The organism is Stenotrophomonas sp. INTA L402-1 (assembly GCF_059295135.1).
This window is the reverse complement of sequence record NZ_JCAFWP010000017.1, coordinates 51,910-95,096: the sequence shown is the minus strand read 5'-3', so window position 1 is coordinate 95,096 and position 43,187 is coordinate 51,910. Positions and strand designations below refer to the sequence as shown.

General features: G+C 65.2%; 55 protein-coding genes and 1 other RNA gene (1 of these 56 running past the window's edge). 7 read left to right on the top strand and 49 right to left on the bottom strand.

All coding sequences use genetic code 11. The annotated features are described in order from the left end of the window. Window positions 1-886 (bottom strand): LysR family transcriptional regulator (locus AC5O77_RS11950; RefSeq protein ID WP_494506873.1); only part of this gene is annotated, 886 nt, incomplete at its 3' end. A 97-nt stretch (window positions 887-983) separates the two neighbouring features. Here AC5O77_RS11950 and AC5O77_RS11945 point away from each other — a divergent pair. Continuing rightward, the gene (locus AC5O77_RS11945; protein ID WP_478057022.1) at window positions 984-2,228 is read left to right on the top strand and encodes an SGNH/GDSL hydrolase family protein; all 1,245 of its coding nucleotides are present in this window, start codon (window positions 984-986) and stop codon (window positions 2,226-2,228) included. Between the two features lie 58 nt (window positions 2,229-2,286). On the opposite strand, the gene fur is transcribed toward AC5O77_RS11945, so the two are convergent. Beyond that, on the bottom strand, window positions 2,287-2,694 hold the full coding sequence (gene fur, locus AC5O77_RS11940; protein WP_005409235.1) for a ferric iron uptake transcriptional regulator: 408 nt from the start codon (window positions 2,692-2,694) through the stop codon (window positions 2,287-2,289). 103 nt (window positions 2,695-2,797) lie between these two features. On the opposite strand from fur, the gene AC5O77_RS11935 reads away from it, so the two are divergent. Then, on the top strand, window positions 2,798-3,190 hold the full coding sequence (locus AC5O77_RS11935; protein WP_010484453.1) for an outer membrane protein assembly factor BamE: 393 nt from the start codon (window positions 2,798-2,800) through the stop codon (window positions 3,188-3,190). 36 nt (window positions 3,191-3,226) lie between these two features. Here AC5O77_RS11935 and AC5O77_RS11930 read toward each other — a convergent pair whose 3' ends face one another. Together AC5O77_RS11930 and AC5O77_RS11925 are read right to left on the bottom strand one after the other, a co-directional pair. Further along, window positions 3,227-3,484 carry an RnfH family protein gene (locus AC5O77_RS11930; protein WP_478057023.1) on the bottom strand — a complete coding sequence of 86 codons (258 nt, stop codon included), beginning with the start codon at window positions 3,482-3,484 and terminating at the stop codon, window positions 3,227-3,229. Between the two features lie 3 nt (window positions 3,485-3,487). Beyond that, window positions 3,488-3,913: a type II toxin-antitoxin system RatA family toxin gene (locus AC5O77_RS11925; protein ID WP_010484449.1), complete on the bottom strand. Its 426-nt coding sequence runs from the start codon at window positions 3,911-3,913 to the stop codon at window positions 3,488-3,490. A 57-nt stretch (window positions 3,914-3,970) separates the two neighbouring features. Here AC5O77_RS11925 and smpB point away from each other — a divergent pair, with 57 nt between their 5' ends. Continuing rightward, window positions 3,971-4,474 carry an SsrA-binding protein SmpB gene (gene smpB / locus AC5O77_RS11920; RefSeq protein WP_010484447.1) on the top strand — a complete coding sequence of 168 codons (504 nt, stop codon included), beginning with the start codon at window positions 3,971-3,973 and terminating at the stop codon, window positions 4,472-4,474. Window positions 4,475-4,635: 161 nt separating this feature from the next. Here smpB and AC5O77_RS11915 read toward each other — a convergent pair whose 3' ends face one another. Then, a complete protein-coding gene (locus AC5O77_RS11915) occupies window positions 4,636-5,208 on the bottom strand; it encodes a hypothetical protein (protein WP_032128284.1) in 573 nt (190 codons plus the stop codon). A 141-nt stretch (window positions 5,209-5,349) separates the two neighbouring features. Further along, window positions 5,350-5,781 (bottom strand): GNAT family N-acetyltransferase, encoded by a 432-nt coding sequence (locus tag AC5O77_RS11910; RefSeq protein ID WP_478057024.1) that lies wholly within the window; start codon window positions 5,779-5,781, stop codon window positions 5,350-5,352. Between the two features lie 510 nt (window positions 5,782-6,291). Here AC5O77_RS11910 and ssrA point away from each other — a divergent pair. Next, window positions 6,292-6,684, top strand: a transfer-messenger RNA (tmRNA) gene (gene ssrA, locus AC5O77_RS11905). 156 nt (window positions 6,685-6,840) lie between these two features. Then, window positions 6,841-8,049, top strand: a complete 1,209-nt coding sequence (locus AC5O77_RS11900) for a tyrosine-type recombinase/integrase (protein WP_494506872.1) — start codon at window positions 6,841-6,843, stop codon at window positions 8,047-8,049. A 3-nt stretch (window positions 8,050-8,052) separates the two neighbouring features. Here the strand turns inward: AC5O77_RS11900 and AC5O77_RS11895 are convergent, their stop codons facing one another. Next, a complete protein-coding gene (locus tag AC5O77_RS11895) occupies window positions 8,053-8,559 on the bottom strand; it encodes a hypothetical protein (protein ID WP_494506871.1) in 507 nt (168 codons plus the stop codon). Window positions 8,560-8,895: 336 nt separating this feature from the next. After that, window positions 8,896-9,441: a hypothetical protein gene (locus AC5O77_RS11890; RefSeq protein WP_494506870.1), complete on the bottom strand. Its 546-nt coding sequence runs from the start codon at window positions 9,439-9,441 to the stop codon at window positions 8,896-8,898. Window positions 9,442-9,519: 78 nt separating this feature from the next. Here AC5O77_RS11890 and AC5O77_RS11885 point away from each other — a divergent pair, with 78 nt between their 5' ends. Continuing rightward, window positions 9,520-10,185 (top strand): SOS response-associated peptidase, encoded by a 666-nt coding sequence (locus AC5O77_RS11885; RefSeq protein ID WP_494506875.1) that lies wholly within the window; start codon window positions 9,520-9,522, stop codon window positions 10,183-10,185. 3 nt (window positions 10,186-10,188) lie between these two features. Here the strand turns inward: AC5O77_RS11885 and AC5O77_RS11880 are convergent, their stop codons facing one another. The 37 genes from AC5O77_RS11880 to AC5O77_RS11700 form a co-directional block, all read right to left on the bottom strand. After that, complete coding sequence (locus AC5O77_RS11880; RefSeq protein WP_111172989.1) at window positions 10,189-10,920, bottom strand: SGNH/GDSL hydrolase family protein; 732 nt, start codon at window positions 10,918-10,920, stop codon at window positions 10,189-10,191. A 54-nt stretch (window positions 10,921-10,974) separates the two neighbouring features. Then, the gene (locus AC5O77_RS11875; protein WP_478056769.1) at window positions 10,975-11,718 is read right to left on the bottom strand and encodes a hypothetical protein; all 744 of its coding nucleotides are present in this window, start codon (window positions 11,716-11,718) and stop codon (window positions 10,975-10,977) included. Further along, window positions 11,718-12,107, bottom strand: coding sequence for a hypothetical protein (locus AC5O77_RS11870; protein ID WP_414492407.1), 390 nt, complete (start codon window positions 12,105-12,107; stop codon window positions 11,718-11,720). The genes AC5O77_RS11875 and AC5O77_RS11870 overlap by 1 nt, the downstream gene beginning before the upstream one ends. Next, complete coding sequence (locus AC5O77_RS11865) at window positions 12,107-15,628, bottom strand: TipJ family phage tail tip protein (RefSeq protein WP_494506869.1); 3,522 nt, start codon at window positions 15,626-15,628, stop codon at window positions 12,107-12,109. Before AC5O77_RS11865 ends, AC5O77_RS11870 begins: the two co-directional genes overlap by 1 nt. Then, window positions 15,625-16,209: a tail assembly protein gene (locus tag AC5O77_RS11860; protein ID WP_494506868.1), complete on the bottom strand. Its 585-nt coding sequence runs from the start codon at window positions 16,207-16,209 to the stop codon at window positions 15,625-15,627. Before AC5O77_RS11860 ends, AC5O77_RS11865 begins: the two co-directional genes overlap by 4 nt. After that, window positions 16,202-16,942 (bottom strand): C40 family peptidase, encoded by a 741-nt coding sequence (locus tag AC5O77_RS11855; RefSeq protein ID WP_494506867.1) that lies wholly within the window; start codon window positions 16,940-16,942, stop codon window positions 16,202-16,204. Before AC5O77_RS11855 ends, AC5O77_RS11860 begins: the two co-directional genes overlap by 8 nt. Window positions 16,943-17,004: 62 nt before the next feature. Then, complete coding sequence (locus tag AC5O77_RS11850) at window positions 17,005-18,249, bottom strand: phage minor tail protein L (protein WP_494506866.1); 1,245 nt, start codon at window positions 18,247-18,249, stop codon at window positions 17,005-17,007. After that, window positions 18,246-18,980 (bottom strand): hypothetical protein, encoded by a 735-nt coding sequence (locus tag AC5O77_RS11845; protein ID WP_494506865.1) that lies wholly within the window; start codon window positions 18,978-18,980, stop codon window positions 18,246-18,248. Before AC5O77_RS11845 ends, AC5O77_RS11850 begins: the two co-directional genes overlap by 4 nt. After that, entirely contained in the window at window positions 18,977-19,618 is a 642-nt protein-coding gene (locus AC5O77_RS11840; RefSeq protein ID WP_180853669.1) for a hypothetical protein, read from the bottom strand. Before AC5O77_RS11840 ends, AC5O77_RS11845 begins: the two co-directional genes overlap by 4 nt. A gap of 9 nt (window positions 19,619-19,627) precedes the next feature. Continuing rightward, entirely contained in the window at window positions 19,628-19,957 is a 330-nt protein-coding gene (locus AC5O77_RS11835; RefSeq protein WP_494506864.1) for a phage tail protein, read from the bottom strand. Further along, a complete protein-coding gene (locus AC5O77_RS11830) occupies window positions 19,954-23,298 on the bottom strand; it encodes a phage tail length tape measure family protein (protein WP_494506863.1) in 3,345 nt (1,114 codons plus the stop codon). Before AC5O77_RS11830 ends, AC5O77_RS11835 begins: the two co-directional genes overlap by 4 nt. Further along, a complete protein-coding gene (locus tag AC5O77_RS11825) occupies window positions 23,298-23,612 on the bottom strand; it encodes a phage tail assembly chaperone (protein ID WP_494506862.1) in 315 nt (104 codons plus the stop codon). Before AC5O77_RS11825 ends, AC5O77_RS11830 begins: the two co-directional genes overlap by 1 nt. A 28-nt stretch (window positions 23,613-23,640) precedes the next feature. Then, entirely contained in the window at window positions 23,641-24,033 is a 393-nt protein-coding gene (locus AC5O77_RS11820; protein ID WP_494506861.1) for a hypothetical protein, read from the bottom strand. A 102-nt stretch (window positions 24,034-24,135) separates the two neighbouring features. Next, entirely contained in the window at window positions 24,136-24,606 is a 471-nt protein-coding gene (locus AC5O77_RS11815; RefSeq protein WP_289213983.1) for a hypothetical protein, read from the bottom strand. Between the two features lie 127 nt (window positions 24,607-24,733). After that, window positions 24,734-24,976 (bottom strand): hypothetical protein, encoded by a 243-nt coding sequence (locus tag AC5O77_RS11810; RefSeq protein WP_065183278.1) that lies wholly within the window; start codon window positions 24,974-24,976, stop codon window positions 24,734-24,736. A 9-nt stretch (window positions 24,977-24,985) separates the two neighbouring features. Beyond that, window positions 24,986-25,396 carry a phage tail terminator-like protein gene (locus AC5O77_RS11805; RefSeq protein WP_494506860.1) on the bottom strand — a complete coding sequence of 137 codons (411 nt, stop codon included), beginning with the start codon at window positions 25,394-25,396 and terminating at the stop codon, window positions 24,986-24,988. Continuing rightward, window positions 25,393-25,818: a hypothetical protein gene (locus tag AC5O77_RS11800; protein WP_494506859.1), complete on the bottom strand. Its 426-nt coding sequence runs from the start codon at window positions 25,816-25,818 to the stop codon at window positions 25,393-25,395. Before AC5O77_RS11800 ends, AC5O77_RS11805 begins: the two co-directional genes overlap by 4 nt. Beyond that, window positions 25,808-26,884, bottom strand: coding sequence for a phage minor head protein (locus AC5O77_RS11795; RefSeq protein ID WP_494506858.1), 1,077 nt, complete (start codon window positions 26,882-26,884; stop codon window positions 25,808-25,810). Before AC5O77_RS11795 ends, AC5O77_RS11800 begins: the two co-directional genes overlap by 11 nt. Beyond that, the gene (locus tag AC5O77_RS11790) at window positions 26,884-27,240 is read right to left on the bottom strand and encodes a hypothetical protein (protein ID WP_494506857.1); all 357 of its coding nucleotides are present in this window, start codon (window positions 27,238-27,240) and stop codon (window positions 26,884-26,886) included. The genes AC5O77_RS11795 and AC5O77_RS11790 overlap by 1 nt, the downstream gene beginning before the upstream one ends. After that, window positions 27,237-27,749, bottom strand: coding sequence for a DnaT-like ssDNA-binding protein (locus tag AC5O77_RS11785; protein WP_164116179.1), 513 nt, complete (start codon window positions 27,747-27,749; stop codon window positions 27,237-27,239). Before AC5O77_RS11785 ends, AC5O77_RS11790 begins: the two co-directional genes overlap by 4 nt. Window positions 27,750-27,751: 2 nt before the next feature. Then, on the bottom strand, window positions 27,752-28,351 hold the full coding sequence (locus tag AC5O77_RS11780) for a hypothetical protein (RefSeq protein ID WP_494506856.1): 600 nt from the start codon (window positions 28,349-28,351) through the stop codon (window positions 27,752-27,754). A gap of 45 nt (window positions 28,352-28,396) precedes the next feature. Continuing rightward, the gene (locus tag AC5O77_RS11775; protein ID WP_494506855.1) at window positions 28,397-29,335 is read right to left on the bottom strand and encodes a DUF2184 domain-containing protein; all 939 of its coding nucleotides are present in this window, start codon (window positions 29,333-29,335) and stop codon (window positions 28,397-28,399) included. Between the two features lie 12 nt (window positions 29,336-29,347). Further along, on the bottom strand, window positions 29,348-29,800 hold the full coding sequence (locus AC5O77_RS11770; RefSeq protein ID WP_313242145.1) for a structural cement protein Gp24: 453 nt from the start codon (window positions 29,798-29,800) through the stop codon (window positions 29,348-29,350). A 3-nt stretch (window positions 29,801-29,803) separates the two neighbouring features. Next, on the bottom strand, window positions 29,804-30,934 hold the full coding sequence (locus tag AC5O77_RS11765) for a DUF2213 domain-containing protein (protein ID WP_494506854.1): 1,131 nt from the start codon (window positions 30,932-30,934) through the stop codon (window positions 29,804-29,806). A gap of 2 nt (window positions 30,935-30,936) precedes the next feature. Further along, entirely contained in the window at window positions 30,937-32,721 is a 1,785-nt protein-coding gene (locus AC5O77_RS11760; protein WP_494506853.1) for an anti-CBASS protein Acb1 family protein, read from the bottom strand. Next, entirely contained in the window at window positions 32,721-34,289 is a 1,569-nt protein-coding gene (gene terL, locus AC5O77_RS11755) for a phage terminase large subunit (RefSeq protein WP_494506852.1), read from the bottom strand. The genes AC5O77_RS11760 and terL overlap by 1 nt, the downstream gene beginning before the upstream one ends. After that, complete coding sequence (locus tag AC5O77_RS11750) at window positions 34,204-34,692, bottom strand: terminase small subunit (protein WP_494506851.1); 489 nt, start codon at window positions 34,690-34,692, stop codon at window positions 34,204-34,206. The genes terL and AC5O77_RS11750 overlap by 86 nt, the downstream gene beginning before the upstream one ends. Window positions 34,693-34,695: 3 nt before the next feature. After that, window positions 34,696-34,971, bottom strand: a complete 276-nt coding sequence (locus AC5O77_RS11745; RefSeq protein ID WP_494506850.1) for a hypothetical protein — start codon at window positions 34,969-34,971, stop codon at window positions 34,696-34,698. A gap of 1 nt (window position 34,972) precedes the next feature. Then, on the bottom strand, window positions 34,973-35,455 hold the full coding sequence (locus tag AC5O77_RS11740) for a hypothetical protein (RefSeq protein WP_494506849.1): 483 nt from the start codon (window positions 35,453-35,455) through the stop codon (window positions 34,973-34,975). Beyond that, entirely contained in the window at window positions 35,452-35,895 is a 444-nt protein-coding gene (locus AC5O77_RS11735; RefSeq protein WP_414492382.1) for a hypothetical protein, read from the bottom strand. Before AC5O77_RS11735 ends, AC5O77_RS11740 begins: the two co-directional genes overlap by 4 nt. Window positions 35,896-35,903: 8 nt before the next feature. After that, window positions 35,904-36,392: a glycoside hydrolase family 24 protein gene (locus tag AC5O77_RS11730; RefSeq protein WP_414492381.1), complete on the bottom strand. Its 489-nt coding sequence runs from the start codon at window positions 36,390-36,392 to the stop codon at window positions 35,904-35,906. A 314-nt stretch (window positions 36,393-36,706) separates the two neighbouring features. Continuing rightward, window positions 36,707-36,949, bottom strand: coding sequence for a hypothetical protein (locus AC5O77_RS11725; RefSeq protein ID WP_494506848.1), 243 nt, complete (start codon window positions 36,947-36,949; stop codon window positions 36,707-36,709). A 17-nt stretch (window positions 36,950-36,966) separates the two neighbouring features. Continuing rightward, on the bottom strand, window positions 36,967-37,500 hold the full coding sequence (locus tag AC5O77_RS11720) for a hypothetical protein (RefSeq protein WP_414492379.1): 534 nt from the start codon (window positions 37,498-37,500) through the stop codon (window positions 36,967-36,969). Beyond that, window positions 37,487-37,702: a hypothetical protein gene (locus tag AC5O77_RS11715; protein ID WP_414492378.1), complete on the bottom strand. Its 216-nt coding sequence runs from the start codon at window positions 37,700-37,702 to the stop codon at window positions 37,487-37,489. Before AC5O77_RS11715 ends, AC5O77_RS11720 begins: the two co-directional genes overlap by 14 nt. Next, entirely contained in the window at window positions 37,699-38,067 is a 369-nt protein-coding gene (locus AC5O77_RS11710; RefSeq protein ID WP_414492377.1) for a hypothetical protein, read from the bottom strand. Before AC5O77_RS11710 ends, AC5O77_RS11715 begins: the two co-directional genes overlap by 4 nt. Next, the gene (locus AC5O77_RS11705) at window positions 38,064-38,603 is read right to left on the bottom strand and encodes a RuvC family protein (RefSeq protein WP_414492376.1); all 540 of its coding nucleotides are present in this window, start codon (window positions 38,601-38,603) and stop codon (window positions 38,064-38,066) included. Before AC5O77_RS11705 ends, AC5O77_RS11710 begins: the two co-directional genes overlap by 4 nt. After that, window positions 38,585-38,980, bottom strand: a complete 396-nt coding sequence (locus tag AC5O77_RS11700; protein ID WP_414492375.1) for a Ref family recombination enhancement nuclease — start codon at window positions 38,978-38,980, stop codon at window positions 38,585-38,587. Before AC5O77_RS11700 ends, AC5O77_RS11705 begins: the two co-directional genes overlap by 19 nt. Before the next feature lie 26 nt (window positions 38,981-39,006). On the opposite strand from AC5O77_RS11700, the gene AC5O77_RS11695 reads away from it, so the two are divergent. Beyond that, the gene (locus AC5O77_RS11695) at window positions 39,007-39,537 is read left to right on the top strand and encodes a hypothetical protein (RefSeq protein ID WP_414492374.1); all 531 of its coding nucleotides are present in this window, start codon (window positions 39,007-39,009) and stop codon (window positions 39,535-39,537) included. A 2-nt stretch (window positions 39,538-39,539) separates the two neighbouring features. Here AC5O77_RS11695 and AC5O77_RS11690 read toward each other — a convergent pair whose 3' ends face one another. The 4 genes from AC5O77_RS11690 to AC5O77_RS11675 all read right to left on the bottom strand — a co-directional run. Continuing rightward, window positions 39,540-40,172: a hypothetical protein gene (locus AC5O77_RS11690; RefSeq protein WP_414492373.1), complete on the bottom strand. Its 633-nt coding sequence runs from the start codon at window positions 40,170-40,172 to the stop codon at window positions 39,540-39,542. After that, window positions 40,169-41,653 carry a replicative DNA helicase gene (gene dnaB, locus AC5O77_RS11685; RefSeq protein WP_494506847.1) on the bottom strand — a complete coding sequence of 495 codons (1,485 nt, stop codon included), beginning with the start codon at window positions 41,651-41,653 and terminating at the stop codon, window positions 40,169-40,171. Before dnaB ends, AC5O77_RS11690 begins: the two co-directional genes overlap by 4 nt. Beyond that, window positions 41,650-42,576: a hypothetical protein gene (locus AC5O77_RS11680; RefSeq protein ID WP_494506846.1), complete on the bottom strand. Its 927-nt coding sequence runs from the start codon at window positions 42,574-42,576 to the stop codon at window positions 41,650-41,652. The genes dnaB and AC5O77_RS11680 overlap by 4 nt, the downstream gene beginning before the upstream one ends. A gap of 175 nt (window positions 42,577-42,751) precedes the next feature. Then, window positions 42,752-43,187 carry the 3' portion of a phage regulatory CII family protein gene (locus AC5O77_RS11675; RefSeq protein ID WP_164116145.1) on the bottom strand. It continues 8 nt past the right edge of the window, so the window shows 436 of its 444 coding nt (coding positions 9-444); the start codon falls outside the window, past its right edge — the gene reads right to left on this strand; it ends in the stop codon at window positions 42,752-42,754.

Here is a 43,187-nt window from a genome sequence, read left to right as displayed (position 1 = left end):
AGATGTGTATAAGAGACAGCGCACGCACCCTCAGCGGCAGGTAGCCGCCCTGCCCCAGGAACACCGCGTGCACCTCTTCCAGGTCACCGGGGTTGGCCTCCTCCAGCACCGGCAACAGGCGTCCGGCGGCGATGTCCTCCTGCACCTGGTAGGTCGCCAGCCGCGCCATGCCCAACCCGCCCAGCACCAGCTGCCGCAGCGCGTTGCCGTTGCTGGCGCGGGCATTGCCACTGGGCAGCAGCATGCGCTCGCGACCGTCCTGCAGCAGCGGCCAGCCCTGCATCGCACGCGCATGGCCGATGTCCAGACGGTTGTGCGACATCAGCTCCTCAGCGTTGCGCGGCAGTCCATGCCGCTGCGCGTAGGCTGGCGCGGCCACGATCATCATCCGCGTCGCACCCAGCCGTCGCGCCACCAGGCTGGAACTCTTCAGCGGGCCGGCCCGCACCGCCACGTCGGTGCGCTGCTCAAGCAGGTCGATCACCTCGTCGTTCAAGGTCAGATCCACCCCCACCTGCGGATTGCGCTCCAGGAATGCCGGCAGCAGCGGCAACAGGAAATGCTGGCCGAACGGCACGTTGGAATTGACCCGCAGGCGTCCGCGCGGCTCGGCATGGGCGCTGGCGCAGCGCTCGGCCTCCTCCAGGTCGGCCAGCACGCGCAGGCCGCGCTCGTAGAACGCGCAGCCTTCCGGGGTCAGCTGCAGCTGGCGGGTGGAGCGCTGCAGCAGGCGCGTACCCAGCCGTTGCTCCAGCCGGGCTACCAGCTTGCTGACTGCCGACGGCGTCATGTCCAGGGTACGGGCCGCGGCGGAGAAGCCACCGGTCTCGATCACCCGCACGAACACTTCCAGTTCGCCGGATCGGTTGATGTCGGGTCGCGCCATGGCGATGAATCCAGTTCACAGATGATTATCCATGCGCAGTCTAGTTCACAGATCGACGGAGAATCACCATGGCCCTCCCTCCCCCCGGGATTGCCCGATGAACCGCCTCAGCCAGCTCACCGCGACCGCCTTGATCGCCCTGTCCAGCGCAGCCAGCGCCACCCCGGCCCCGCACTGGGTTGCCAGCTGGCAGGCCAGTCCGCAACCGGTCTGGGGCGCCGATTTCCTGTTCCCGACCCTGGTCCCGGCCACGCTGCAGGACCAGACCTTCCGCCAGACCGCGCGCATCAGCCTGGGCGGGCCCCGGCTGCGGGTGCGGCTGAGCAATGCCTACGGCACCCAGCCGCTGCGGATCGGGGCGGCCGGCGTGGCCGCACACGCGGGTGTCACCCCGCAGCCGCTCAGTTTCGACGGCCAGCCCGGCGTATCGATCGAGCCCGGTCAGGAACGGCTGAGCGATCCGCTGCCACTGGCCACGGATGACCACCAGGCGTTGCAGATCAGTGTCTTTGTGCCGGGGCCGACGCCCGTGCAGACGTTCCACTGGGAGGGTCGGCAGACCAGTTGGATTGCGCCCGGCGACCAGAGCCAGACCCAGGCTCTGAGCGGGGCCAGCAGCACCACTGCCCGCCTGTTCCTGGCTGGCATCGAGGTCGAGGCGGCGGCCAGCGCACGCAGCGTGGTGGTGATCGGCGACTCGATTACCGACGGCGCCACCGCCAGCCTCGATCAGGACCAGCGCTGGACCGACCATCTGGCGGCGCGCCTGGCACCGCGGGGCGTTGCCGTGGTCAACGCCGGTATTTCCGGGGGGCGGCTGCTGCGCGATGGCATGGGCGAATCCGCCCTGGCCCGCTTCCGGCGTGACGTGCTGGATCAACCAGGCGTGGTCAGCGTAGTCGTGCTGATCGGCATCAATGACATCAGCTGGCCCGGCACCGCCTTCGCCCGGAACCAGGCCCGGCCCACGCTGGCCGAACTGCAGGCGGGGTATCGCACCCTGGCCGAGCAGGCCCATCGGCGGGGTCTACGCATCCTCGGCGCCACCCTGACGCCGTTCGCCGGCGCCCTGCCCGGCACGCCGCTGGACGACTACTACCAGCCGGACAAGGAGGCCCTGCGCCAACAGCTCAATGCCTGGCTGCGCAGCGACAGCCCGTTCGATGCGGTGATCGACCTGGATGCGGCGCTGCGCGACCCGGCCGATCCGTCACGGATGGCCGCCGCCTACGACTCCGGCGACCACCTGCATCCGGGCGATGCGGGTAACCGGGCCATGGCCGAGGCGGTGGATCTGGAGGTGTTGATGGGGCCCCTCACACATGGCGCGGATCTGCCGTAAGCAACGAAAAACCCCGGGAAGGCCCGGGGTTTCGTCGCATACAGCTGGCCCGAACGGCTTACTTGCGCTTCTTGCGCACGTACAGCACCAGCGAGTGCTCTTCCAGCTCATAGCCGTGGTCTGCGGCGATCTTGCGCTGCAGCTCCTCGATCTCGTGGCTTTCGAACTCGATGATCTTGCCGCTGTCCACGTCGACCATATGGTCGTGGTGGCCGCCACGGTCCAGCTCGTAGACGGCCTGGCCGCCTTCGAAATTGTGCTTGAGCACGAGGCCGGCGGCCTCGAACTGGGTCAGCACCCGGTAGACCGTCGCCAGGCCGATCTCGTCGCCATGCTCGAGCAGCTGGCGGTAGATGTCTTCGGCGGTCATGTGGTGCTGGGCATTGCGCTGTTCAAGCAGCGCCAGGATCCGCATCCGTGGATGGGTCACCTTCAGGCCGACTTTTCGCAGGTCGTGGGTTTCCATAGGTCTCCGTTCATTGGCGATTTAGCGCCAGCTGCCTCGGATTGGGTCGCGGTGGCACGCCGGGAGTGTATCATCGGTTTGATTTCCCCAACCGCCAGTCCCGATGCGCAATCTCCTGTTGGTCGCCGCCGTCGCCCTGTCCACCACCGGGTGCGGCATCATCTACAAGCAACCCATCTATCAGGGCAACCTGATCCGGGAAGATGCCGTGGCCAAGCTGCAGGTCGGGCAGAGCAAGCAGCAGGTCACTGCGCTGCTGGGCACCCCGTCCATTCCGGACCCGTTCCACGCCCAGCGCTGGGACTACACCTCCAGCCAGCGCGTGAACCGCCTGGGCCGTACCGAGGTGAAGAACTTCACCGTGTTCTTCGACAATGACAACGTGACCCGCTGGGAAGGCGATTACTTCCCGGGTAACGACAAGGCCCTGGCCCAGCAGACCGTGCGCCAGTTCGGCCGCAATCTGCCGAAGGACAAGAAGAAGAAGGGTCGCTGACGCCCCCTGCCCGTCCTCGCGGACGGGCGACAGGAATCAACCGCCGAGCGCGCGACGCCGGCGGTTGTCCTTGGGGTCGGCCTGCAACGGGCGTAGCAGCTCGATGCGGTCGCCATCCAGCAGCAACTGCTGCGGGCGCGCCAGCAGCCCATGCACGGCCGCCGCCGGGCAGTCGGCACTGCCTTCCAGCGCAGCAGCGGCAATGGCCTCGGCCACGGTCGCGCCCTCGTCCAGCTGCAACCGGCGCGAAAGCACCCGCTGCGGCCAGGCCAGCACCACCTCGACCTCGATCATCGCTCAGGCCTCGTCGGCAACGCGGATGAAGTCGTTGACCATGCGGTCGGCCAGGCTCTGGAAGCCCAATGCCAGCGCCGGACCGAGCAGGCGCGAACTGGGCTCGAAGTCCAGGGTCAGGGTGACCTTGCAGGCATCTTCGGCCAGCGCATGGAACTCCCAGCGGCCGTGCAGCTGCTTGAACGGGCCATCGCGCAGCTGCATATCGATGCTGTGCGGGCGCTGCAGTGTGTTTTCAGTCTGGAACCAGGTGCTGAACGAGCCCAGGCCCAGGTCCAGGCGCGCTACCAGCCGGTCCTCGCCCTGCTCCAGGATCTGGGCAGCCGAACACCAGCGGAAACGGCGCGGATAGGCCTGGACATCATTGACCAGGTCGAACATGCGCGCGGCCGAATGTTCGACCAGGGCGCTGCGGCGGATAGTAGGCATGAATACAGGACGTTTCGGCAATCGACCGGGCGGGCCCGAATCGGAGACAATACGGAAATGAGCAAGAACAGCGGCAAGGATAAAGCAAAGAGCGCGACGGCCAACAAAACCATCGCGTTGAACAAGCGTGCCCGCCACGAGTACCACATCGAAGACCGCTTCGAAGCCGGCCTGGCCCTGCAGGGCTGGGAGGTGAAATCGATCCGTGCTGGCCGCGGCAACATCGTCGACGCCTACGCCTACGTGAAGGATGGTGAGATCTTCCTGATCGGCGCGCAGATCACTCCGTTGATCCAGGCCTCGACCCATGTCGTGGCCAACGACCGGCGCGATCGCAAGCTGCTGCTGCACCGGAGCGAGATCGACAAGCTGGTCGGCAAGGTCGAGCGCGATGGCTACACGATCGTGCCCACCGCGATGTACTGGAGCAAGAACAAGATCAAGCTCGAAGTCGCGCTGGCCAAGGGCAAGCAGACCCACGACAAGCGCGATGCCGCCAAGGACCGTGACTGGGCGATCGAGAAGCAGCGTGTGATGCGTCGCGGGAACCGCGACGCGTAAGGCCGTTGCACATGACCATGTAGAGCCGAGCCATGCTCGGCTGCCTTGGCTTTCTGTAGAGCCGAGCCATGCTCGGCTGCCTTGGCTTTCTGTAGAGCCGAGCCATGCTCGGCTTCGGTAAGAAAAGCAGTCGAGCATGGCTCGACTCTACAAAAGGCGGGTCACCCCGCCAGCATGCCCTGCCTGCGCATCCGCGGCGACAGCGCCGCGTGCATCACCGCCAGGTGCATCACTACCGCCAGCTCCGGTGCGTAACGGTCATCGCCCAAGCGCCACTGTTGGGCCAGGTTCGCGGCATCAGCCGGCAGCAACGCCAGCAACTGGGCGTCGTCCAGTGCATCGGCCGCGCCCTGCAGCTGGCGCGCCATCTGTCGCGACTGCCACACATGCACGCCGATGCTGAGACTGGCCAGCGACATCAGCACCACAGCCAGCCCGTGCTCGAACCACTGCGACAGCACTTCCGGCCCCCACAGCAGGGCGGCCAGCACTGCCAGACCCGGCAGGCGCCACCCCAGCCAATGGATGCGGCCGCGCTGCGACCAGTGCACCACCACCGCGCTGGCGACCAGTGCCGCAGCTGCCGTGGCCGGCAACTCCGTCACCCAGGTGGCCGCCAGCAGCACCGCCAGCACCGCCCAGACCCAGCCCGGCGGCAACGCACGCCGCTGGTAGTCGGCACCGACCGGCCCGATCAGCTGCCGCAGGCTGCGTTGTTGGCTTGCATCGGTCACCCGTGGTCTCCGTGTCTGTCCTGGCTCGGATGGTCATCGCCAGTGTGTCGCAAATTCGTGCCCACGAAGTTAGCAATCCGCTATGACAGACGCTCTACAACAAGTTGCGGATTGACAGGACGCGCGGCTCGCCCGCAGCGCTCACCCCGCCGACAGATCCTTGCTGAGGAACACCCTGCATGTGCCGACCGGATCGCATGGCACCCGGCCGAACACGACCCATCCATGCTTCACATAGAAGTCGGGCGCCTGGAAGCTGAGGGTGTACAGCACGCCGGAACGGCAACCGCGACGCCGCGCTTCATCCTCTGCGGCCTTCAGCACACGCGACCCCAGCCCGTTGCCGCGATGGGCCGCTGGCAGATGGAACAGATCCACGAACCACAGGCCCAGTGAGGTTCGCCCGGTGAGACCCCCTACCACCTCGCCACTGGCCGGATCGGTGGCCAGCACCGCCAGTGTGCGCCGATCGGCGTAACCCGCAGCGTCAAGATTGAACTGATCCAAGCCAGTGCCAATCACCTCCAGCGCTTCGTCGCTGGGTTCATCTGTTACTGCAACGTCTAGCGTCATGGCGTCCTTCCACTGGCTCCGCTTCAGGAATCTGGATGCTATCAAGCCTGATCGCACCTACGCCGGCCCGCTTCAGCGTTTGGCGCTATTGCGGCCCGTCTTGAGCACAGACCGATGCCTCTGCCTTCAACAACAGATCGGCCTGCAGCCTTGGTGCAGGACCTGTTACTGGGAATGCAGCCGCGAGGGCCTTCGCCGCACGATCTGCGTGTGGCTGGATGTACCAGGACGATTCAGCCGACAGCATGCCACCGCGCACCTCTTGCCCGATCCGGCACTGTCCCCACTTGCCGGGGCTCACGGAAATGGCCATGAGCCCCCCGTGGAGTGGTGTCCGGAAATTCGAGCACGGCGCCCAAAGGGATCGCAACGTGTCAATCAGCGGGGAGCCGGACGCTCACCCGCGTGACTGTTCAGGAAGATTGCCGTAAGATCCGTCTCGTTGGGCAGGGTCAGTGTCAGCTTTTATGACGGTATTGGCCCCAAAGCCTTGCAATGCTTGAAGAAACCGGGGGTGCATTGGTTTCGACGGGGGTTGTGAAGTCGCCTGGCGCATGCCGAGGGGGTAGCTTTCCTCGTAAATCCAGCTGCAAAACTCTAGTTGCCAACGACGACAACTACGCTCCGGTCGCTCTCGCAGCCTAAAAACTGCGGTGCGTGACCTTCTGCCGACTTAGGCGGAGCCTCGAAACTGCTTGTGTCCATGCTCGCAGCGTAGAGTCATTATCATGGAATCGCGCTGGGCGGCTGCCTGTCAGTCCGGCACTAGAACACAACAGGCTGGTTCCCGGGTGCGCTTTGCACACCGTGCTGCTCGGGGATGAGATTCAACGGTGAGCTAAGCATGTAGTGCTGGGGATGGAGTGCCTTCGGACGGCGGTTCAATTCCGCCCACCTCCACCAACGAACGGTTCGTCAAGGACCGGAGAAGCCCGGAAACCCCCGCATCACAAGGGTTTCCGGGCTTTTTTACTTTCCGGCCTAGTTCGCGTCAGTTCGTTGCAGGCCGTGAGACGGTGGGGGCATATTTTGGGGCATCCGCCCGGACCTGAAAGACACATGCCCCCACTGACCGATCTGGCCATTCGCAAGGCCAAAGCAACGGACCGCACGCAGAAGATCTTCGATGGCGGCGGCCTGTACCTGGAGATCTCGCCCAAGGACAGCCGCTGGTGGCGGCTGAAGTATCGCTTCGACGGGAAGGAGAAGCGGCTCGCATTGGGCGTATACCCAGTCGTGACCCTGGCTCTCGCCCGGCAGCGGCGGGACGACGCGCGGCAGCTGCTGGCGCGCGGGGTGGATCCGGGCGAGCACAAGAAGGCGGCAGCCGTGGCTCGGGCGGAACTGGGAGCCAACACGTTCGAGGTCATTGCACGGGAATGGCTGGCCAAGCGCGATTGGGTGCCGAAGTACCGCATCAAGGTCGAAGCATGGTTCGCCAATGACGTGTTTCCGTGGGTCGGAAGCCGACCAGCGGCAGAGCTGGAAGCGACGGATTTCCTGTCGGTCGCTCGGCGCGTTGAGGCCCGCGGCGCCATCGAATCGGCGCACCGAATCATGCAGAACTGCAGCCAGGTGATGCGGTACGCCATCGCCACCGGCAGGGCGAAGCGCGACCCGGTTGCGGACCTGCGCGGCGCTCTTACCCCCTCGCCAGAGAATCACTACGCCGCGGTTACCGAGCCCGTCGAACTGGCGCCCCTGCTGCGCGCTATGTATGGCTACTCTGGAACGCTGACGGTTCGGATGGCCCTCCGCCTCGCTCCAATGCTGTTTCTGCGTCCTGGCGAGCTACGGCAGGCCGAGTGGGCGGATTTCGACCTCGAAGAGCGGATATGGACGATCCCCAAGGGAAGGATGAAGATGCGCCGGCCGCACATTGTTCCGCTGTCGGCGCAGGCTCTCGCGATTCTGGAGGAAATCAAACCGCTCACCGGGCGGGGAAAGTACGTCTTCCCCTCGGCTCGTTCCAAAGCACGGCCGATGTCAGAGAACGCAGTGACTGCGGCTCTGCGCAGAATGGGGTTCGAGTCGGGAACGGTCACTGGGCACGGCTTCCGCGCGACAGCGCGCACCATCCTGGACGAGGTCCTGAAGTTCCGCCCCGACATCATCGAGCACCAGCTGGCCCATGAAGTGAAGGATCTGAACGGCCGTGCCTACAACCGCACGACCCACCTCGATGAGCGGGTTCGGATGATGCAGGAGTGGGCGGACTACCTGGACCGGCTGCGCGATGGCAACGTGGTGCAGCTGCGGGTCGCCTGACGTCTACACGCCCCGCCGCATCTGCTGCAGCCCTGCCCTCATCCACGCCTTGCGCGCGTCCTTCGGGCGGGGCTTGGTCTCCTTCGGCGGTCGGCGCGGCTCCAGCGCTTCCTTGATCCGCTCGATCTCCTTCGCCCCGGCCTCGGCCAGGCGCCGAGCTTGTTGCTGCTGCTCACGGGTTGGCGGCAGTCCGGGCAGTGGCGGCGGCGGCTGGATCGGGGTGCTGTCGGTCAGCCGGGCGACGGCCTCGCGAAGGGGCAGATCGGGATAGAGCCTGGCCGCGCACCAGCGCTCCGCGTAGCGCTTCGCCTGTCGGACGTTGGCGGCGCGCGCTTCCTTGGTGTGCCACATCTTCTGGCCTTCCATCCACAGCCGGACGCCAGGACCGCCATCGAACGTGACGTTCGCCGTTTCCCGGCCGTTGTACCAGAGCGCCCAGCGCTCGCCGGTCTGGACCCAGCCAGACGGGATTGGCGCGGTGCGGAAGCCTTGGTAGGTGGAGGAGATCATGGCCGGAAGGATACGGCCGGCCGTCGCAGATCCTGCGAACGCGGCAGGGACCTGCCTGAATCGTTCGAGGAAGGAGTTGTTAAGCGCTGCATCGGCGATTTGACGAAATCGTCAATTTGCCCGAATCGGAGAGTCGAGCCTGACTCGACTCTGTGCCGGCATGGCGCTGCTCACGCGCCCCCGGGTTGAGCTGCCTGCGGCCCCGGATCCGGCGCAGTGAGGATGCCCGACCTCCCCGGCTGACACCATCGGGCAACTTCGCTCTGTTGGGTCGGGCTGGACCTACATGTCGGGAAGGTAGGAAGCTCTGAAAGAGCCCGAGGCAACGTTCGAAGCCTATTCCGCCTCCGGATGAATCGTCTCAAAGCGCCCTTGGGAATGCAGCTGGTGATCAGCAGGGGAGAGACCATAGAGACCGGATAGGTGATTCATTAGCCCCCGGAACCTATCCCTAGCGCCTCCAAGCCACCCACCAGCCAGCGTGTTCAACCAAGGCGGATTCACCATCTCCACAAGGAGCTTTTCCTCGGCTTCTTGACGAGTTGCACAGACAGGCCCCTCGATTACCTCAGGCTTCCCATGGGCCAATTTGTCGCGAAGCGTGAAGAGCTGATTGGCGTACTGTAAAGGCTTGCTTCCCCAATCAAATTCCTTGCCTGCATGCAAATGCAGAACTTCGACCTTCTTCCTCCAGGGGATGCGCTCGATCTGATCCCAGAACTCAATGTTCCTGGCGCCCAAGGAGTTTAGATACGCCTCCACGGTGAAAGCCATAAACACCACGACCGGCAGTAGTTCCGCTGGCGAATGTGCCCTCTTCTCCAGCTGCGAAATCATCAACATCAGGGCTTCGTAGGCTTTTCCCTGTGCGGTGAATTCCATGTATGGCTTGAACTTCTCCGTCCCCATAGCTACCCGGAATTGTCAGTGGCGTCACAGCCGTGAGGGTACATGCTCCATATGTGCGGCCGATTCGTCCAGCTCCCCGTAATCGACTTCGGCCAGCCGGGGCTGGCTGACCTTGCCCCCGGCCTGGCCGAGATCCAGCCCAGCTACAACTTGGCGCCGACGCAGCGCGCATCGGTGATTCTGGACCGCGGCGAAGGCCGGCAGGTCACCCGGCTGGCGTGGGGCCTGCTGCCGTTCTGGGCGAAGGCCAAGGGCCTGCAGGGCTCGACCATCAATGCCCGGATCGAGACGGTGGCCACCAAGCCCGCCTTCCGGGCGGCGTTCAAGAAACGCCGCTGTGTGATCCCCATGGCCGGCTACTTCGAATGGTCGGTGAGCCCGATCGACGAGAAGAAAGACCCGTGGTTCATCCACGCCACCGGGCCGCTGCTGGCCGCCGGCCTGTGGGAGGACACCAGCCCCCTGCTGCCGGACGGCAACCTGGGCACCTTTACCATCATCACCGGCGACAGCAGCGGCGTCTCGGCCGACATCCACGACCGCATGCCGGTGTGGCTGCAGGCCGGCCAGATCGATGAGTGGATCGCCGCCAGCCCCGACGACGCCATGGCCATGCTGCTGGCCAGCGAGCCACCGGCGATGGAGGCCTACCGCGTCAGCCGCGCGGTGAACACGCCGCGGAACAACCGCGAGGACCTGCTGCAGCAGGTTGCTTAGCCTTCACTTCTCAAACAAGGGCATGATCTGCGAAAGCACGATCTTGTGCCCCTCCTTGTTCGGATGGTTGAACTGCGCCATCAACAAGTGCCGATCCCCCCTGTAGGCGGCGAAAGCAGCAAGGCTGTCTGCCAACGGCACGTCCAGCTGCTTTGCCAACCCACGGATCATGGCGGCCTGCTCACCCAGTGCGTCGCCGGGCTGGTTCGGAGATGCCTGCTCATCCCATGTCGGCGTCAGTAGTACTGGGCACGCCCCCGCAGAACGCACACCATCGACGATCTTGGTCAGATTGCCTTTAGCCACCTCAACACCCAGCGGTCGGTCATTCAACGCAAAATCGATGAGCACCACGCGCGGGTGGTGATCTAGCACATCTCGCTGAAAGCGAGCCAGGCCCTGCGTTGAATTCTGCCCACCTACACCAGAGGTGATGACATTCAACACGGCATGCGGATATCGATCGGCCAGGGCGTCTTCGAGCAGCCTAGGATAGGCGTCCTTCTTTCGAACCTCGGGGGTAATCGCATAGCCCGCCGGTACGCTATGACCGAACGCGACGATGTTGATGGTCTGGTTGCCCGGCCAGGCCACCTTCATATCCTTGACGACAGCTGCGATGCATCGACTGGCTTCGCCTTCATGCGCCAATGGAACCGCAAGAGACTCAGCACGACAGCTTAGGGTTGAGACTGCCACGAACAAGGCGGCAGCGATCGAGGCCACGGTCTTCATGGCGCAACGATACAGCAACTGCTCGCGGCTGTGATCTTGGTAAACCTAGCGTACTCAGCCGAACCCCAGCGGCACCTCTGTCAGGTCCACGATGAAGATCGTGGCGTTCTGAGGGCCCATAGTCACGCCGCCGACCGGGAAGGTGTTGGTGATCAGGGTCTGCGAGAACGTCTCATGCTTCGACATGAAGACTCTATTGTCGCTCGTCATGTGGAAAGCATCGGCGTAGGCAGTACACCGGTCCTGGGATATCGATGCGTAATAGAACCTGGGAGATGGGATGGCGATGCCAATCTTGGTGCCAGGGAAGAACTGGCCGACCTCAACGAACGGCGTATTGACCGGCGGCTGCGGGAGCGGCACAACCTGCAGCACGCGCAACCCCTTCCGCCTCGAGTCATAGAAGACTGATCCATCCTCTCCGCGCATGCGCAGCCCAACCGGTCCGGAAGCAGCGCGCTCGGTTGCGTCGAACGTGTAGTACTCCAACGTCTTGTTCGGAGCATTATTCGCTGCAAACACGTAACTGGTCACACCCGACTGGACAATAGAGAACCCGGTGATGAACGCGACGCTGTCATTGATGTACCTGACTACATGGAGTTTCGTTGTTCCGGCAGTTCTCTCCAGAAGCCCATAGTTGGACGAAGATGCAAACGGCGGTGAGCCCCCGGTTGAGCTGCCCTGAAAGGAACCAGTATCGAGGGTTCCCGACTTAGCCAACTGCAGGTTTCGATAGCCCGCACCGATCTGGATCTGTCCGGTCCCTTGGTTGCGCACGCGTAGCCCGATCGCCATCAGCTGTAGATTCCATAGTGGAGGGTGATGCCGCCGACAGTTTCCGTAGTGGGCTTGCTCGGGAACATCTCCATCCTGACGTGGAAGTTCACCACGTCAGGATCCCAGGACCAGTTGATGGTGTTGCCCGAGATGGTCACCGATGGAACCAGCATGCCGTAAACCGATCGCTGACCCTCGCAGGTGAAGTAGTAGAAGGGCTCGCCACCAGAAAAGTCGTTGACGACGAGCCCCCCGTTCGCTTCAGGCGGTGCCACCCATTTGTTGTTGGAGTTCACCGGGTTGTAGAGCGGAAACCTGTAGGACCCGATCATCTTCGACAGCTTGGTGGTGACCGAGGTCTCCACATACCCGCTCTCGTTGCGAACACGCAGACCCACGTCGGCCATTACAGCAGCACTCCAAGTTCGACCGCAGGGACCCCGTTCGGGTAGTAGACGTAAACGCCCTGGTTGGTGATGTTCAGCCGGTATCCGCCTGCGACAGTGCCATTGAACTCAAACCCACCACCTGCAGCCTTGTTGATCCGCCAGCCGGTCTTCCCCTGCACGTAGTCATCCGACTGAATTACCCCGCTGATCTTCGCGTTGGTGATCGCGGCATCTTCGATGTTGGCGCTCTTGATCCACGCCGTTCCGATCAGCGCCTGGCTGATGAACGTCTGGCCGCCCTGGATCACGAACGGCGTGGTCACCTGCCCGTTCACCAGGTTGATAAGCGCCAAGCGATCGGCCTGGAACAGGATCTGGCTCTGGTAGCTGCCATCCGGCTGGTTCTCGATGCCGATGCCCATTCCGGCGGCGTAGTACTGACCGTTGGCCGCGACCTGTAGCTTCAAGCTCCACGACGCGCTGATCCGACCATCCATGTCCACGACGGCCTGAGAGGTCTGCTGCACGATCGCCTGAGTTTCGCCAACGCTCGCCTCAACTGTTTCCTGCCGGCGCGCCAGGGCGTAGTCGCCCTCAGCAATGACCGTCTGGATGGTGAGCGTTCCAGCGAACACCGTGGCGTCACCTGCACCCCAATCACTGTCACCGGCAGCCTGCACATCGAGCTGCGCGAACAAGCCGTCGGTCTTCTGGCCAATGGCCTGCAGGCCGGTCTCCGGATCGTTGACCTGCAGCTCCAGGGTGTTTACCCGGCCAACCACCGCGCCTGCCTGAGCGATCGCGTCGCCCACGTCCTTCCACTTCGTGCCCGGCGGCTCCTCATTGCCCGGCGCGTTGTCGTTCCACAACCAGATCTTGCCGTTGTAGACAACAGTCTCGCCGGGCTCGTAGGTAGCACCCGCCTCCCAGATCAGCGGCACGATCTGGTCGATGCTTTCAATCTTGGCCAGAAGGTCTTGGCCCAACGCGCTCTCGCTGATCTTCCCCGAGAAGTACGCGTCGTAGTCCGACTGGTTGGTGCTCGCCTCGCCCATGACGCCAGCACCGGCCGGATACCACGGCCCGATGTTGCCGCTCTTGTCCACCAGGCGGCCCCAGAAGTAGAACCGCGCACCGGCGGCCAGGCCGTCCAGCTGGTAGCGGTTCTGCGGATAGGCGAAGTCTGCGAACTTCGTGGCGTTCTCGCGATTCGGGCCAGTGCTGCGCCAGATCTCGGTGCGCTCGGTGTCGGTGGCGCCAGGCGGGAAGCCCCAAGCCAGCTGGATGCCGAACACCACCGGCGTGGCGGTCAGCGAGGTCAGCGCCGGCGGCGGCTCGGTCTTGCCCTTGATGTCCGTGAGCATGCTCAGCGTCGGCTGCGAAACCGCGTTGAGCGCATTAACCGCGCGTACCCTGGCCAGGTACTTGCCGGCATAGATGCCCCGCACCTCGCAGCTGGTGGTCCCTACCCTGCCCGCACGTACCCAGTTCAGGTCGTCCCGGCGCCACTCCACGTCATAGGCGATGGCCTTGTCGGCCACATCCCATTCAATGGTCAGCACCGGCGTGGCGATGCCCTGGTCGATCACCACATGGGATGACATGCGCACGTTGGCCGGCGGCGGCTGGACGCTCGGTGGAATGACGCTGATCGGCGGCGGCTCCAGGCGGGTCCCGTCATCGATGGCAGCGAACTTGTCCGGCCGGTGCTGCAGCGCAGTGATGCGGTAGGTCAGGCCCTCTTCCTCGGCGATGCCCAGCACACGGAACTGCTGCAGCACCAGGTCGGTCGACTCTGTCGCCCAGATCGACTGAGACACCGGCACCGCGCTCAACGGCGCCGAGACGGTCACCACGCGCGTAGTCGGGTTGATCCCATTGATGGTCCGCGCTTCGGTCTTTCCAGTCGGCAGCGTGGCGCGCAGGAGGTCGCCAACGGCCATGGTCGGCGGCACCACGTCCAGCGTCAGGCTGTTGGCAGTGGCGGCGCTGACGCGGCCGGAATTCCGGCGGCCTGCGCGGTTGGCGTCAGCCACCTGAATCACGTCGCCCGGCATGCAGTTCAGCGCGTCCAGGCCCACCGCGAAGGTGACCGTCTCCGTCTCCAGGTTCTCGCTGTAGAGGATGTGGTTCCCCACCCGCTGAGCCTGCGACTTCGAATGGCAGCCCAACGCGGTGACCTCGATCTGGTTCACGCCATAGCGGGCGATGCCATCCAGAAGCTGCACCGGCTCAACCTTCCGCCGGCCAAAGTCGTCCGGGTCGATCCAGGACACCAAGGCCACGGTGTGACGGACCTTGCGAGCACTTCCCTCGTAGGTGAACCGGCCATCGACCACATTGGCCTGGCTGTAGGTGTAGACCGGGTCCTTCGGCTTGTCCGCCGAGGCCATCACCTGGCCAGCGGCATAGAAGCTGATGCCCCGGAACATGCTGGCCATGTCCTGCAGGACCTTGTACGCATCGGCTCTGGTCTGCAGGTACAGGCTGCAGGTGAAGCGCGGCTCCTGCCCACCCATACCATCGCTGACCAGCTGATCGCAGTACTGCGCGATCTCGTACAGCCGCCACTTGTCCACCCAATCCAGCGGGATCCGATTGCCGAGGCCGAAACGGTCGTTGGTGACGATGTCGAAGAACACCCAGGCCGGGTTGTTGGTCCATGCCGACTTGAAGGTGCCGTCCCAGACACCGCTGTAGGAACGCGTGCGCGGGTCGTAGTTGCTCGGCACACGGATGATGCGACCCCATATCTGGAACGCACGCGAGGGGACGTTCTGGAAGGCGCTCGCGTCCACCTGCACCGCCGCGAGGGCACAGTTGGGATACCGCAGCTTGGCGTCGATGATCTCGGTCAGCGACTGGACCATGACGATGTCGGCGACGGTCGAGCTGTTCGCGTTTGGCGTCAGGCGGCGCACGCGCACCTGCCATTGGGTGCCGGCCGGCAGATCAATGCGGTGGCTGCGCTGGTACTCGCTGGTGGTCTTGCCACGGAACGCATTGGAGAGCACCGTGCTGAACGCGCCGCCGTTCACCGACAGATCGATCGCATACTCGATCGCGTAGCCTTCGGTATCGCCGTTTTCCGTGTTCTGCCGCTGCAGCGCAGGAACGCTGAATCGAATGCGCACGGCGGACAGGTCAGCACCAGAGACCGTGCGGACCACAGGTGCGTTACTGCGCAGCTCGACCCCGACCGGGACCTCGTTCTCGACCGATGGGAATCCGGCGATGTACTCCTGGTCCTGCGTGCCTGCACGGGTTTCCACGCGCACGCCGGCAAAGTTCAGGGTGCCGTCGCTGTTCTGGATCGGAACCTGGTTGAGGTAGACGGACTGATTGCCCGCCACCAAGCCCCGGATCTCGCCCTCGCTGATCAGGTCCAGGATCTTCGCGTAAGAGATCGAGTGCAGGCTGTCGGGGGTCTCGACCGGCGTGCGGGCGTTACCGCCCCCCTTGCCGCCAGCACCGGCAATGGCCACCGGCGAGCATGCACGCGCCAGCTGCGTGGGCTGATACTTGATGGCTACGTTCACTGCTGATCCTCTGCGTAGATGCCGCCACTGATCACTGCCGAGCCCACGAACATTCCCTTGGTGTCGTGGCCGCCATAGGCGACAGACACAGGGTTGCCCTGCGCCTGCGTGTTGACGGCGCCGTTCATGCTGTAGTTCGGGGTGTTCTCGGCACTGTCTTTGGCGCCAAGCCCTTTCGGCTGTGGTGCGAGCATCTGGGAAACGCCGCCCAGCACCATGACGCCGCCCTGGAAGACGAGCTGGTAGTTCTGGGTCCAGACGCCGACCACGATGAGCACGATGCCGAGAATCGTCTGCAGGACGCCTCCGCGCTTCGAGCCCACCAGCACCGGAGCGATCCGAATGTCGTCAGCGCCGGGCGGATCGTGCAGCTGCTCCTTGGACAGGTTCTGCCGCCCGACGAACACGGCGAACTCCATGCCCTTGGCCTTGGCGCCCATGAGGTACTGCTGGAAGCCCGGCAGCAGCACGCACAGCGCGCGCACGGCCTCGGCGGGGTTGCTGACGGCCAGGCGGAACTTGCGGCCGAAGCGAGCGCCCAGCAAGCCGTATAGGCGGATGGTGCGCAGGCGCTCAGCCATGACGGGCCCCCTTGTGCCGGACGATGTAGCGCGTGCGCTCGGCCCACATGCCGCCGTAGACCACCTTCTCCGACAGGCGGCCGTGCATGTGGTGCAGCATCTGGCCGTCGCCCAGGTAGACGCCGGCGTGGTTCGGCACAGGCGAGCGGATCTGCATCAGCACCATGTCGCCGCGCTGGGGCTCGCCATCAATCTGCTCGAAGCCTTCGACGCGCAGCCGGTCCAGGCTGTAGAGGTCCTGGCCCTTCTCCCACCAGTCGTCCTCGCGCTCGTACTGGCTGAGCTGGATGCCCAGCTCGCGGGCGTAGACGTCGCGCACCAGGGTGTAGCAGTCCAGCACCCCGTGGGCGAACTGGCGGCCAACCAGCGGCGCCTCGTAGCCACAAGGCTCGATGGTCTGCAGGTCGCCACACTCCGGCTCTGCGCCGGTGCACTGGCCCACGCTCACGATGTGCCACGGTAGGCCGCTGGCCTCGCACATGACCCGGTCAGCGTCGGACGCGGCAGCAGAGGCATTCGGGTGGCTGTGCACGACGGCCAGCACCTCGCCCTGGTCTTCCGCGTCGGCATAGTCCTCAGCCGGCAGCCGGAAGTGCTCGCTGGGCGTAGTGGCCACGTTGCGACAGGGAATGTAGGCCTCGCCATTGGCGCCGGCCACGATCAGGCCGCAGCACTCGCGCGGGTACTCGGCCACGGCGTGCGCCTGGATGGCCTGCAGGGTGCTCTGTTGCATGGTTTCGCCCATGAAAAAGCCCGCACATGGCGGGCTGGATGGTTGCTCGATGGTGGCGCGAATCAGGTGCGCAGCAGGCCGGAGGCAGGGAACCCGCCATAGGGCAGCGGCTTGTCGGCGCCGAAGCGCAGCTTGCAGCTCCCCACCCTGCCCCCGCACTGGTCCCGTGCTGGGTCGGTGGTCGGCACATCATTGGCGTCAGCCACGGCCGGCCCGGTGTAGCCGCAGAACGGGCCGCGGTAGCCGCCCCTGATCAGCCACCCGCACACGCCCGAGATGATCTGACGACCGGGCAGCTGCTCGCCGTTGAGGTCGATCGCAGTGGTCAGCTCGAACTCGACCACTTCCTTCGTCTCGGAGACCTTGCGCTCGATGAACCAGATCTCGTCTAGGAAGTGCTCGTTGGGGTCGGCGGTGGGGTTCCGGCTAGCGTCCAGATCGAGCCCCGTCAGCTGGTACTCGGTTGCCACCGCGCCCCTCTCAAACTGCGTGTTGTCCAGTTCAAGAGCGACAGCACCCGCAGCGACTGAGAACATCCGGCCCACGAACAAGCGCGCGCGCACTGCGCTCGGTTGGGTGGTTCTACCAGTGAGCGACAACCGCATCCACTGTCCGGTCGCGGTTACGTCAGGGAGAGTCGCGGTAGCCAACACCGCATTGCTGGCATTGACCCACTGTATGTACATGCGCAGCACGCAGCCAGCGCTTCCTCGCAGATTGGTTGAAAGCGTGAAATCTGTGTCCGGCTCGATCTCCAGCTTGTCGGCGAGGATGTTGGGAAGCGCCAACCCGATGTATTGCCCTGCCGCTGTTGCAGTGGCCTCAATTCGCAGTGCACGCCCGCCGCCAGGAAGCGGGGATTGGACGTAGCGAAGCGACATTGCCGACATTGTGGTTTCAGTAACCCATCCGGTGGGAGCGGTGCTTGTGGATGGGCTTACCTCAAAACTGCTGTTCCGTGCCTGATTCCGTAACGGGGGGAAATTCAGACCATCCAGGTACTTCACCAGCGTCTGCCGGCGGATCACCTTGGCCCCGACCATGTCGCCGTAGAGCATGCACATGTCCGCGATCCGGCCATCGAGGTTGCCGACCTTCAGGCGCGGGTTCGGCGGCTGGTCGCTGGTGCGCTCGAAGCCGCTCGCCTCAATCGGCCAGGCGCCGTACTCCTGCCCCTGCCACCAGATCACGCCCGACTGCAGGTGCGCGTGGAAGAACAGCTGGTCGGCGCCGAAGCTGCTGGCGTCCAGCTCGTAGACCGTGACGCGGCCACCTGGCTCCAGCTGTTGCGCATCAGCGGTAATCATGGGCGCTCGACTCCGAGGAATGCAGCCACTGCGTCAGGGTCCACGCCGCTGATCGTGGTCTCAGCGTGCCCACCAGATATTGGCCTTGGGTCGCATGTGCTGATGGCGTTGGCAAACTGCGCCGCGTACTCCGGCTTGCAGAGCGTATCTCCGATTCCGTACCACATTTGGATCGGAACGCCAGCAAGCTTTCCCAACTGAGCCATAGTCAACGGGTTGTGGGTCGCACCATGTGTCGCTTCGTTGTAGGTGCCGCCGTACGCGGAATCGATATATGGCCTGTAGAGGCTGCTATTGGCCCTGATGTCCGCCAGGTTGATCACAGGAATCATGAGGACGATCCGCCCTACTAGAGTTGGGTTCGCTGCAGCCCATGCCAGCGCCGTCGTTGCACCCATTGACTGGGCAAGGATGTTGATCCGCCCCTGCTTCACACCAGGAATCCCACGCAAGTAAGTGCGTGCCGAAGTCATCCTGGATATCGCATTGTCATTTCCCCACGTCTGATTTCCACCAAGGTCTGCGCAAACCATGAGACATGACTCGCCCACAGCCTGCATTACAGGCCAGCGCGTGCCAATTCCCATCCATTGCGAGCTCCCCCCGTCGCCGCCCTCCGAACCGTGTGCGTAGAGCACGCCTTGGTAACTGGCCTTTGAGTCTTTTGAGCGCACGACAACGTCGCGCTCACCCGCGAATGCCCTGCCGATGCCGGTATCCGTCCAGATCATGCGGTCCTCACCTGAAGATGTGCGTAGTCGCCATCTGCGGCATTGCCGTAGAGGTTGGCATTGCCAGTACCAAGCACCATCAGCTGGAGCTTGAATAAGTAGGACCTGCCCGGCGTTAGTCCCGCAACGCGAGCCTCACGCCAACGAGTGTTGTACTGGTCTGAGGCTCCTCCTTTGCCTACAGGGTTAGGGCTGAGGATGTTGGCGACTTTGACGCCATCGCACAGCAGATAGAGGCGGGAGAAGTCTCCGCTCGTAGTCATCAGTCCACCAAACGACGCAACGATGGGACGCTCACCAACGCGGCAGGAGACCGCCATGCCAGGTACATCGACAAGGGTTGTGGACGAGGTGCTGAAGACAGATCCCATCTGCGCGAATCCCAGCTCGCTGCCACCGCTAGGCATCACTCGCCACGCAGTCCCGTCGCTAATGTAAGTCTCCTGCACGTCGGTGGCGAAGTAGCCTAGTCCCTTGTTCTGGGCCGCTGCCGGCCTCGCCGCGTACACGCCTGATGCTGCAAACCCGCGCGCGTATAGTTCCTCGAAGTTGGCGTTTGCCTTCTCAAAGGCCGCCTTTGCGGGGTCGCCTTTGTAGGTTCCATGGTCGGTGGTGGTGTCGATTACTTGGCGTGCCATGTTGATCCCTTACGGCTGGAACGTTTGTTCGAAGGTGACCGTGATGCTGTGCACCAAGCCGTTAGGGAACGGCTCGCCCTGCGCTGTGCACTCGAAAAGCAGCAGGCCGCGCGGGCTCTGCCACAAGAACGAGCGCCCGACGTGGGCATCGAGGAAAGCGATGATCTGATCCACCATCGTCTTGGAGCCGGTGAAGGTGAGTTGGTAGCTACGGCTGCGCGGGTTGATGCCATCCGGAGCGCTCTGCCGGTAGCCATCACCGAACTGGGCGCGTTTCACCACGTCCTTGATCGTGCTGCCGCCGGTGCTGGTGGGTCGCCAGGTAAAGGTGTCGGTCATCGGCCGGCCCCCATCGAGTGCAGCACACCGCCAGGCTTCATGGACTTGACCTGTGCTTCCCTGATCTTCATGTCCACGAACTGCCCCAGCTCCTTGCCGAACTGGTTCATGAGAGACGTGTCCGCATCGGTCTCGGTGGTGCCATCACTGTTGACGACCACGTTCACGTTGATCACAGAAGCACCACCAGCAGGGCCCGCACCAGCCGCTGCGGCAGGCGCGGCAGGAATGACCTGGCCGTCGTTGCCGGGGATCAGGTACGTGCGCCCACGGCCATCGTTGAACAGCTCAGGCTTGCCGCCCTCGCCCACCTCGTACAGCGTGGAACCACTCACCGGACCGCCGCGCGCCCTACCGCCGCCATAGCCGGCCAGCAAGCCCGCATTGATGCTCTGCGTGCCGCTGGTGGCCGCCGCATTGCCCGCTGCGGTGACACCTCCGCCCCAAGCGCTCGCGACTGCGTTGATGAGACCGACCGCCGCCTGCTTGGCTGCGATGCGGGCGAGGTCCGCGATGATGGCGTTGGCCATGTCACGGAACGACAGCTTCCCGGTCTGGGCGAACCGCCCCCAGGCATCCTCCCAGCCGCTCAGTGCGCTGTTCATCACGCTGTTGGCCTGCTCCAGCGCATTGCTGGCGGCGAAGGAGTAGTCCTCCCATGCCCGGCGCGCTCCTGCACGCCAGTCCCCCAGCATCGCCAGGCGCTGCTCCTGGAATGCGCGCTCCTTGGCCAATTCGCTGTCGCGATAGGTTGCTGCATTCGCGGCCAGCAGATCCCAAGACGCCTTGTCGGCAGCCACGTCACGGCTGCCAATGCGCTTCAGCTCGTCCTGGTACTCGCGCTGGATGTCCAGCTGCCGGCGCAGCATGGCGACCGCATCCGAGCCCCGGCCCATGCCCATCAGGTCCAGCTCGTTGGAGCGTGCCCGGTTGCTACTGCCTTGCGCGAGGATTGCCTGCTGCCTGGCCAACGCCTCAGCCGCCTCCTTTTCCTTGGTGTACGCCGCAGCCTTCTGACCGGACGCCAGCAGCTCCTCCCTGGCCGCCGTCAGCAGCGCCCGGGTGGACGCCGTCATGGTGTTCTTGCCCTTGGCCAGCACCTGCTCGATCGCCATCGCCTGGCGCTCGCTCTCGGTCACCTTGACGCCAGTCTCCACCAGCTGCTTGTTCGCCTCGATCTGCCGTTGTGCCGCTGCCAGCATGTTCTGGGCGGCGCTGTCGTCGCCGTTGCGCTTGCCTACGCCGTCGCGGCGGTTGAACGACTTGTCGACGTCGGCCTGGGCCTTCGCGATCAGCCGCTGCATGGACCCGTCGAAGTGCCGGGCATCGTTGTCGGCCAGCTTGTTGTACTGGGCGATGATCTTCAGCCGTGCCGCTTCCTTCGCGCTGGCACGATCGAGGCCGGCCACCTGGGCATTGATGGCCTCAGCAGCGGCCTGCTCGGAAGTAGCGCGCTCCTGCGTCACCGCAGCCAGGTCACGTGCGGTCTGCGGATCCAACGCGCCACCCTCATCGATGGGCTTCGGCAGCGGCGGCAGTCCTCGCATGCGGGCAGCCGCGCCGTTCAGCGCTTCGGTGAGGGACGGCAAACCGGTCCACTTCACCAGGGCACCACCGGCAAGGCCGAGGCCTAAAACGTCGCTCAGACGCGGTAGGCGCGCCAGGACTCCCCATTCGCCGGCAAGGTCGACCACTGCACCAGTGAAACTGCCAAGCGCCCCCCAAGCGCCACTGATGTCGTCCTTGATGTCGCGCCAGCCCTTGGACATCTCCGGCATCACCGCCTCGGTGCGGTCGGCCACATCGTTGAGATGGGTTGCGAAGATCTGCATGGCCTCGCTGGCTGCCTGCTGCATCCGGCCCTCCTCCTTCAGGGCCACAATGCGCTGCAGCTGCGCGGCAGTCAGGAAGCGCTCTGCATCGTTTAGCTTCAGCAGACCCTCCACCGGCTCCTTTGCGATTGTTTCGAACGCTCGGACGGTCTCCTGTGCAGACCTGCCCGTCGAGGCCTCCATTCGGGCTGCCGCCGCTGCCACCATCTCGAACTGTTCGCCCGCATAGCGGCCGGCCTTGGCGGTCTCAGTCAAAGCGGCCACCGCGCCACCTCGCGACACGCCCTGCAGATGATCGATGCTGTTGGCCAGTTCCAAGAATCCAGCGGCACCGATGGCGGCACCTTGCCCGCTCAGGATCTGAGCCTTCTGGAAATCGAACAGCTGGTCTTCCGACTGCTTTGCGGCGATGGTCAGAGCCGCCAGTGCTGCCGCACCCAGCGTCAACGGGTTAATCAGCCCCAGCACGTAGCCGCCAACGGCGCGCGCAGCCGGGCCGATGCCACCGAATTGATCCTTCAGCTGGCCGCCCTGCTGGATCGCCACCATCCACGCTGGCTGGCCGCTGATCAGGCTGGTGGTGATGTCGGTCACCTGCATGGGGATCATGCGCAGGTTGTTCTGCATCTGCCGCGCGGACATGCCCATGCCGTTCTGCGCGCTGGTGGCGTTGAGCACCGAGGCGCGCATGGCGTCGATCTTGGTCTGGTACTGGTCGAACACAGCCGGGTTGACCAGCCCAGCCTTGTGCGCGCGCTCCAGGCGATCTTCCATCGCGGCCAAGCGGTTGAGTGCGCCCACGGTCGGGTCAATCTGACCCAGCAGCTGCTTCAGGTTGATCTGCTGCGCCTCGGCAGCGGCAGCGGCTTGGCGCACCTGATTGGCGGCCCGTGCCTCAGCCTCTTCCAGAGCGCGTGCACGGGCGACCATCCGGTCCTGCTCACTACCAGCACCAGCCAGCGCCCGCGCCTTGTGGTCGATACCCAGGGCGGCGTCACGGGCAGCCTCGGCCAGGGCACGCTCGGATAGGTTGGCTTCCCGGTTGCTTGCTGCCCATTCCATGGCGCGCTGGGCGACACCCTTCAGCCGTGCGTCCTGATCGGCCAGCTGCTTCTCCAGCTGCTGGCTTGCCGTGGCCACCTGGGCGGTCGATGCCGCTGCCGCAGCTCCCGCCGCGCCATAGGCCTGAGCCTGAGCCGCGGTGCTGGTCAGCTTCCCGTCGAGCGCGCCCAGCGAGGCCAGGATCTCGGTGTTGGTCCGGTTGAGCGTCTGCAGCTCGGTGATGACCGCGCCGGTGCCAGTGCCGATGCGGTCCAGTGCGCCGCCGAGACGGTCACCGAGAGCGCTGGAGGAACGCTCCACCGTCCGAGCCAGCGCCGAGTACTCCCGGTCCAGCCGGTCAGCAGCGCCGCCGGCACGATCAGCAGCTGCGGCATTCTCGTCCAAGGCCTTGGTGCCCTCCACCAGGCCGCTGCTGTCGACCTTGTAGCCAAGCTCGGCGATGTCCATCAGGGGCTCCCGTTGTTCTGCATTGCCCGCTCACGCGCGGCTTTCTGGTCTTCGCGCACCGCGCGCAGGTACTGGTCATCCATCGCCATCAGCATCTGGACCTCCTCCGGCAGCAGTTCGAGCTGCAGGAGCGAGGCCCATTGGCCGATGTCAGCAAAGGTCAACGCTTCCGGGCCGCTATGCCTGCGGCCAGACAGCTCCCAGAACCAGCCCCAGACGTGGGCAGCCGCGTCCGGGACCTCCAGCTCTGGTGATTCGGTGATACCGAAGCGCGCATTGCGCTGGCGCCGGGTCTCGCCGTTCTCATCCGCCATGTCGTAGCGGACGGCGATGTAGACGGCCTCAGCCGTCCGTTTCGTCAGGTCGGCGAAAGAACTCCGCCCGGTCGGTCAGGGCGACGTCGACCTGCTCCCCCACCCACGGCAGTTCCTTCAGCAGCTGCTGCAGCGTCTGCTGGGTGAATTCGGGCTTCTCACCGTGGAAGGTCAGCTCTCCTTGCCATTCCCAGCCACCGATCGATGCACAGAGCATGCTGATGCGGCTGGCTTCGATCTGCTCGGCGCCCACCTTGCCACGGTGGTTGATGCGGTCGTTGATCGTCTTGCGGGCAGCGCCCTTCACCTGCGGGTGGCTGTCAGGCAGCAGGATCAGCACCAGGCCCACTGGCTCCTGGGTGGCCGGGTGCACGATGTCCAGGCGGCGCTCTGCCGCCACGATGTTGGTCAGTTCGGTCATGTTCGGGATCCTTGATGTCGATCCGGTAGAGAGCCCCGGGGGAAGCCGGCCGGATCAGTTCCGGCTTGTCAGGCGGCCGCCCTATCCCCCGGGGTGTTCGGATTACGGGGTGGTCGGCGCCGGCACCGTGATCGGCGCCTGGTTCAGCGCCAGGGTGAAGGTGTTGAGGACAAAGTCCTCGTTGCGGCCGCCGGTGACGTTGGGGCCGGCGACCAGGCCGCGCAGGAACTCGATGGATCCGTCAGCACGTTCCACCTTGAACGCGTAGGCGTCAGGTACGTTGGGTGCACCCGCAGCGCGCAGGGCTACCTGACCCGGGTCGGTCAGGTCCTCGGCCACCTCCACCTGCGGGTCGCCCGCATTGGTGATGCCCTTGCCCTTCAGCGCCACCAGGGTATCCAGCGTGTCGTACTGGACGATGTTGGTATTGATGCCGCGCTCACCGATGCTGCCGACCTTCTTCACCTGCACGAAGGTGAGGGCCTTGAACTCGGTTTCGGTCAGGTCGGCGTTCTTGGGGGTGGCGCAGATGTGCAGCTTGGTACCTGCGTTCGTCTTTGCTTCAGCGGCCATAGCCGTGTCTCCTCGCGATGGGCGTAAAAAAACCCGCCACGGGGCGGGGTCGTTGGAAAAGCGAAAGGCCCGCTGGTGGGCGGGCCTCTGGAATAGATTCGGGAATAATTTGCGGTCGGTTCTGTCGTTACTTCTTGGCTGGGCCCAGCTTTGCCGCTACCAGCTGCATGGCCTGCGGCCGGGTGAATCCCGCCTCCACATAGGCCAGGTATTCCGCCCGGACGAACCGGGCCTGCTCGGCGCAGAACTCGTCCAGCAGCTGCCGGTTCCGCTTCATGCGGGTGATGGCATCGCGCATGGCCTGCAGCTCACCCTCGTTCGGGATCTCGTTGCTGCTGACCAGGTGCAGGTTGGGCGGCTTGGGGCTCATGGCCGGAGTCTACCCCGAAACGAATCCCCGCCACGGGATGGTCACCGGGTGCATGACCCGCTCCGGGTCCTGGATGATGCTGGAGGTCCAGGGCTTCCTCTCCACCCGCATGCCGACGAAGGTCGTGCCCTTGGCGAAGGCGGCGATGATCTGGTCCGTGATCGAAGTACCGACCATGATCCCCTGCCCCGGCCGGTAGCAGGCCGACAGCTGGCCGAAACCCTGCATCAGGAACGGTCCATCGTCTTCGATGCCGTAGTTCTCGGTCCGGTTGGGGAACCACTGCAGCTCCAGCCAGCGAGCGTCGTTGCCGGTGGGCGGCTTGAACCCCTGCCCCGGGTAGGAGCAGGCAAGGCTATGTGCTGCGGCAAACTGCCCCACCAGCGTGGCGAATGCGTCATAGATCGCGGTGTCGCTCATCCCATCCGTCCTTTCACGTCGGCGGTGACCTCGGCCACGATGAAATCCCAGCGCTGGGCCGCCGCGCGCGCGAAGCCTTTTCCCGCCTGCGCATAGGTTCTACCCAGACTGTCTTCGCCGAAGAAGCCGTGTTCCATACGCATGGCGTACCTTGCTGTCCATCCGGCCCACACGGTCTGGCCCAGCTCCATTGTGGCGAACACCAGCTCCGGGGCCTGCGCACTGTCCGATGGCATGCTCTCGACCGATGCAGCGGCAGAGTTGCGCAGGAAGCCGGTATCCACCGGCATCTTCCCGCCCTGCCCCTCGGGCGTGCCGGCTTCCTCCATCAGCTTGGTGGCCGACTCGCGGAAGATCACGCCCTGCATTGCTTTGGCCTTCTCCGTGAAGGCCCGGACCTGGGCTCCGAACTTATTGGCCACGCTTCACCTCCGCCGCCATGTTCACGCGGTACTGCTTCATGCAGCGGCAGCCGATGGTTTCCTCCGGCCCGGCACCGAGCGCGGTGTCGCCAGGGAACCGCATCAACGCACCGCTGGGCGTCTGGAACGGTTCACCGAACCGGCGAACCTGGCCGTTCATCGCCTGGTGGCTGTGGCGGGTCCTGTCGTCACCGGTGGCTGACCAGGTGCCCTCGACGTTCTCCGGCGCCAGGCGGCCGCTCTCGATCTGCTGCCGGAACGCCTCCTCCCGACCAGCGGCCATGGCCGTCAGCGATTCGGTCCGCGCGATCATCTCGCCGCGCAGCGCCAGCAGCCTGTCCGCGTAGCGCACAGCGATCTTCTCCACGTCTGCTGGCGCCACTGGCTGGCCAGCCTTGATGGCCCGGCTCACGATTCCGTCCAGGCGCTTGTCGCGCCGCTTGCGACCGAAGTACTGCGCCATCTGCGCCGGATCACCGCTGGCAAGCTGCTGCCGGACATTGGCCACGAACTGCGCCTGCTGCGCGGTGAGCCCCACGATGCCGCCGGTTCTCCTGCCTGTCTCGCCCACCCTGCCGACCAACTCCAGCGCCGTCTGGCGCGGGTTGGTGCCGGCGGCCATGCCGCGCACCAGGTGCTGGCGCACCAGCGTTCGTTGGTCCTCCACCATGCCGGTGATCAGGCGCGAGGAATTCGACTGCAGCCAACTCTCCACCCCGCGGTTGCGCATGTCGAACCCGAACCGCAGCAGCGGCGTGTCGTTGGCCGGGTTGTACCGCCCGCGCACCTGCTGCCGCAGCGACAGCGTGGGCAGCTCCTTCATACCGACCTCCGCACCGGTGGCAAACGCCTGGCGCACTTGCTCGGCCAGCGGCGAGAAGCGTTCGCCGTCGAAACCCAGCGCCTCCAGCACAGCGTCCACCTGCCCGGCCTGCAGGAGGCTCGCCAGCAGGTCCAGCTGCACCTGCGATCGCACGCCGGCGATGGCCTGCTCGAACGCGCGGCGCATGGCCGGTTCCAGGCGTCGTGCCAGCAGCTCCAGCTCGCGGGGTGTGTAATCGGCCATCAGCGTCGGGCGTGGAACTCGTAGAGCAGCACCTGCCCACCAGGGGACAGCGGCTGCAGGTCGATTAGGTGGTAGAGCTGGCCGCCCAGCAGCAGCCGGTCGTCCTTGCCGGGCTGGATGTCCACTGCGGTCGAGATCAGGCCCAGCTTGTCGCCTTGCTGTACCAGCGTGGTGTCGCGGTCGGTCAGGCTGTATTCCAGCTCCACCACCATGCAGTCGTGCCGCGTCGACGGACCCGGCTGCGGATTGTGTGGCGGCCCGGTCGGTGCGCCGTCGCGCTCCAGTTGTGTGCCGTAGCCGTAGCGACCGATCAGGTTCGTGGCCGTCGCCTGCATTCGGTCGTAGAAGCCGCTCATACGACACGCACCGCAGGCATAACCGCCGGTGTCCGCAGCAACGGTGCCAGGATCTCGTCAATGGCCGGCACCACCGGCCTGTTCGGCACCTGGCCAGCGGCCGTGGAATCTGCGTAGGTGACCTCGATGGGGCCGACCTTCTCCTTGGTTACTGCCTCGGTGGCCACGTAGTCCGGCGACAGGCTGCCCGGGCTGGCCAGCTCGCGCAGGGCGGCCTCGTAGGCTGCGCGCTCCACCTCGTCAGGCACCTCATCCGGCTGGATGGGGTCGCCGTCATAGTCGATCGCACCGGTGCGGGGCCACTCGTTCGGCTGGCCCCGCCCGGCCGTACGCACGCCGGGGAACATCGACGCCCAGCGGCCAGATGCCAGCAGGATCCGGTACCGGCCGTCGATGTAGTCCGTGGCGCGGATCAGCGCACCCTCGCGGGCCTGCTCGGTGCCGGCAGCCCAAGCGGCATTACCGCGCGCCTGGTGGTAGCTGTTCGCGCCTTCCAGCGTGCCGTACATGGTCAGCCCTCGCCCTTCTTGGCCTCGGCGTCGGCGATGGCGCCTTCCAGCTTCGCCACACCCCAGGTGCCCTTGGCATCGATGCCCAGCGCCTTGGCGCGCGCGATCAGCGCATCCTTCTTGTCCTCCGCCGGCGGGTTCTGCGCGGTGGTGGTCGCGTTGGCCTTCTCGGCTTCCGCGGCGGCGGCTTCGCCCTTCTTGGCCTTGGCGTCGGCTTCCGCACGGGACTGCAGCTCGCGCACCATTGCCGCCAGCTCCGCTTCGCGGTCGCCTTCTTCCAGCGCGTTCCAGTCGGCAACGGTCAGGCCAGTGTGCTCAAAGGCCTGGCGCACCACTTCGCCCAGCTGCACGGTGACGCCTTCGGCCAGCTCGATGTTGGATGGCAGCACGTTGGAGCCGACCAGGATGTCCTTCGTCGGTGCCTTGGTGCTGGTGCTGGTGCTGCCGCCCTCGGCGGTCAGGATCTCAGCCTTGAGCCAGCCCTGCACCACCGAGTTCTTCTTCAGCTGCTCCCAGCCATCGACTGGGGTCTGCACGCCCGGCAGCAGGATGGTACCGTCCGGCAGGCCCAGCGGGCCCTTGTGGTTGTTCGTGATCTTCATGCTTCGCTCCAGTGAGGCCCCGGCGCGCGGCCGGGGCCAGGCGGATCAGATGCCGTCCAGGTAGACGACTTCCTTGGGCAGGCGCACGTCCAGGCCGCCCAGGCGCATCACGCCCGGGATGTCCCAGCGCAGCGGGCCGCTCTGCCAGGCCGGCAGGAAGCGGTGCGGCATCGGCATGTGCAGCTTCAGCACCTCCGGATCCTTGCGGTACGCGACCAGGCGCGTGGTCCCGCCGACACCGGCCGTGTCCAGCCCGCGCACGCCGCGCAAGGTCAGCTGCTGACCGGTCTGCACGGTGTACAGGTTGTTCTCCAGGTACCACTGGATGATGGTCTTGTCGCTCTGCTCGCTCATCTTGCGAGTGGCCAGCAGATTGAACTTGGTCCACGGCAGCAGCAGGGTGTCCGCGATCGACGCGGTGTTGGTGCCGTTGAAAACGTTCAGCAGCGCCTGGTTCAAGACACCGACGATCAGCTGCGAGTCGGTCTGCGCGTCCCAACCACCAGTTTCCGCCGCCACCGGGGTCACATTCGCAGCGTTGTAGAGGCCGGTGAAACCCTTGTCCGCATCGCCCAGCAGGGCCACACGGTCGACCATCTCTTCGGAAGCGCGGCGAGCAGCGGAGGCATCGTCGGACTGCAGGTTGATGCCCAGCAGCTGTGCCCGGCCGATTTCCTCCCAGCCGAAGCCGTAGCCGATACCAGCGGTGTGCACGCCGGTCTGGTGCTGGGCACGCGTGGTGCCGGCCTTCGGGAGGTCGTCCGCGTTGCCGTTGATCCAGTTGGCCTCGCCGAACTGGTCGGAGGAGTAGTAGGTCACCGAGGTGGCGAACTCACTACCGGTGGTGTCGACCGGGATCAGGTCGCGGTACTGCACCGACGGGTAGCGCGTGCGGTAGACGCCCGGTTCGATGATCGATGCCTGGGCAACGACGAAGCCGAGCGCGGCCTGTGCGTCGAACAGGTGCATGGAATTTCCATTCATGGGCTTGGCTCCTTAGCCGAGACGGACGACGGCCAGCTGGCCGGCGGCGGTGGTGCTGGTGTCCCAGCGGGCGCCGGTGAAGGCGGTGTTGTCGGTGGCGACGTTGGTGAAGGTGCCGGTCGCGGTCACGAAGACCGGATCGCCTGCCTTCACTGCGACGGCCGCAGCCACCCAGATGTCGCCCTTGGTGATGACGCGTGCCGAGGTGCGCTGGGCGAAGCTATCCGGCACACCGGCACTGCCGACGGCGGAGCGGTCCAGCAGGGTGATGCCCACCAGCTTCGTGGCACCGGTACCGGCGAGGACAATGCCCTTGTCGGCGGTGCCCTGGGCCACGGCGCGGCCGAAGCCGATACCGGGCGAGGTTTCCACGTCGCGGCTGATGATCGTGGCCGGCAGCATGGTTGCCTGCGCACCCTCGATGGCAACCGGCTGGGTGTCCGGATAGTTGGTCTGCAGTGCCATGGCTTAGGCCCCCTTCTGGTTGGCGGTGCGGTAGTCGAGACCGTTCACGGACTCGGCATAGCCGTTGTCCTGCACGGTCTGGCGATGGGTGGAACGGTCGCCGAGGGCCAGGGCCACCGGGTCGCGCGGCTTTGCCTGGCTAAACAGGCCATCGAACAGGGCTTCGACATAGGCCTCATGCTTGCCGGCCACGGCCGAATCGCCGAGCTTGGCCACCACTGCGGCCTTGCGGACGTCGGCGTCGCTCTTGCCGCTGTAGTCGGCGTCGTGAACGGCCTTGGCCTTGGCGATCAGGTCGCCGCGCTGCTGTACGCGCTGGTCCAGGTCGGCATCGCTGAGCACCTGCGCCTTCAGCGCGTCGCGCTCGCCTTCCGCCTTGGCGATGGCAGCATCCTTGGCGGTGATGGTTGCCTGGTGGGTTGCGGCAGCGGTGCCGGCGGCGGTGTGGGCGTCCTGGAGCTGCTGCTGCAGCTTGCCGATGGCGGCGGCCGACGCGTCGGTGCACTCGACGGGCAGGCCGTCGACCACCACGATGCGGGTCTGCTGGTTGCTCATGTGGTTCTCCTGCGGTTGGGGATGGGCGCTCGGATCCGGTGCACCGGGGGTGCGCCCATCCCCGATGCGAAACTGGGAGCCAGCCCGGCCACGACGGACCAGGGCCAGATGGTTGTTGCGGATGTTCTTCAGCTTGGCGTCGTAGGGCTCGCCCTCGGGCGTGAAGCCGTCTTCCCAGACGATCTCGGCCGAATAGCCCTGCGAAAGCTCGCGCTTGCCTGCATCGAAGTCATCGATGGCGGCCTGATCCATCAGCACCAGCGGTACGCGGACACGGGTCTTGTCGTGCGCGACCTCATCGCCGGTATGGCCGATGGCGTAGTCCTTCCAGTTCTTGGCGCTGACGTCCTCCGGCGGATGGTCGTTGGTCATCGGCCGGTGGGCGAAGCTGCGCATCGTGGCGTCGGAGAACACCTCCTCCGGCGGCCGGTACACGCGAACGTTCAGCAGTTCAGGCCGCCCAACTTCCTCACCCAGGTAGTTCTGGATGCCGGTTCGGGCCACGTAGGCGTCGGCCACAAGGTAGCCGTCCGCGGTGCGGCGCGGAGCCGTCACCGAGACGCGATCGGTCAGGAACATGGTCAGTCCTCGCGTACTTCTTCGAAGATTTCCGGGCCCAGCACGATGCGGCCGCGGTACGGCTCGACCTTGGACAGGTCGATGGTCGCCTTGGTCAGGCTGATGTGCGGGGTGTATTCCGGCCAGTCGTAGGAACCACCAGCGCGGATGATGCTTTCATGCCGCCAGGACAGCTGCGACGACGCGAACAGCAGCACGGCAGACATACCGCCCAGCGGCTCGACCGCGCGCGGGCCGCCCTCGGGGATGACCATTTCGTCCTTGCCGCCGTTGCTCCATTCGTTGGCATTGCCGGCCTTGATCCAGTCGAAGGCCTGGCGCGAGTAGGCGATGGTCACATGCAGGTCGCCCAGCAGATCGGTGATGCCTTGCTCCTTCGCCCAGACCGCGATCTCGTCGGCATTCACCACCTTGCGGCTGACGTACAGCGACCGCGGCTGCGCGTCCTTCACCGGCATTGCCGCTGCGATCTGCTCGTCGTCGTCCTCGCCCGTTTCCTCCTGCGGCGTCGACTTGCCGTACTCCAGCATCTCGGCTTCCAGGCCCGGAGCAATTCCGGCCTCCGTAAGCATGTTCACTGCGACAGTGGCCAGCACGTTCTCCGGGATCAGCCTCGTATCGGCAATGATCTTGATGCTCTCGGCAGTGCTCTTGCCGATGGCTGCGCGCTCCGTGTCGGTGGTCTGCCACAGGCTGCGCCAGTTGTAGAACACCTCGGCGGGCCGGCTGCCCAGCGCCGAGCGAATCAGGCACTCGTCCAGAACCTGCAGCGCCGGCTGAAGCACCAGCTCCTGGTTGCTGCTGATGCGGTCGTAGTAGTTCCGCAGGTCGCTCTCTCCGCTGGCGTTGAGGCCACCCGGCGACTGGCCCAGCAGGCGGGTCATCGGGATGTCGGAGGCGCCCGACGTCAGCTGCATGAAGCCCATCATCAGGTCGACCAGTCCTCCGAACTGAGCCTGCTTCTGCTCGTATTCCTCCTCCGCGTCCAGGAGCAGCGTTCCGTTGATCCCCTTCGCCATCGCCGCGAGGGTCATGCGCTGCAGAACCTTCTGCTCGTACTCCGGGTCGGCCAAGCTCGACATGAATCTCGGAATCTTGACCACGTCGACCTTCGCCTCGAACACCAGCGATGCGATGTTCGCTGCGCTGGCGTCGGCGTCCTTGATGGCCTTGCTGATCGCCAGCAGCACCGAGTCGCCCCATCCGTCGCTGATCCCGAACTCTGGGTCCGGCTTCTCCGCACCGTGCAGGATCACCAGGCGCGACGGGTGGATCTGCACCTGGCCAGCCGTACCGCTGGTCAGGGTGTAGAAGGCCGGCAGGCCGTACCCCGGCGATTCCGGGTCAAGGTCCAGCTCGCCCGCCTGCAGCACGCGCTTCGAAAGCACGTTGATGTGGCGAACGCCGCCTTTGCCAATGGATTCAGGCTTCAGCGGCAGAATCGGGTCCGATTGGCCCGTGCCAATGTAGAGCGCGGCGCCGCCGGTGAGCCGTGCGCGGATCAACGCCTTCAGCACCTTCTGTTGCAGGCCTAGCCGCTTCTCCTCTGCCTCGATGGCGGTGATCTGCTCCTGGTCTGCGCTCCAGCCGCGCCACTTCCGGCAGCTGTCCATCGCCGGGATGTCGATCACCTTCCGAGCCAGCCAGGTGCCGCGGTACGCGTTATCCGCCTCCTGTTCCGACAACGTCGGCACGCCGTAGAAGGTAGCCGCCGCCTTGTCGCGCGGCGTACCCAGGTTGGCCACCAGATTGACCAGCCCATCTTTGAGTTGCGTGAGCTTGCCCATCAGAGCGCGTTCCCAAGGTTGTAGGTGCTGCCGGTGACCAGCTCAGCGAAGGCGCCGGACAGTCCGTCGCCCTGATCGTCGTGCTTGCCATTTGGTATGTCGCAAATTTCATCCAGAAACGCTTGGTTCCATGGCGCCCGCACCAGCTTTATGTTGCCCGCCTCTGCTTGCGCCTCAACCGGTGTGAGGCGTACCTGCTTTGATCCGGATTCAAGAACTGCCTTCACGTCCCAGCCAGCCAAGAGCTTCACCTGGTGAGCAGCGTTGCTCTTTCCGGCGGCCCCTGGATCCTGCGGAATGCGGACCTTGATGGCCTTGCCATCCTGCAGAGCAGTGTTCTTCAGCATCCTTTCGACGCCGGCGGGTGAAACCTGGTCACGCACCACGTCCAGCACGTAGTAGATGCCGCCGACCTCGCCCAGCAGCAGACCTACCGTGTAGTCGGGGTCGCTGCTGGTCTTTTCCTTCGGGTCCGTGGCGGCGAAGTCCCAACGCCTGACCTTCCGCGCCGCCGAGATGGCCGGCGCGGCGTCTACGATCTCGAACCACTCCCGCCTAAACATGCCACCATCGCGCGGGGTCGGCCGCTGCTGGTACTGGCCGGCCCACGCGTATGAACCCTTGGCGCGCTTCAGGCGTTCCACCTCGGCGCGCGGGAAGCGCTCGGGGAACAGCAGCTCGCCCTCCTCGATGCGTGGATCTTCGAAGAACAGCTCACCATCAATGTAGGTGCGGCACGGGCCGCCGGTCTTCTTGCCGTCCTTGTCGACCCGCTCTGCCTCGAACTCCATAGGCAGGTTGAGGTGCACGAAGCCCAGGTCCAGCTCCATGGCCACCGCTGCAACGTCCTGCTGGTGCAGGCGCTGCATGATGATGACCATGGCCGACGAGGTGATGTCGTTGAGGCGGTCGGTGATGCCCTCCCGGAAGATCCGGACAGCGGTCTTGCGTTCAGCGTCGCTCTCGGCCGTCTCGGTTGAATGCGGATCGTCCACCTTCACCCGGTCGCCGCGGCCACCGGTCATGGAGCTAAAGGGCCGGGCCTCGCTGAAGCCATTGCCGGTGTTCTCGAACTTGCCCTTGGCGTTCTGGTCGCCCCGCAGCTTCATCGGCCAGGCAGCCTGGAACTGGTCGCTCTCGATGAGGCGCCGCAGCTTCAGGTTGTCGCGCAGCACGTTCGGCTGGCTGTAGGAGGTGGCCAGCGTCTGCAGGTCAGGGCGGCCAACCGGCCCCCACTCCCACGCCGTCCAGAACACCATCAGCAGCGACTTCATCATGCCCGGGGGCACGGTCATCAGCAGGAACTGGATGCGGCCTTCGGTGACCGCCTCCAGGTGCCGGCACATGGCCCTCAGTGCCCACCCAAACTTCAGCGGCCGGGTAGGTTCCAAGATCGGCCAGTGCTCCTTGATGAAGCCCTCCAGCGTCTGCGATCGCGCCCGGATGCCTTCGACGTCCTCCGCTATCCGCGCGCGCTCTCGGTCAGCCGCCCTCCTCGCCCGCTCCGCTCGGATCTCCGCCAGCGTCGGCAAGCGGACCGAGGATCTGTTCAAGGCGGTCGAGTTCATGGTCTGAAAGCTTGCTCAGGTCGTAGGTGCCAATCGCACCGCTGTGCTTGTGCTTCTCCACCAGCAGGCCGGCCAGCTTCCCCTTGCCCATCGTGGCGGTGACCGCCGCGCTGGCCTGTTTTTCCTTAAGCGCCAGCTTCCGGGCCTGTTCCAGCTCGGCCATCAGGCTGTCGACAGTGACCTCGGCCTTCTTGGCCACCTTCTTCTGGCCAGCCCGGACAGCGGCAAGAACGCGCGGGTCGGTCAGCAACCGAGATCCCTGCTGCCGGGCTGTGCTCTCGCTGTAACCAGCACGGATGGCCGCCTGCGTGCCGTTGTGATCCTTCAGGTACTCCAGCACGAAGCGCTGCTGCTTCGGGGTCAGGCCGACCGCCTTGTCGGCGGTGGTCTTCTTCGCGGCCATTGGTCAGCGCTCCGGTACCGGCTTGCCCTGCACCTGTTCGATGGTGTCGAACTGCGCCTCGTACTGATCCAAGCAACGCTTCCGGCCGTTGCTGACTTCGAACACCGCCGAGGGCTTGCCAGCCCGCACCCAGCTGCAGCGCTTGGTCAGGGCCGCGTCGATGGGGACATAGGTGGCCACCGGCACCTTGATGATGTCCGGGGCCGGAGGATTGGTCTTGGGCGGTGCCGACTGGCATCCGGCCAGCAACAGCGCCGCAGCGATCAGAAAGACGCGCATGTCAGTACCCCTTCAGTGCCGGGCAGGCTGAGTCGAGCAGCTCCAAGGCCGCCTTGCAGGTATCTGGCCGCTGCTCATATCGACCGCGCCACGTCGCGGCGTCCTTCTCGGATGCCTCGATCTTTCCTGCCAGGGCCTGCAGCGCCGCCGCGCTTTCTGCCTTGAGCGATTCCAGCTTCTCGGCTTCTGCCCTCAGTGCTGCGGCGACGTCAGCCAGGCGCTGGTCACGGGTTTCCACGTCGGCCTGCAGACGGTCGGCATCGGCCTTCCAGTCGGCACGAACCTTTACCACCTGGGCGCTCAGATCCTTGATCTGCTGCTCTTTCTCGTAAGCCGACAGGCCCGCGACCATGCAGCCGAAGGCCAGCACGCCGCAACAGACCTTCATGACGCTTCCGGGCTTGCGCAACCAAACCAGCGCGTCTGCGGCCCAACCTACCACCAGGTCCCAGATGGCCTTGAAGAATCGAATCAGCACAGTCATGGCTTATCGCCTCCGATAGCCCCGGTGGCCTTCTCCACCAGGCGCACGTAGCCCGGCAGCAGCCGGCGAATCAGGACGCCGGAAAGGCCGGCCAGAGGTAGCTGCGGGGCGCCGGCCAATGCTGGCCAGATCGAGGCAGCCACTGCGATGACCCAGGCGGCCACGATCGCGTAGGCCACAACCGCAACCGCCAGCGCAGCCCATCTCGCGGCCGTCTGCAGGAACCGATGCCCGCGCCGGCGGCTGGCGTCCGCTGCAACCCGCTCCGCGTCCTTCTCCGGCAGCAGCAGAACGCCAATCAGCGCGCCGGCCATGGCCACCAGCAGCACGGACTGCGGCACTCCCAGGATGACGCGCTCAGCCTCGCGTAGCGCGTCCGCCGTCGCCGGCGCCACCACGGCTGCAGTGAACGTTCCCACGATGGTTTTCAGGGTGCTCACGGGCTCAGTCACGGCGCCACCGCCCCACCAGCCTTGCGGTACATGGCCAACAGGTCGGAAAGCTTGTGTTCGTGCTGGCCGTAGCCAGCGCCAGGCAGGCTTGCCCATATGTTGCTGACCGCCTTGATCGCCTCCGGGATCTTGCCAGCCTGGATCAGCGGCAGCGCGCGGCGCTCGCGGATCTGCTGCAGCGCGATCAGGTCTTGGCTCAGCGGGCTGAAATCCTTCAGGCCCAGCGACTTCCGGTACGCGTCGAAGTAGCGGCGCAGCAGCTGGTACCGGCCGGCAGCAGTCGACTGGATCTTCAGCTTGGGCAGGTCCACCAGCACGCGCGGGTGGTCCGCATAGCCGTTGAACAGCTGTCCACCGACCAATACGTCGTAGCCGCGGTCCTTGGTTGCCTGGGTGCTCTTGTCCGTGCCTTCCGACCACGCGAGCATGTCCAGGAACGCCACGACGTTCACGCCGCCAGCCTGTTGGGGGGTGATCTGCGCCATGGTGGCTTCTCCAGCAAAAGGTGCCCGCCCCTCGACCGGCTTCTCTGCGCGGTATGGTTGGTCCGGGGGGCTGCGGGCGTAGAGGGCCGATCACCACCGCTGCCTAGGCGCTGCCCGGCCTCCAAGGGCCGTGCGCAGACCGCCCGCCTGCGTGTACGCCAGCCCCAATCGCCTCACGGCGAGCGGAGGGGGATTCGGCGCGGTGGTTGATCGGTGTTTCGTGTCCCGGAAACGCAGAAGCCCCAGCGCAGGGCCGGGGCTTCAGGGACAATTCTTGACAGTTGCAGAATTAGGGCATCTGTCTGTGCTACTTGTCAAGCTCCTTTGACGTGCCAGTCACCCCAGGCAATCAATAGACGCCCTCCCGGGGCAACGAACATGACGTAGTGACGCGACTGGTTCCGGCCCCATTCGTCGAATCCAACCTGCCAGCTACCGTCGTCTGGCAAGCCGCATTTCTGGATGAACCAGTCCCAATCGAAGTACTTACTGAAACCGGAATCATGCTTATCCCATTCTTCCTCAGGGATTTCGTTCAACCACTCATAGCTCGCCATCACTTGGCCACATCGTGTTACGCGGCGATCCTGCCGCCCATAAAGTCTACCCCGCGCTGCAGCTCGCGGCGGTATTGCCAGATGGACAGCGTCCCACCGTACTGCTCGGCCACCATCCTGGCCTTGACCGCCTGGCTGGCGGAAACGGTGAACTCGGTCCGGACGATCAGCGCGCGCATGGGGTACTGCCGTTCCATCGAGGCCAGCGCCCTATCCACCCACCGCAGTTCGTCAGGCACGCCTACGTCGACGGCGATCTCTGGATTGTCGTGGGGATGATCAGCATCGTTGGATGCCCGGATCGGATCCGCTGCCCACAAGGGCACAATACGCAGGCCTTTCACGCCGGCGCCAGCCGCCATCAGGCGACGTCGGTCGGTACCGTCGCGGCCAACCAGATCCTGGATAGCCCGCTCCCGTGTCAGCGGCGCGTGGTCGCGAACCTTGTCCAGGACATGGACGCTCCTGTCGGCGCGCCTCAGCGCAAATCGATTCACCTGGGCGTGGCCCCAGCGTCGCAATTCTTCGGTCAGCGGATCAGTGTTGCGCATCGCGCATGCCCTCCAGTACGGCGTCATCGAATCGGAATACCGGCAGCTTTCTGTCGGTGTCGCAGGATCCGGCCCGCTCGGGCCAGCCCTTGCAGTGGAAGCCAGCGGGGCCGGCGGCGCGGAACTGGCAGACGGAGCAGCGGCCGTGCTTCTGCACGTAGGACCGGTAGCGCTTCTGCATTCGCAGTTCGGCGGCCGTCACAGGCCCTCTTCCTTGCGGATGTGCTCGGCCAAGTCCATGACCTTCCAATCGGAAACCCCGCTGGGGATCGTGACCATCTTCTGGCAGCTGGTGCACTTCACCTTCGTACGGCCCTGCAGCAGGCGAACATGTGCCGAAAGGAGAGACCAGCGCTGGATGAGACTGCTGTCCTCGCGGGCCAGCTGCGCCAATGCCCAGACCGGATTGAGCTTCTCGCCACAGTCCCGGCAAGTCACTTCCGATGCGCGCTCATCCACCAGGAAGTGGCTGTGGGCGCAGCTGCCGTAGGTGCGGACGATCGTCAGTTCATTGGCCGGGGCGTCCTTCGGCTTGACCGGCAGCCGCACCACATTTTCGTCGCTCATGCTGCTACCCCCATGGCCAGCTGGTGCTCGGCCCAGAGTCCGATCAAGAGCGCGTCGGCCCGGCCGTTGTGCTTCTTCAGGTTCAGCATGTGGGCTGCATCCGGGAACCGCTTGATGGCAAGCAGCCGCGCCGCGTCCTTGTCCTGGCCGGTCAGTCCGAACCGGCGCTTCCAGCTGGCAGGCTCCGCGCGCATGTAGGGAATGCCCAGCAGCTCAAACGCTGCCTTGGCTTTCCCGTAGTGGTCGCCGAAGTTGAACGACGACTGCGGACCGGCGCGGCGCTCCTCCTTGCCGTCGGCGCCCCGTTTCGGCGGCATGGCACGCACCCGCTCAATCACCCCGGACACGGCTGCACCCGGGGTCATGTCTTTCGCAGCACGGATGAATACCGCAATGGCCCTGGCGTCGACCTCCTCGTTCTCGCCGACGGTCAGCAGCGGCATGTCGATCACCGGCCCTGCTGCTCCATCGACCAGCGCCGCGATGGCGCCGGTCCGGCCGGGGTCGATGCTAATAATCAGGCGGCTGGTCGCCATGAGGTCTTCTCCAGGTGCTGTTTGATCAGGGTGTTCTGCAGATCCAGCAGGTAGTCATCGCTGCCGACCTCCTGCCGGAACTTCCGGGGCTGGCGGGCGTAGGACGGTCCGAACAGTTCCTCGCACCGTGCAGCGGACATGCCGCCGAACGGCTCGCCGCGGTGAGACCACGGGTTCAGGCCGATGGTGAAGTCATGCCCGCGCCGCTTCTGGCCGTGCTTCCCGCCAACGGTCAGGTGGTGCTCCTCGGCCGGCACAGGCTTCTCACCGAACCGGATCCCAAGGCTGTGGGCCACGATGCACCCGATGTCCTTGATGGCGTCTAGCCGGGCGAGCTGGGCCTTGGTCTTCTTGCCGGTCGACCTTCCTCGCTTCATGCTTTCCTCCAACCAAAGGGGGAACCATGGACAGGACGATCATCATTGAGACCGCCGCCGCTGCCGGCGATACGTTGGCATGGCTCCAGCTGGCGTCCGCCGTGCTGGTTGGCATCGTTGCGATCTACGTCCCAGCGCGCTTCGCCGCTCGCGATCGTGCACTGAAGCGACAGGAGGCCATACGGCGTGCGAAGAGTTTCGCCCTCCAGTACTTCCACGATCTTGAACTTCTGCGCGACTACCTTCAGAAGACGGCCGAGGTAAACAACTCCATGGTTGGTGCCGTCGATCTTTCCGCCATCGCAGAAGCCCTCACCGGCGCGCGCGATTGCAAGGTTCCCATGGCCGAACTTCACCTGCTGTACGGGGTAGCAGACCCCATCCAAACCGCGTTCGGACTCATCAAACGCGCCGAGTCGTACCAACTCAGGCGCGGTGCTCTCGCACAACGTGGGGAGGACATCAAAGAGCTTGATGATCGACAGGCTCAGTGGCTGGAGACCGCGTACCAGAAGCTCTGCTCGGGCACCCTCACGATGAGAGCTCTCCTCGATTAGCCTCATGCCGCACTCTCCTGCCTCTGCCGGCCGTTGACCATCCGCCAATAGTCCGCGCGCACGTCTTCCAGCATGACGTGCGCGTAGTGGTCACCGATCCAGGCGGTTATGCCCTTGAAGAAGGCGGCGAAGTCCTCCTCCTCCATCGAATCGAAGGCCAGGGACTGGGCCACCTTCACCGGGATGGTGCGGATCTCCGGCAGCACCGCCGCCAGCACCTTCCGCGCGCCCGCGCCCAGCACCGTTTCTGCTGCATCCAGCAGTGCCTGCACCACCGGGCTGGCGTCCATCTCCACCATCTCGCAGCAGATGCCCGACTCCAGCTGCACCTGCTTCAGCGCGGCGTGGGCGTCCAGGTCACGGAACGCCTCAACGCTGTCGACCAGCAGGTGACCGATGACGTGAGCCAGGCGATGGAACGCGGCATTGCGCGATTCCTTGATCTCGAGGCGGTACTCGCGACCGGCGCGATAGCCGCGGTCCTTGGCAAGCCGGCGGTCGATGTCGTTGCTGGGCACGAACGCGCCCAGTTCCTCGCCGGTGGCCGCGTCGACCAGGCGCATGCAGGTCGCGTAGATCGGCCGGCTGGCCCGCTTTGCGCGGATCTTCCGCGCAGCTGCTGTAGTCGCGGTCATACGTCGTCTCCTGCGGCAAGGTCACGGCGGCTGCGACGGCGGCGGCCGGAAGCCGGGACGTCGAAGTCATCATCGACACCGCCGACGGTCGAGGTTCCCTTCAGGCTGTAGTTCGGCCGCGGGCCTGTGTAGTCATCGAAGGCGCTGCACTGCAGCCGGTGCTGCAGGTAGCAGGTTCCGGTTTCGCCCTGGCGGTTCTTCGCCACGATCAGTTCGGAGATGCCCGGCGCGCCGCAGGCGTCCTTGCTGTAGTAGTCGTCGCGGTACAGGAAGGCGATCACGTCGGCGTCCTGCTCGATGGCGCCTGATTCGCGCAGGTCGGCCATGCCAGGGCGCTTGTCGGTGCGAGCCTCCAGGCTTCGGTTCAGCTGGGACAGTGCGATCACTGGGCACTTCAGATCCTTGGCAAGCCCCTTCAGCTTCCGAGAGATGTAGGAAACCTCAGCAGTTCGGTTCTCCGCCTTGGCCTGGCCAGTCAGCAGCTGCAGGTAATCCACAACGATCAGGCCCAGCCCACCGGCGACCTTGGCGTGCATGCGGGACGCCCGAGCGGCAAGCGCGTCAACGGACAGAGCGCCGCAGTCGTCGATCGCCAGTGGCAGTGTGTGCAGATAGTTCCGAGCCTGCGACAGCCGGGCCCATTCGTCGTCGGTCAGCACGCCCTTCGCGCGCATGCGGCTCAGGTCGACGCCGGCATGCGCTGCCATCAGACGCATGCTCCATTGGGAAGCGGACATCTCCAGGCTGAAGGCCGCGACGTTCGTGCCACCGGCGGCTGCATCCTCAGCCCAGTTCAGGGCGTGTGCGGTCTTGCCCATGGACGGACGAGCGGCCAGCACCATCAGATCAGTCGGCTCCAGATACGGGATCTTCCGACGCACGCTGCTCCACTTCGGCACCAGGCCCGGCGTGCCCTCCCCGTGGTATCGGGCCTCCATTTCGTCCCAGGCCTTCTGGACGCCGCTGCGCACCATCACCAAGCCGCCGTTTCCACTCGACTTCACGGTCAGGCTGGCCAGTTTCGTCGCCGAGGCTGACACGACCTCCTCCGCTTCGTCGTCGCTGGCGCCGTAGGCGCTGTCTGCGATATCGGTGGTGGTCTCGATCAGCTGCCGCAGCAGCGCCTTGTTGCGCACGATCTCGGCATAGGCGCGCACGTTGGCCGCCGACGGCGTGCTGCCGGCCAGGTCGTAGACGGTGGACACCAGCTCCTGCGCGCCGATCTCGACGTTGGCCGTGATCCAGTCGCCCACGGTCACCACGTCGACCTCGCGCTTCAGGTCGGCCACGCCGCAGATGCCCTGGTAGATCAGCTGGTTCTCGCGGCGGTAGAAGTCCTCCGGCGCCAGCTGGTCGCGGACCTGAGCCAGCGATTCCCCCACCAGCAGCAGCGCGCCGAGGACCGACTGTTCGGCCGGCACCGAGTGCGGCGGCACGCGCAGCTGTGCGACGTTGTCCAGGTAGTCGGGCACCGCGCTCACGCCGCCTGCTCCTGCTGCGCCTGCTGATCCTGGCGGTCACGCTCCCGCTCAGCGTCGCGCTCGCGCTTGACCTGCACACCGCTGGTCGTCAGCTCGCAGCCGCCGGCAGGCGGGCACCACCAGAGCTTGAACCAGTTCCGGCGCACGGCATCGCGGAAATGGGCACGCCAGTCCTTCTGCAGCTTCCCACTGTCCCGATGCTTGATGGCGAACTCGCGCCAGGCCAGCGCCACGAACTCGCGCGGAATGCCGGCGTCCTCGGCGAAGTCGAAGATCGGGTCATCGGTGCGGATCGGTCGCTCGCCGCCAGCGCGGCAGGCGTCGACGAAGGCGGTGAAGGTGATCTTCTCCCGTTTCCTGCGGCCCGGCTTGTCCCCCTCAGCGCCAGCTGGGGGGTAAGGGGGGAGCTTCTCCGCTTTTGGAGACGGAGACGGAGACGGAGACGGGGCACTGCTAGAACCTGCTACTGGCACTCCGTTTGGTGCTACGGGCACTCCCGAAGGCTGCTCGGCGCACACTTGTTGCAGCCCGGCGGCATACTCTGGCATCAGTTTCGCCGCTTCTGCTCGGCCATGCTGTTTGCACAGTGCAGCCCACTTCGCCTTGGTTGAGCGCGCTTCGGAGCCAGCCGACCATGGTTGATGGTCAGCCCAGTCATGCAGCCGATAGGCGCCCTCTTCCCCATCGAGGAACCCCACCGAAGCAAGCTCACGCACCAGCGCGTCATTCTCCCCGCTCCAGTCAGCCGCCAGCTCGATGTCTTCGGCCGACATGCCCGTCAGATCACCGTCCGGTCTGTTTGCCCGCGCCCAGAGGATCAGGCACACCAGCGACCACCCTGCGGTGGCATCCAAACGGCGGATCAGTTTCTTGGTCTTCGGATGGCCTGGCAGGCCAACGCTCAGGCGTGCATCGGTGATCATGCCTTCGCCTCCAGCAGCTGCTGGCAACCGGCGATGTGCCACAGCGAGCGGACAGCGATGAGAGCCTTTTCGGTTGCGTTCATGGGGTATCCACCAATGAGAGGTGATCCCCAAGTTATGGCCTTTCGGCCACGGCGATGCCCTCTAACTGCCGCGATGTGGGCAGGGGTTACGCTCATACCCCACCCCGCTCCGCCGCCGCCTCAGCGTGCTGGCTCACCTGCACAAGCGCGGCCATGACCTGCTGGCAGGCGCGCGAGATGGCATCAGCCTCATTCGGGGTGATGCGGTTGTCGGCCATCGCTTCCGAGACCAGCTCGGCCAGGTCGCCCTTCGCGGCGGCAGCCGACAGCAGTGCGGTGATCAGGGTGCCGGACTCAGGTGCATCGACACGCTGCGCGATGAAACCGTGCTCTGCGCACAGCGCATGCAGGATCCGGTAATCACCGGTGCGCGCCATCAGCGCATCCGCCTCCTGCAGGCTCAGCAGGTTGCGGTCAGTGTTCGGGTTGACCTTGCCGCGCAGGGTCGCGGCAGACATGCCCATCCTGGGCGCCAGGGCCTCACTGCCGCCCGGGTACTGGTGGACGGTGTCGTAGGCGGCATCAGTG

Excerpts from the sequence above, each read along its gene's own strand:
- AC5O77_RS11945 (WP_478057022.1), top strand. The coding sequence starts at position 984 with ATGAACCGCCTCAGCCAGCTCACCGCGACCGCCTTGATCGCCCTGTCC.
- fur (WP_005409235.1), bottom strand. The coding sequence starts at position 2,694 with ATGGAAACCCACGACCTGCGAAAAGTCGGCCTGAAGGTGACCCATCCA.
- AC5O77_RS11935 (WP_010484453.1), top strand. The coding sequence starts at position 2,798 with ATGCGCAATCTCCTGTTGGTCGCCGCCGTCGCCCTGTCCACCACCGGG.
- AC5O77_RS11930 (WP_478057023.1), bottom strand. The coding sequence starts at position 3,484 with ATGATCGAGGTCGAGGTGGTGCTGGCCTGGCCGCAGCGGGTGCTTTCG.
- AC5O77_RS11925 (WP_010484449.1), bottom strand. The coding sequence starts at position 3,913 with ATGCCTACTATCCGCCGCAGCGCCCTGGTCGAACATTCGGCCGCGCGC.
- smpB (WP_010484447.1), top strand. The coding sequence starts at position 3,971 with ATGAGCAAGAACAGCGGCAAGGATAAAGCAAAGAGCGCGACGGCCAAC.
- AC5O77_RS11910 (WP_478057024.1), bottom strand. The coding sequence starts at position 5,781 with ATGACGCTAGACGTTGCAGTAACAGATGAACCCAGCGACGAAGCGCTG.
- AC5O77_RS11900 (WP_494506872.1), top strand. The coding sequence starts at position 6,841 with ATGCCCCCACTGACCGATCTGGCCATTCGCAAGGCCAAAGCAACGGAC.
- AC5O77_RS11895 (WP_494506871.1), bottom strand. The coding sequence starts at position 8,559 with ATGATCTCCTCCACCTACCAAGGCTTCCGCACCGCGCCAATCCCGTCT.
- AC5O77_RS11890 (WP_494506870.1), bottom strand. The coding sequence starts at position 9,441 with ATGGAATTCACCGCACAGGGAAAAGCCTACGAAGCCCTGATGTTGATG.
- AC5O77_RS11885 (WP_494506875.1), top strand. The coding sequence starts at position 9,520 with ATGTGCGGCCGATTCGTCCAGCTCCCCGTAATCGACTTCGGCCAGCCG.
- AC5O77_RS11880 (WP_111172989.1), bottom strand. The coding sequence starts at position 10,920 with ATGAAGACCGTGGCCTCGATCGCTGCCGCCTTGTTCGTGGCAGTCTCA.
- AC5O77_RS11875 (WP_478056769.1), bottom strand. The coding sequence starts at position 11,718 with ATGGCGATCGGGCTACGCGTGCGCAACCAAGGGACCGGACAGATCCAG.
- AC5O77_RS11870 (WP_414492407.1), bottom strand. The coding sequence starts at position 12,107 with ATGGCCGACGTGGGTCTGCGTGTTCGCAACGAGAGCGGGTATGTGGAG.
- AC5O77_RS11860 (WP_494506868.1), bottom strand. The coding sequence starts at position 16,209 with ATGGCTGAGCGCCTGCGCACCATCCGCCTATACGGCTTGCTGGGCGCT.
- AC5O77_RS11855 (WP_494506867.1), bottom strand. The coding sequence starts at position 16,942 with ATGCAACAGAGCACCCTGCAGGCCATCCAGGCGCACGCCGTGGCCGAG.
- AC5O77_RS11850 (WP_494506866.1), bottom strand. The coding sequence starts at position 18,249 with ATGATTACCGCTGATGCGCAACAGCTGGAGCCAGGTGGCCGCGTCACG.
- AC5O77_RS11845 (WP_494506865.1), bottom strand. The coding sequence starts at position 18,980 with ATGATCTGGACGGATACCGGCATCGGCAGGGCATTCGCGGGTGAGCGC.
- AC5O77_RS11840 (WP_180853669.1), bottom strand. The coding sequence starts at position 19,618 with ATGGCACGCCAAGTAATCGACACCACCACCGACCATGGAACCTACAAA.
- AC5O77_RS11835 (WP_494506864.1), bottom strand. The coding sequence starts at position 19,957 with ATGACCGACACCTTTACCTGGCGACCCACCAGCACCGGCGGCAGCACG.
- AC5O77_RS11830 (WP_494506863.1), bottom strand. The coding sequence starts at position 23,298 with ATGGACATCGCCGAGCTTGGCTACAAGGTCGACAGCAGCGGCCTGGTG.
- AC5O77_RS11825 (WP_494506862.1), bottom strand. The coding sequence starts at position 23,612 with ATGGCGGATGAGAACGGCGAGACCCGGCGCCAGCGCAATGCGCGCTTC.
- AC5O77_RS11820 (WP_494506861.1), bottom strand. The coding sequence starts at position 24,033 with ATGACCGAACTGACCAACATCGTGGCGGCAGAGCGCCGCCTGGACATC.
- AC5O77_RS11815 (WP_289213983.1), bottom strand. The coding sequence starts at position 24,606 with ATGGCCGCTGAAGCAAAGACGAACGCAGGTACCAAGCTGCACATCTGC.
- AC5O77_RS11810 (WP_065183278.1), bottom strand. The coding sequence starts at position 24,976 with ATGAGCCCCAAGCCGCCCAACCTGCACCTGGTCAGCAGCAACGAGATC.
- AC5O77_RS11805 (WP_494506860.1), bottom strand. The coding sequence starts at position 25,396 with ATGAGCGACACCGCGATCTATGACGCATTCGCCACGCTGGTGGGGCAG.
- AC5O77_RS11795 (WP_494506858.1), bottom strand. The coding sequence starts at position 26,884 with ATGGCCGATTACACACCCCGCGAGCTGGAGCTGCTGGCACGACGCCTG.
- AC5O77_RS11790 (WP_494506857.1), bottom strand. The coding sequence starts at position 27,240 with ATGAGCGGCTTCTACGACCGAATGCAGGCGACGGCCACGAACCTGATC.
- AC5O77_RS11785 (WP_164116179.1), bottom strand. The coding sequence starts at position 27,749 with ATGTACGGCACGCTGGAAGGCGCGAACAGCTACCACCAGGCGCGCGGT.
- AC5O77_RS11780 (WP_494506856.1), bottom strand. The coding sequence starts at position 28,351 with ATGAAGATCACGAACAACCACAAGGGCCCGCTGGGCCTGCCGGACGGT.
- AC5O77_RS11775 (WP_494506855.1), bottom strand. The coding sequence starts at position 29,335 with ATGAATGGAAATTCCATGCACCTGTTCGACGCACAGGCCGCGCTCGGC.
- AC5O77_RS11770 (WP_313242145.1), bottom strand. The coding sequence starts at position 29,800 with ATGGCACTGCAGACCAACTATCCGGACACCCAGCCGGTTGCCATCGAG.
- AC5O77_RS11765 (WP_494506854.1), bottom strand. The coding sequence starts at position 30,934 with ATGTTCCTGACCGATCGCGTCTCGGTGACGGCTCCGCGCCGCACCGCG.
- AC5O77_RS11760 (WP_494506853.1), bottom strand. The coding sequence starts at position 32,721 with ATGGGCAAGCTCACGCAACTCAAAGATGGGCTGGTCAATCTGGTGGCC.
- terL (WP_494506852.1), bottom strand. The coding sequence starts at position 34,289 with ATGAACTCGACCGCCTTGAACAGATCCTCGGTCCGCTTGCCGACGCTG.
- AC5O77_RS11750 (WP_494506851.1), bottom strand. The coding sequence starts at position 34,692 with ATGGCCGCGAAGAAGACCACCGCCGACAAGGCGGTCGGCCTGACCCCG.
- AC5O77_RS11745 (WP_494506850.1), bottom strand. The coding sequence starts at position 34,971 with ATGCGCGTCTTTCTGATCGCTGCGGCGCTGTTGCTGGCCGGATGCCAG.
- AC5O77_RS11740 (WP_494506849.1), bottom strand. The coding sequence starts at position 35,455 with ATGACTGTGCTGATTCGATTCTTCAAGGCCATCTGGGACCTGGTGGTA.
- AC5O77_RS11730 (WP_414492381.1), bottom strand. The coding sequence starts at position 36,392 with ATGGCGCAGATCACCCCCCAACAGGCTGGCGGCGTGAACGTCGTGGCG.
- AC5O77_RS11725 (WP_494506848.1), bottom strand. The coding sequence starts at position 36,949 with ATGGCGAGCTATGAGTGGTTGAACGAAATCCCTGAGGAAGAATGGGAT.
- AC5O77_RS11720 (WP_414492379.1), bottom strand. The coding sequence starts at position 37,500 with ATGCGCAACACTGATCCGCTGACCGAAGAATTGCGACGCTGGGGCCAC.
- AC5O77_RS11710 (WP_414492377.1), bottom strand. The coding sequence starts at position 38,067 with ATGAGCGACGAAAATGTGGTGCGGCTGCCGGTCAAGCCGAAGGACGCC.
- AC5O77_RS11705 (WP_414492376.1), bottom strand. The coding sequence starts at position 38,603 with ATGGCGACCAGCCGCCTGATTATTAGCATCGACCCCGGCCGGACCGGC.
- AC5O77_RS11700 (WP_414492375.1), bottom strand. The coding sequence starts at position 38,980 with ATGAAGCGAGGAAGGTCGACCGGCAAGAAGACCAAGGCCCAGCTCGCC.
- AC5O77_RS11695 (WP_414492374.1), top strand. The coding sequence starts at position 39,007 with ATGGACAGGACGATCATCATTGAGACCGCCGCCGCTGCCGGCGATACG.
- AC5O77_RS11690 (WP_414492373.1), bottom strand. The coding sequence starts at position 40,172 with ATGACCGCGACTACAGCAGCTGCGCGGAAGATCCGCGCAAAGCGGGCC.
- AC5O77_RS11680 (WP_494506846.1), bottom strand. The coding sequence starts at position 42,576 with ATGATCACCGATGCACGCCTGAGCGTTGGCCTGCCAGGCCATCCGAAG.